Consider the following 56,379-nt stretch of genomic DNA (forward strand, 5'->3'; position numbering starts at 1 on the left):
ACCGCGCCCTGCAGTTGGCGGAATCGCTGCCTACGGCCCGGCGGCTGGTCACCCTGGACCTGCGCAGCGACGGCGTCGGCCGCGAACGCGTCCTGGCAGCGGCCTTCAGGATGCTGGACAGCGGATCGTTGCGGGTGGGGTCCGAGCGGTACACAAACGAGAATGGCAGCCGCGGCCTTGCCACGCTCCTGTGTGCACACGTCCAGGTGCGCAAGGATTGCCTGGAGCTGAGGTTTCCCGCCAAGAGCGGCAAGGACTGGGAATCGGAGATCCACGACGCCGACCTCGCCGCCCTGGTGCGTACCCTCAAACGGCGCGGGGGTAACGCCCGGCTGCTGGCGTACAAGAACGGCCGGGCCTGGCATCCGGTCACCGCCGCCGACATCAACGCCTACGTCAAGGAGCGCACGGGATCGGACTTTACGGCCAAGGACTTCCGGACCCTGCACGGGACCGTGGCGGCAGCCGTCAGCCTGGCGCGCACCGGACCGCAGAACAAAGTCGGGGCGCGTAAGAGTGCCATCAGTGAAGCCATGGCGCAGGCAGCGGCGGTCCTGGGGAACACGCCGTCGATCGCCCGCAAGAGCTATGTTGATCCGCGCCTGCTGGACCATTTTGCTGCCGGCGCCACCATCGATCCCCGCCGGGTGCATGCCGCCGAGTCCGAGCTCCGCGCGCTGCTGTACCAGGAAGGCGACGTTGTTCCGCTGCAAAAGAGTGGCTGACCGCCGCGTTCAGCCGCGCACACTTCGAACCCGCGCACATTTAGAATAGGGACACTGTGCGCGACCCGCACCGTGCGCTGTACGAAGCGCCTTCGGCGCTAAATCCTCCTTCCAGAAGGGCTCCCGGTGTCCAACACAGGCGAAACCACCTCCAAACGTCCACTCCGCGTTGCCATTGTGGGCGCAGGACCGGCAGGGGTTTATGCGGCGGACATCCTGACTAAGTCCAACGGCGTCAAGGACGGCGACTTCGAGGTCAGCATTGACCTGTTCGAGGCCTACCCCGCGCCCTACGGCCTGATCCGGTACGGCGTGGCGCCTGACCACCCGCGCATTAAGGGCATCGTCAACGCGCTGCACAAGGTCCTGGACCGCGGCGACATCCGCTTCCTGGGTAACGTCACGTATGGCCGTGACCTGACCCTGCATGACTTCCGCGCCTTCTATGACGCTGTCATCTTCTCAACCGGTGCCATCAAGGACGCGGACCTGCCCATCCCGGGCATTGACCTCCCCGGCTCCTTCGGCGGGGCGGACTTTGTCTCCTGGTACGACGGCCACCCGGATGTCCCGCGGGAGTGGCCGCTGGACGCCAAAGAGATTGCCGTGATCGGCAACGGCAACGTAGCGCTGGACGTCGCCCGGATGCTCGTGAAGCACCCCGAAGAACTCCTGTCCACGGAGATCCCGGACAACGTCTACCGCGGCCTGAAAAACTCCCCGGTGACTGACGTCCATGTGTTTGGCCGCCGCGGTCCCGCCCAGGTGAAGTTCACGCCGCTGGAACTGCGCGAACTGAGCCACATGAAGGACGTGGACATTGTGCTGTACCCGGAGGACTTCGAATTCGACGAAGCCTCCGATGACGCCATCCGGAGCAACAACCAGATCAAAACCATGGTGAACACCCTCACCAACTGGCTTGTGGAAGAGCACACGGAAGCGGACGAACCGTCCTCCCGCCGCCTGCACCTGCACTTCCTGCACAGCCCGATCGAGATATTCGGGAGCGAGGGCACCGACGGCGGGTCCGGTCACGTCGCCGGCATCAAGTTCGAGCGGATGGAGCTGGACGGCACCGGCAACGTTAAAGGAACCGGCGAGTTTGTGGACTACCCGGTCCAGGCCGTGTACCGCGCCATCGGCTACCACGGCTCGCCCCTGGACGAACTGGAATACGACGCCAAACGCGGCGTGGTCCCCAACGAGGGCGGCCGGGTCCTGGACGCTAAAGGCAACCCGGTGCCGGGGATCTACGCCACCGGCTGGATCAAGCGCGGTCCCGTCGGCCTGATCGGGCACACCAAGGGCGACGCGCTGGAAACCATCGGTTTCCTGCTCGAGGACAGGCTTTCGTTGCCCCCGGCCCAGAACCCGGATCCGCAGGCCATCATCGACCTCCTCCAGGACCGGGGCATCGAGTTCACCACGTGGGAGGGCTGGATCAAGCTCGATGCGCACGAAGCAGCCCTCGGTGCGGAATGGGTCGGTGACGACGGTACCGCCGCCGTCGTGCGTGAACGCATCAAAGTAGTCCCGCGCGAGGAAATGATCAATATTTCCCGCGCCTGATAGCGCTACGCAGCAGAGACTGGAGTGCCCACCAGTCTCTCCAAGGTGGCGATGGCGCCCCTGCTGTGCAGTGAGGCGAGCGTGTCCCGGTAGGCGCTGCGGAAGCGTTCATCATCCACCACGTCGCCGAACAGTTCGCGGTTGGCGATGAAGGCGTCCAGGTCCTCCCGGTTGCGCTGCGCCACTGCCGTCAGCTGTTCGGCCAGACGGTCGACGACGGCGATCGGCTCGCCGCTTTCGTCCACGCCTTCCGCGTACCGCGCCCAGCTGGCAACGATCGCGGCGGACAGTTCCACCGGCCGGCCCGCGGCCAGGTTTTCGCGGACCACGGGCATCAGCCACTTGGGGATGCGGTCCGAACTCTCGGCACACAGCCGGGCTACCGTGTCCGCCACGTATTCGTTGCTGAAGCGTTCGATCAGTTTGCGTTTGTAGGCCTGCAGATCGACGCCGGGAAGCGGGGACAGCGTGGGGGTGGCCTCCTGGTCCATGTAGCGCAGCAGGAATTCGGCGAACAGCGGGTTCCGGACAACATCGTGCACCGCGCGGTACCCGGCCAGGTAGCCGAAATAGCACAGGCCCTGGTGGCTGGCGTTGAGCAGCCGCAGTTTCATCAGCTCGTACGGAACGACGTCGTCCACGAGCTGGACGCCGGCTTCTTCGAAAGCCGGGCGGCCGGCGGCGAACTTGTCCTCCAGCACCCACTGGACGAAGTCCTCGCTGACCACCGGCCAGGCGTCATCGATGCCATACTCCGTGGTGACATCGGCCCTGTCGGCATCGGTGGTGACCGGCGTGATCCTGTCCACCATCGAGTTCGGGAACGGCACGTTGGCCTCAAGCCAGGCACCAAGCTCCGGGTCCATGGCCGTGGCAAACGCGGTGAACATCCGTTCCGCCACTTCGCCGTTGCCTTGGATGTTGTCGCAGCTCATCACTGTGAACGGGGCGATCCCGCGTTCGCGGCGCAGCTTGAGGCCGGCGCAGACCAGGCCGAAGGTGGTCTGCGGCCGCTCGGGGCTGGCGAGATCGGCCTGCACCTGCGGGCTGGCAAGGTCGAATTCGCCCGTCACGGGGTGGACGTTGTAGCCGCCTTCGGTAACGGTGAGGGAGACGATCCGGACGGCGGGATCGGCCAGCCGTTCGACGGCGGCCTGCGGGTCATCCGGGGCGAAGACGTAGTCGATGATCGAACCGATGATCCGGACGTCACGGCTGCCGTCAGCGTTCTTGACCACCAGGGTGTACAGCCCGTCGCTGGCTTTGAGCGCATCGCGCATCCTGGTGTCCGAGGGCATGACGCCCATGCCGCAGATTCCCCAGTCCAGGGCCTTGCCCTGGTTCATGAGCCGGTCCAGGTACATGGCCTGGTGGGCGCGGTGGAAACCGCCGACCCCAAAATGGATGATGCCGGCGGTGACGGCGGAGCGGTCGTACGACGGCGTAGCGACCATTCCGCGGACGTCCGGCAGGCTGCTGTTGTTGAGTTCCATGGTGCTCTCCTGTGAGGTGAAGGGGGCTGAGTCAGTTGGTGGTGGCGGCCACGGGGGCGGGTGCTGCCGGTGCGTCAGCGGCGGGAACGGGGACGCCGTGGAAGCCCGGCTGGGTTCCGCGCAGGGCTGCGGCGAAGAGCCCTGCGACGAGGTAGAGGGCTGCGAAGAGGTACACCATTCCGGCCGCGCCAAGCGTCCCGTACAAAAGTGCCACGAGCAGCGGTCCGGCGAATACGGCGGCGCCGATGCCCAGGTTGTAGGAGCTCATGGCGGCGCCCGGGTGTTTGGGGGCCAGGGACACGGCAATGGCTGAGAGCGGAACAAAACCGGCCAGGCCGATGCCGAAGACGGCGCCGATCAGCAGGGTAAGCGGGTAGGCGGCCGCCCAGCCCTGGCTGACTGCGTAGTCCGGCACGACATAGAGGCCCAGCATGGACACGGCGCAGACGAGTGCGCCGCACCAGGTCACGGTCCGGCTCCAGCCCAGGCGGTCGCCGAGCCATCCGAAGAACAGGTTGCAGGGGATGTTCACCGCGTAGATCACTGTGGTCAGGATCAGGAACTGCCCCACGGACCACTGGAAACGGTCCACGAACAGCGCCGGAAAAAAGATCGCCATGCCGTACGTGGGAATCGAGTTGATCATGCGCGTCAGCATCACCAGCAGGGCCCTTCGATCAGTCACCAGCAGCTTCAGGCCAAACGTCAGGGTGGACCAGACCTGATCGGAATTTTCCACCAGCGGGGCGCGGCCCGTCTTTTCCTTGACTCCGATGAGCGCCACGGCAGCGCCGGCCACCACCAGGATCAGCGAGATCCACAGGGTCTGGTAGTAGGAGAGGCCAAAGACGTCCAGGGATACGCTGGCCGTGGCGGCGCCGAGCGTGGGCAGGCCGGCACTGAATGCGACATAGAACCAGCCGATGGACATGGCCAGCCTTTTGGCATTGGCCGTGGCGCTGATCCAGACAAGGAAGCCGTAGGCGAAGAAGGGGTAGCCGAAGCCGCGGAGCCCGTAGCTGACGAAAATCAGGACCGTGTTGGAGCTGGCGGCCAGGGCAACGGCGAGGAACAGGACCTCGAACACGATCCAGATCACGGCACCAATGATCATGACTTTCCGCGGACCCCAGAGGTCGGACAGGGCTGCTGATAAGAAGGCTGCGATGGCGACAGCAATCCCGTAGACAGTGACCAGCGAACCTGCCAGGGGGATCGAGAACCCGTGGGCATCGGTGAGGTAGGGCGCCAGGATGTTGGTCTCGACGCCGTCGCCGATCATAAACAGCGTCAGGCCGACGAATCCCCAGATCAGTGGCCGGGGAAGCCCCAGCCGGTCGAAGAACGAGTCGGGGCGTGTGTTTGCGGCCTCCCGGGCCAGTGCATCAGGGCTCATGTCGCTTCCTTGCGTCGCTGTGAATCCGTGTGGTCAATCTAACATCAATTTCACAAAGATAACATGTTTGATGTTAGAAATGAGAAATAACCCCGATGTTTGATTCACTTCGGGTTTGGATCTACCATCTGGAATGTGACTACCGAACAACGAGGTGTGGAATCCAGCGCCGGAACAGCCGTCCAGGGCCTGCCGCCCGACGCTCGCCGCCACGCCTTGGCCCGGTTCGTGGAGGAGCGCACCACTGCCAAGCTGGAGGCGATGGCCGAGACCTTCGGCGTCAGCATCATGACCATCCATCGCGACCTGGACCAGCTGACCAAGGATGGACGGCTGGAACGCATCCGTGGCGGTGCCCGGGCAATTCCGCGCCGGTTCGCTGAACGCGATGTCAGGCTTCGGCGTCATATGAACTCGGCCCAGAAGGACCTCCTGGCCCGCACCGCCGCCGGGCTCATCCCCGCCGGCGCCATCGTATGCCTCGATGACTCCACCACCGTCGGGGCCATGGGCCGGTACATCGCAGACCGTCAGCCGTCTACGGTGATCACGCACTCGCTGGGCCTCATGGGTGCGATCGCCCAGCACCCGGCCATCGCGCTGGTGGGCCTGGGTGGCCAGTACTACTCCGAGACGGACAGTTTCCTCGGCACCGTGGTGGTGGACCAGGTCAGGCGCATTGCCGCGGACGTGGTGTTCGTGTCCACCACGGCGTTGAAAAACGGGGCACTTTTCCACCCTGACGCGGAGGCTGCCCTGACCAAGAAGGCCATCATCGAAGTGGCCGAACGCAAGGTCCTGCTGGCCGACACCAGCAAGTTCGAATCCAACGGCCTCTACCATGTGGTTGACCTGGAGGTTTTTGACGACATCGTGGTCGAGGCGGACCTGCCTGCCCCGCACCGGGCCCGGCTGGAGCGGCTGGGCCTGACAATTCATACCGCGCCCGCACCGTGAGGCACGGCACCCGCCGGACCGAGTGTCCCCTCATTCTTCAGGAGCTTTCGTGAGTCCCCAGTACGTCCTTGGCATCGATTCGTCCACCCAGTCCTGCAAAGCCGCCCTGGTGGACGCCGAGACCGGTGAAGTCCAGACCCTGCGCCGCGCCGCCCACCCGGACGGCACGCAGGTGGACCCCGAAGCGTGGGTAGCGGCCCTGGCCGACTCCGCCGGCGAACTGCTCCCGCAGGCCGGCGCCGTGTCTGTGGCCGGCCAGCAGCATGGCATGGTGGCGCTCGATTCCGGCCGCCGGGTGGTCCGGCCCGCCATCCTCTGGAACGACACCGCGTCCGCACCGCAGGCCCGCCAGCTGATCGACGAGCTCGGCGGACCGCAGGCCTGCGCCGACGCCGTTGGCAGCGTCATGGTGGCCTCGCTGACCGCGTCCAAACTCCGCTGGCTCCGGGACGTCGAGCCCGACAGCGCAGCACGGACAGAGCACGTGCTGCTGCCGCATGACTACCTGACCTGGCAGCTGGGCGGCAGCGAGCAGATGACCACCGACCACGGCGACGCATCAGGCACGGGCTACTATTCGACGTCGGCACGTGAGTTCATGCCGGAACTCGCCGGGCTGGCACTGGGCCACGCCGTCGGCCTGCCCCGGGTTGCGGGCCCGAACGAAGTGGTCGGCACCACCCGCGACGGCAAGGCCATTGCCGCCGGCACCGGCGACAACATGGCAGCAGCCCTCGGCCTGGGACTTGGTCCCGGTGATGTGTGCGTGTCCATCGGCACGTCCGGCGTGGCGTCCGCCGTCGTTGATGCCAGTGTGCATGACGGCAGCGGGCTGGTCTCGGGATTCGTCGACGCCACCGGCCGGAACCTGCCGCTGGCCTGCACCCTGAACGGCGCCCGCGTGCTGGAGTTCGGGGCACGCCTTCTGGGCGTGGACCATGCCGAATTCGCCAGGCTGGCCCTGTCCGCCCGGCCCGGCGCGGCCGGTGCCGTGATGCTGCCCTACCTGGACGGGGAGCGGACGCCTAACCGGCCGGAGGCTACCGGCACCATGCATGGACTGACCTCTGCAACGAACCGGGAAGACCTGGCACGGGCCGTCATCGAGGGCCTGCTGTGTTCGCTGCAGGACGCGGTTAAGGCCCTCGAAAGTGCCACAGGGGTGCCCACCCGGCGCATCATGCTGATCGGCGGCGGATCACAGTCCGAAGCGCTGCGCCGTATCGCGCCCCAGGTCTTCGGTGTGGCTGTAAACGTCCCGGCGCCGGGGGAGTATGTGGCGCTGGGCGCGGCCCGCCAGGCTGCCTGGGCACTCAGTGGCGCCGACCAGCCGCCGGCATGGCCGGGAGCCGAGTCCGTCGTGTTTGAAGACACCCCGCAGCCCCAGGTGTACGAGCGCTATGCCGAGCTCCGTGACCGGACGGAAAGCTGGGCAAGCCACTAGACTGTGCAGCACCGAGGGGAGTTCGATGAGGAACCTGATCGTGCCGCCGATGTCCGGCGGTGAAGCAACTGCTGTGGCCCAGCGGCATGCCCTGGCAGCCCACGAGGACCTCGACGCGCGGACTTTTCCGGACGCCTCCGCCTTTCCGGACGCACCGGAAATCCCCGGCCTGCGCCGGCTGATCCGGGAATCGTGGCAGCGCTCCGCCAAATTGCAGGCCAACCCGGACAACCCTGAGGCGCCCCTTGCCCTGGACACTGACGAGCTTGAGGAGTACCGCCGGCAGCACCCCCTGGCCAGCATCATGCCCGTGATCCAGAAGCTGCTGGTCCTGCCCAGTCACGACAGCGGCCTGCTTGTGGCTGTGGGGGACGAGGTTGGCAGGTTGCTGTGGGTGGAAGGCGATCCGGCCCTGCAACGCCGCGCCGAAGGCATGATGTTCGTCCCGGGTGCCGACTGGTCAGAAGCCACCGTTGGCACCAGCGCACCGGGCACGGCCCTGGCTTTGGGACGCGGCATCCAGATTTCCGGGGCGGAGCACTACCAGCGGTCCGTGCACGCCTGGAGCTGCACCGCCGTCCCGTTCCATGATCCCGATTCCGGCGCGCTTCTGGGCGTTGTGGACATCACGGGCAAGGCCACAGCGGTGGCACCCCACACGCTGTCGCTCGTCGAGGCGACCGTCGCTGCGGCGCAGGCGCAGCTCCGGGTTGAGCGGCTGCAGCTGGCCGCGACCCTTGCCAGCCGGCCCTCCCGACGGCGGAACTCCGGTTCGGCGGCGAGGCAGGATTCGGCGCGGGCCGGGGGAGCGGGCGGCGGCAAGGAAGGCAGCCTGTACCGCAACAGCCTGCAGCTTCTGGGCCGCGACCAGGCTGTGCTCAGTATCGAAGGCAAGACCGTTGTGCTGTCCGCCCGGCACAGCGAAATTCTGGCCCTGCTGAGCACCCACCCGGATGGTCTGACGGCAGAGGAACTCAGTGACCAGCTGTACCCCGGCGGCGGTTCCGCCATGACGCTGCGCCCGGAAATGGTACGGCTCCGGAAAGTGCTCCAGCAGCTCAACCCGGCCGCAGTCCCCGAATCCCGGCCCTACAAAATCAGCATGGACCTGGTCCCGGACAGCGGCCAGGTGCTGAACTGCCTGCAGCGGGGCGCCCACCGGATCGCCCTGGAAATCTACCGCGGCGCCGTGTTGCCGCGCTCCGAAGCGCCCGGCATCGTCAGGCTCCGGGAACGGGTCTCCTCCCTGATGCGCGAAGCGGTGCTGACTGACGGCAGTGCCGAGACGCTGCTCAAGTACGCTGCCCTCCCTGAGGCTAGGGACGACGTCGACGTCCGGACTGCCGCGCTCAAGCTCCTTCCGCCGCGCTCACCCAAGCGCGCCGCCGTCGTCGCCGACCTTGAGCGGCTGGAAGCCGAACTCCGCACGTAACCGCCCCTGGTGGTTGAGCCTGTCGAAACCGGATTTCGACGAGCTCAATCACCGAGCCGGTGGTTGAGCCTGTCGAAACCAATTCCGTGAGCTGGCTCACACGATTGCAACCTGACTGCAACCCTCGCACTCCTACGCTGATTCCAACGGCGGCCGCCAGCACCAGGGCCCCGCCTCATGCACAGCAAAGGAGCTAGCAATGACTGTTTACTCACAGCCCGGTACCGAGGGTTCGAAGGTCACGTTCAAGGACCGCTACGAGAACTGGATCGGCGGCGAGTGGGTGGCCCCCGTCAAGGGCCAGTACTTCGAAAACATCACGCCCGTCACGGGCAAGGTCTTCTGCGAGGTGGCCCGCGGCACCGCCGAGGACATTGAGCTGGCGCTGGACGCCGCCCATAAGATCGCGCCGTCCTGGGGCAAGACCTCCGTGGCCGAGCGTGCGGCAATCCTGAACAAGATTGCCGACCGGATCGACGAGAACCTGGAGATGCTGGCCGTCGCCGAATCGTGGGACAACGGCAAGCCCGTCCGCGAAACCCTGAACGCGGACATGCCGCTCGCCGCTGACCACTTCCGCTACTTCGCCTCCGCCGTCCGCGCCCAGGAGGGCCGGCTGTCCCAGCTCGACGACGACACCACCGCCTACCACTACCACGAGCCGCTGGGCGTCGTGGGCCAGATCATTCCGTGGAACTTTCCCATCCTGATGGCCGTCTGGAAGCTCGCCCCGGCGCTGGCCGCTGGCAACGCCGTGGTCCTCAAGCCGGCCGAGCAGACGCCGGCCTCCATCCTGGTCCTGATGGAGCTCATCGGTGATCTTCTCCCGGCGGGCGTCCTGAACGTGGTCAACGGCTTCGGCGTCGAGGCAGGTAAGCCCCTTGCCTCCAGCCCGCGGATCCGCAAGATCGCCTTCACCGGCGAAACCACCACGGGCCGGCTGATCAGCCAGTACGCCAGCCAGAACCTGATCCCGGTCACCCTGGAACTGGGCGGCAAGAGCCCCAACATCTTCTTCAACGATGTCGCGGCGGACACCTCCGACGCGTTCTACGACAAGGCCCAGGAAGGCTTCGCCCTCTTCGCCTTCAACCAGGGCGAAGTCTGCACCTGCCCGTCACGTGCCCTGGTCCAGGAGGACATCTATGACTCCTTCATGGCCGACGCCATCGCCCGGGTGGGGAAGATGATCCAGGGCAACCCGCTGGACACCGACACCCAGGTGGGCGCCCAGGCATCCAATGACCAGCTCGAAAAGATCCTCTCCTACATCGACATCGGCAAGCAGGAGGGCGCCAAGGTGCTCATCGGCGGCGGCCGCGCGGAACTCCCCGGCGACCTGGCCGGCGGCTACTACGTCCAGCCCACGGTCTTCGAAGGCCATAACAAGATGCGGATCTTCCAGGAAGAGATCTTCGGCCCCGTGGTTTCGGTGACCAGGTTCAGCGACTACAACGACGCCATGGGCATCGCCAACGACACCCTGTACGGCCTCGGCGCCGGTGTCTGGTCACGCAACGGTAACGTCGCGTACCGCGCCGGCCGCGAAATCCAGGCAGGCCGTGTCTGGGTCAACAACTACCACGCCTACCCGGCGGGGGCCGCGTTCGGCGGCTACAAGTCCTCAGGCATCGGACGTGAAAACCACTCCATGATGCTGGACCACTACCAGCAGACCAAGAACCTGCTGGTCAGCTACAACGAAAACAAGCTCGGCTTCTTCTAGGCCCGGCGGGCAGGGGCGGCCCGTGCCGCCCCTGCCCTTCATCACCGTTTCAACAACTCATCACCGCTTCAACAACTCAGTACTGTTTCAACGACGCAAGGATTTCGCCAATGACGACGACAATGCAAGCAGCAGTAGTAACCGAATTCGGCAAGGACCTCCAGGTCAAGGAGATCGCCATCCCCACCCCGGGGCCGGGGCAGGCCCTGGTCAAGGTGCTCACCACCGGCGTCTGCCACACAGACCTGCATGCGGCAGAGGGTGACTGGCCCGTCAAGCCGTCGCCGCCCTTTGTCCCGGGCCACGAAGGTGTCGGTGAAGTGGTGGCGCTCGGTGAGGGCGTCACGGATCTTGCCGTCGGCGACCTGGTGGGCAACGCGTGGCTCTGGTCCGCGTGTGGCGACTGCCAGTATTGCCGCACCGGCTGGGAAACCCTGTGCGAAGCGCAGAAAAACGCGGGCTACAGCGTGGACGGTTCCTTCGGCGAGTACATGCTGGTGGACAGCCGTTACGCGGCCAGGATCCCGGCCGGCTCGGACCCTGTTGAGGTGGCACCGGTCCTCTGCGCCGGAGTTACGGTCTACAAAGGCCTCAAGATGACCGAAGCCAAGCCGGGACAGTGGGTCACCATTTCGGGGATCGGCGGCCTCGGGCACATCGCCGTCCAGTACGCGGTGGCCATGGGACTGCGCGTTGCCGCCGTGGACATCGCGGACGACAAGCTCGCCCTGGCAAAGTCCCACGGCGCCGAACTGACCGTCAATGCCCTGCACGAAGATCCAGCGGAAGTCATCCAGCGCGAAACAGGAGGTTGCCATGGAGTCCTGGTCACCGCAGTGCACCCGTCGGCCTTCGGGCAGGCGATCGGGATGGCCCGCCGTGGCGGGACGATTGTGTTCAATGGCCTGCCGCCGGGCGACTTTCCGGCACCCATCTTCGAGATTGTGCTCAAGGGCCTGACCGTCCGCGGTTCAATCGTGGGTACCCGGCAGGACCTGGAGGAGGCACTGGACTTCTACGCCCAGGGCAAGATCCATCCCACCGTCTCGGTCCGGGGGCTGGGGGAAGTCAACGCCGTCCTTGACGAAATGAAGCACGCGAAGATCGACGGCCGTGTGGTGCTGAGGTTCTGATGCCCCACACCAGGCTCGACGCCGCGGTGACGCTGCCCGGGGAGGATTTCTCCCGGGTGGCGCTTACCGCCGAGGCCATGGAACTGCTCAGGATGCTGTGGCTCCAGCACGGTCCGCTGATGTTCCACCAGTCCGGCGGCTGCTGCGACGGCTCCTCGCCCATGTGCTACCCGGCCGGGGAGTTCATCACCGGGGATGCGGATGTTCTCCTGGGTCTGTTCGACATCGCCGACGGCCTGCAGCCGCAGCCCCTGGAGTTCTGGATGTCGAAGGAGCAGTTCAACTACTGGAGCCATACGCACCTGACCGTGGATGTGGTCCAGGGCCGGGGGAGCGGCTTTTCAGTGGAAGCCCCCGAAGGCAAACGCTTCCTGATCCGGTCCGCCCTGATGGACTGGCCGGTTTAGCCGGTTCGGTGCTTTGACCTTGGGGTCCTCCAAAATGGAGGGCCCCAAGGTGTTTCCCACAATAATCTTCGGCATTAGGGGTGTCTCACCATACGGGACAATTACGACCGTCCAGTGGATGGACGGTAAAGTTGATAAGTCTGTTTCCAACACAATCAGGATTGTGGAACTCCTTATGAACCTTCTCCGGACCAAATCCATTGAGCAGTCCATCGCTGACGCCGATGAACCCGGACGCAAGCTCAAGCGTTCACTCAGCACCTGGGACCTGATGATCATGGGTGTCGCCGTCGCCGTCGGCGCGGGAATCTTCTCAGTCGGCGCCAAGGCCGCTGCCAACTTCGCCGGCCCGGCGGTGACGGTCTCCTTCCTGATCGCCGCCGTAACCTGCGCCCTGGCGATCATGTGCTACGCCGAGTTTGCCACCGCCATTCCGGTCGCCGGGTCAGCCTATGTCTTTACCTACGCCACCATGGGCGAACTGCTCGCGTGGATCATCGGCTGGAACCTGATCCTGGAACTGTTCACCGCGGCGGCAGTAATCGCCAAGTACTGGGGCATCTACCTCAGTAACGTCTTCGCGCTGATGGGGGCCGACGTTCCGCCGGCGTTGTCCATCGGCGGCGTCGACCTCTACTGGGGTGCCTTCCTGATCGTTGCCATCTTCACCGTCCTGCTGGTGCTTGGCACCAAGCTTTCGGCCCGGGTGGGTAACGTGTTCACGCTGATCAAGATCGGCGTTGTCCTGTTTGTGATCGTGGTGGGCTTCACCTACGTCAAATTCGAGAACTACACTCCGTTCGTGCCCGCCGCCGAGCCCACCTCAGGCGGTGCCGCCGATGTCCTGAAGCAGTCCTTCTTCGGCTTCCTCACCGGCGCGGCGCCGGCCCAGTACGGCACGCTCGGCGTTTTCGCCGGTGCCGCCCTCGTGTTCTTTGCCTTCATCGGTTTCGACGTTGTGGCCACCTCCGCGGAGGAAGTGAAAAACCCGCAGAAGACGCTGCCGCGCGGCATCTTCGGCGGCCTCGCCGTGGTGACCGTCCTTTATATCCTGGTGTCCCTCGCGCTGACCGGCATGGTGTCCTACACCGATCTCGCCGCAGCGGAGAACCCCACCCTCACCACCGCGTTCGAGGCTGTGGGAAACACCACCGCCGCCAAGGTCATCGCGTTCGGTTCCCTGATCGGCCTCACCACGGTCATCATGGTGCTGCTGATGGGACTTTCACGTGTGGTGCTGGCGATGAGCCGCGACGGTCTGCTGCCGCGGGCCCTGTCCAAGACCAGCGACAAGCGTTCGACGCCGGTCCGCCTCCAGATCATTTGCGGCGCTGCCGTGGCACTTGTGGCAGGCCTGACCAACGTGGATCTGCTTGAAGAAATGATTAACATCGGTACCCTGTCTGCATTCGTGATGGTCAGCCTGGGCATCCTGGTGCTGCGGAAGAAGCGGCCCGACCTGAAGCCGTCCTTCCAGGTTCCCTTCGGCAAGGTCCTGCCCATCGTGTCCGCAGTGCTGTGCCTGTACCTGATGACCAACCTGGCGGTGGAGACCTGGATCTTCTTCGCCGGCTGGCTGGTGATCGGCATCATCATCTACTTCGCCTACGGCCAGAAACACTCTCGCCTGAATGAGAAGTTCGCCGCGGCCAGGTCCGCCGTGGACGGCGGAAATTCCTCCGCCCGGGCCGACGCCGGGGACGGGACGCTCACCCGCCGGTAATCAGGACGGCTGCGCCGCAGAGATGAACGCGGCCCGCAACGGCCTGTAACAACACCAGAGGCATCCGCCCGCCGCCAGGCGGCCGGGTGCCTTTGGTGTTGGAACACGCTATATCGTTAGCTGCATGGCCCGCCCCGCAAAACCGGAGCGCAAAGCAGAGCTGCTAAGCGCGATCCTTGACTACCTAATGGACAAAACGCTGGCCGAACTGACGTTCCGCTCCCTCGCCGAAGGGCTGGGAATCAGCACTTACGTGCTGGTTTACCACTTCGGCAACCGCGAACAGCTGATCACCGAGGTCATCCGTTCCATCGAGTCCCGGCTCGACAGCATGCGAAGTACGGATGTTCGCGAGATCAGCACGGAGGCCTGGCGGTCCTATCTGCTTGAGTCCTGGCAATGGACCATGGCGCAACGGAACCGGCACCTTGCCCGGCTGGAGTTCGAAGCGACGGCACAGGACATTGTGGCCGCAGAACCGCGGGGGACGGCCCAGGAGCACTTCCGCCTGCTGCACCACAAAACCCGTGACTGGTTGATGGTCCAGGGCGTTGCCGAGGAGTTTGCCGATACCGATGCACGGCTTTTCACGTCGACCTTCTATGGGCTGCAGTTCGATTTTGTTGTGATGAACCAGCCGGAGGCGGCAACCCAGGCTTTTGAACTGATGCTGACGGTGTTTTTCAATAATCTCGAATACCGGCTGGCGGCCGCCGAACAAGAGCCTGGGCGCGAAGGCGTTCGGTAGACGGATTCAGGGCGCGGCGTGGCGGCCTACCCACTCCACCAGGGGCCGGAGCTGGTCCCACATTCCGGCGATCTTCCGGACGGCGTCCGGTGTCTCAACCCACTCCGGCCGGCCCAGTTCGATGCCGCCCGAAAGTGACTTGTACTTGAGCAGCTCGGCCCGTGGATGGTCCCGGTCGTACCCGCGCGGCACGGTCTTGAGTTTCTCCCCCTCAACTGCAAAGCCCGCTGCGGTCACGCTGTCCACGATGTGCCGCAGCGACTCACCTGTACCGGAAGCATCCACGGAATTCCGGAACCGTGCCAGCTGGGCAGGGGTGTGGGAATGGTAGCCCCCGCCGACCAACAGCCCGTCAGCGCTGATCTGCAGGTAGTAGCCCACGCCCTCCTGGGCCGATGCGAAGGCACCCTGGGCGGTCTTGTACGGCGACTTGTCCTGCGAAAACCTGATATCCCTGTTGGGCCGGAAAATCCTGCCCGGCCCGAACCGCGGTTCCAGCTCGGCCAGCAGCGCCGTGACAGGGTCCCGGACCAGGGTGTTGTAGCTGTCCTTGTGCTCCAGCCACCACTCCCGGTTGTTGTTGTGCTCCAGCTCGGCATAGAACTCAAAAGCCCCCGCGGGGATCCCCTCGAATGTACTCATGCTGCGATCCTAGGTACCGGAGTTGACTCCAGCCAGAGACAATCGCGCCTATGTGGACAGCGCCGGGGAAGACGTTCCGGAAAGCCCGGGATGCAGCCAAATGCGTACCCCTGTCCACCATGCGGTTGCATACGTATCATGAGGGTAACGATGGGCGGATCTGGTTGACGCTTCAACGTCCGGTGGCAGAAGCTTTCATTTGAACGTCTGTTCCGAATGCGGACAGCGTCGGCTTGGGAGTGCCGTTGCTCCCTTGCCCGTGCACAAAGGAGTGACATGGAACGTCGTACAGTTATCGCCGCCCTCGCCGCAGCAGCAGTCCTGGGCTTATCCGCATGCGGATCCGGTTCGCCGAGCGCCCCCGGAGGCGGCACGTCCACCGCCGGTGCCACCGGAAGCACGGATTTGACGAAGGTCAGCGTCGGCGTCATCCCGATCGTCGACTGCGCACCCATTTACCTGGGCGACAAACAGGGATTTTTCAAGGATGAGGGCCTGCAGCTGGATATCCAGACAGCCACCGGCGGCGCGGCAATCGTCCCGGGCGTCGTCAGTGGCAGCTTCGATTTCGCGTTTTCCAACCTGATTTCCGTCATGGTTGCCAAGGACAAGGGCCTTGATTTGAAGTTCGTCGCCAACGGCGCGTCCACCACCGGTGAAGAGGGCAAGGATATCGGCGGCGTGGTGGTACCCGCCGGCTCCAGCATCGCATCCGCCAAGGACCTGGCCGGCAAAACTGTCTCGGTGAACAACCTCTCCAACATCGGTGATACCACCATCAAATCGGTCATCGAAAAAGACGGCGGCGACCCCAACAGCGTTAAGTTTGTAGAGGTGGCCTTCCCGGACGCCCCGGCGGCCTTGGCCAACAAGCAGGTGGATGCAGCGTGGATCCTGGAGCCCTTCCTCTCGAAGGCTGTGGACGAGGGCGGCACCATCGTCTCCTCGAACTTCGTGGAGATGAGCCCGGAACTGGACATCGCGGGCTACTTCACCAAAGCGGACACCATCACAGGCAAGGCTGAGCTCACCGAGAAGTTCACCCGTGCCATGAACAAGTCCCTTGAGTACGCCCAGGAACATCCCCAGGAGGTCCGCGACATCGTGGGCACTTACACCAAGATCGACGAGGCCACCCGCGCCAAGATGCTCCTGCCGCGCTACCGCGTCGAATTTAATCAGGACGCCTTCAAGACCCTCGGCGATGCCGCGGCAAAGTACGGCACGCTGACCAAGGCACCGAACGCCGGCGACCTCCTGCCGTGAGTACAGACGCTCCAACCTCCGGCGGTCCCGACTCCACTGTGGGGCGGGACCGCAGGCCGGTCCGCAGGCTGCCGGCAAAACAGCTGCTGGGCCTGGCCGGGATCGTAGGATTCCTGGGCACGTGGGAACTCATTCCACGGTTGGGCATCATCAATGAACGCTTCCTCCCGCCGGCCAGCGAAGTTATCCTCGCGCTGCTGCGGGATTTCGGCCTGACAGCATTCTGGATCGCGGTGGGCGAAACCATGATGGCCTGGTTCCTGGGACTGGTCATCGCCGTCACCTTGGCCGTGCTGCTGGGATTTGTCATCGGCTCCAGCGACTTCCTGCGGAAGGCCACGAACTCCACGGTGGAATTCCTGCGCCCCATCCCGTCGGTTGCGCTGATCCCGCTGGCGGTGCTGCTCTTCGGGGTAAAGATTGAATCGTCGCTGATGCTGATTACCTATGCCGCGTTCTGGCAGGTCCTGATCCAGGTCCTCTACGGCGTGGCCGACGTCGATATGGTCGCAAACAACACCGCGAAGACCTACGGCCTGGGCAGGATGGCGCGGATCCGCTACGTCGTCTTCCCAACAGCACTGCCCTACCTGATGACGGGCGTCCGGCTTGCCGCCACGGTGGCGCTGGTCCTGGCCATCACGGCCGAACTTGTGATCGGTTCACCTGGCCTTGGCCGTGAAATCGCCCTGGCCCAGTCCGGCGGCGCCATCTCCGGCATGTATGCCCTGGTGTTGGCCACCGGCCTGATCGGAGTGCTGATCAATGTCCTGATGCGCTTCATCGAGAAGAAAACGCTGTCATGGCATTCCTCCGTCCGTTCCGAGGTGATCGTGTGAATGCGCTCAAGACTTTCGGCTACATCCTGGCCCTGCCGGTGCTGCTGGTCCTGATTTGGTGGGCCTCAACCCTCGGGGCAGTCAACTTCTTTGTCCCCACCCCGGCCGCGCTCGTCGGGACTTTTGGCGAGGTCTGGTTCGGGCCCCGCTTCTTCTCCGACGTCCTGCCCAGCGTCGGCCGGCTCCTGATCGGCGTCGCTGCGGCAATCATCATCGGCGTCGTCGGTGGTGTGCTGATTGGATCCATCAAATGGCTCCGGGCGCTGCTGGAACCCACGCTGGAGTTCTTCCGCGCCATTCCGCCGCCCGTCCTGGTCCCGGTCCTGATCCTGCTGATGGGCATCACCGACTCCATGAAGGTGGCGGTGATCATTTCCGGTTGTGTCTGGCCGGTCCTGCTGAACACCATTGAAGGTGTCCGGGCAGTCGACGGGGTGCTCTCGGATTCCGCGCACACCTACGGCATCGACGGCTGGGCCCGGGTCCGGTACCTGGTGCTGCCTTCGGCAAGTCCGCAGATCATGGCCGGAGTGCGCCAGTCCCTGTCCCTCGGGCTGATCCTGATGGTGATCTCCGAAATGTTCGCCTCGTCATCGGGGCTTGGCTTTACCATCGTCCAGTTCCAGCGGTCCTTCGCCATCCCGGAAATGTGGTCCGGCATTGTGGTGCTCGGCCTCCTGGGCGTGGCCATGTCGTTCATCTTCCAGTGGGCCGAGCGGAACATCCTGCGCTGGTACCACGGCCAGAAAGAGGTAGAAAATGCAGCCTGAACCAGCACCCGCGCCAGCCGGGAAGACAGAGCCAGCCGGGAAGGCCCGGCCGTCGGGGAACACGCTGCCGGAGGCGATGCTCTCCGTCCGCGGACTGAAGAAGGTGTACCAGACCGACGGCGGCGACATCGAGGCGGTGCGCAACCTGACCTTCGACCTTCGCGCCGGAGAACTGGCCTGCCTCGTGGGCCCGTCCGGTTCCGGCAAGACCACCCTCCTGAAATGCATCTCCGGGCTGATGGCCCCCACCGAAGGGGAGGTCATGCTGGACGGGAAGCGCGTGGCCGGGCCGCCGAAGAAGATGGCCGTGGTCTTCCAGGAATACGGCCGGTCCCTGTTCCCCTGGATGCGGGTCCGCGAGAACGTGGAACTGCCGCTCAAAAACCAGGGTGTGCCCAAGGGGGAACGGGACAGGCTTGTAGACGAGGCCCTCGAGGCGGTGGGCCTGTCCCACGTCCCCCGGTCCTACCCCTGGCAGCTCTCCGGCGGCATGCAGCAGCGCGTGGCGATCGCCCGCGCCATCGCGTACCAGCCTGAGGTGCTCCTGATGGACGAGCCCTTTGCCGCCGTGGACGCCCAGACCCGTGCCGACTTGGAGGACCTGATCCGCGCCATCTGGAAGAAGTTCGGGGTGACGGTGCTGTTCGTGACCCACGATATCGACGAGTCCGTCTACCTCGGCGAACGCGTCATCATCCTGTCGTCCTCGCCCACCGTGATCCAGGAGGACATCGTGATCGACCTTCCGGTGGACCGCGACCAGCTGGAGACGCGGTCCCTGCCCCGCTTCACCGAGCTCCGCCACCACGTCTACGAACAGATCCAGCTGGCCAAGAAGGGCCACCGCCCCGCGGCGGCAGTCACAACACCAGCCACCCGCCCGGGCCATACGGACGCCGCCTAGCCCTCACTGCACCAAACAAAACACCCCGCCACGGAGGAGTCCGCGGCGGGGTGTTTTGCGTGCTGGCTCAGGGCCGCAAGGGGGAATTAGCCCACCTTGTTGGCAGCTTCAGCGTCAGAAGCGGTGACACCGGCACCAAGGTTGGCGCGCAGCTTGGCGCCGAGGTCGGCGTCAACGTTGGTCCAGTACTGGATGGCGCGTTCCTTGATTTCAGGGGTCTTCACGCCGCCCACGGCACCGGTGATGGTATCGAGCAGGCGGGCCTTGGCGCCGTCGTCGAACACTTCACGGTACAGCGTGCCGGCCTGGACGAAGTCACCGTCCTCGGAACGGAGGGAGTGCGCGGAGAGCGTCAGCTCGCCGTCGTTCTCCCAGCCGCCGGCGGGGGATGCCGGCTCAACAGCCGCGGGGCCGCCCACGGAGTTCGGTGCGTACACCGGAACGGAGGGAGCGTTGAAGTGGAAACGCCCGGCGCCGTCCTGGCTGTAGTTGTTGACCTGGCTCTTGGGCTGGTTCACCGGGATCTGGGCGTGGTTGGTGCCCACGCGGTAGCGGTGTGCGTCGGCGTAGGAGAAGATGCGGGCCTGCAGCATCTTGTCCGGCGAAGCGGCGATGCCCGGCACGAAGTTCGACGGCGCGAAGGTGGCCTGCTCGATCTGCGCGAAGTAGTTCTCCGGGTTCTTGTTCAGCTCCATGGTGCCCACGTGGATCAGCGGGTAGTCAGCGTGCGGCCACACCTTGGTGAGGTCGAACGGGTTGAAGCGGTAGGTCTTGGCATCCTCGTAGGGCATGACCTGGACGTGCAGTTCCCAGGACGGGAAGTTGCCCTCGGCGATGTTTTCCTGCAGGTCGCGGATGTAGAAGTCCGCATCCGAGCCGGCCAGTTCCTCGGCCTGATCGCCGGTCATGGCCTTGACGCCCTGGTTGGACTTGAAGTGGTACTTGACCCAGAAGCGCTCGCCCTCGGCGTTGATCCACTGGTAGGTGTGCGAGCCGTAGCCCTGCATTTCCCGCCAGGAAGCCGGCAGGCCGCGGTCACCCATCAGCCAGGTGACCTGGTGTGCGGATTCGGGGGACAGGGTCCAGAAATCCCACTGCATGTCAGCGTCGCGCAGGTGGGTGCCCGGCAGGCGCTTCTGGGAGTGGATGAAGTCCGGGAACTTGATGCCGTCGCGGATGAAGAAGACGGGGGTGTTGTTGCCCACGAGGTCGTAGTTGCCCTCGGAGGTGTAGAACTTGACTGCGAAGCCGCGGGGATCGCGCCACGTGTCAGGGGAGCCGCTCTCGCCGGCGACGGAGGAGAAACGGATCAGCATGTCCGTGTCAACGCCCGGCTGCAGGAAGGCTGCCTTGGTGTACTTGGAAACGTCCGAGGTGGTCTTGAACGTACCGAAAGCGCCGCCGCCCTTGGCGTGCACTACGCGCTCCGGCACGCGCTCGCGGTTGAACTGCGCGAGCTTCTCGATCAGGTAGTGGTCAGTCAGGATGATGGCACCGTCGGCACCAACTGACTGGGAGTGCGCGTCGGACGTGACGGGGGCACCTGACTGGGTGGTTGAAATGGCAGTCATTGTTCTCCTATTTCTCTATTACTTGGTTACGTTCGGAAGGAAGTTTTTGGGACTGCTGGCAGTCCTGGCAGATGCCCTGGTACATGACGTCCGCAATCTGGATGGTCATAGGCTTCGCATTCTCATCCCAGTGCGGGGTGAGGCAGGGGGCGTGCCCGACGGCGCATTCAACGTCTTCCACGCGACCGCAGCTGATGCAGATGGCGTGGTGGTGGTTGTCGCCGACGCGCGTCTCGTACAGGGCGGGGGAGTGCGGGGGCTCGAAGCGTCGCAGCATGTGCAGGTCCGTCAGGTCCCCCAGGACCACGTAGACCGACTGTGCGGTGAGCTCCGGGAGCTCGGCACGGGCCGCGGCCAGGATGCTTTCCGCCGGTGAATGCGGGTGGTGTTCGACGGCGGCCAGCACGGCGAGCCGCTGCTTAGTCACGCGGCGGCCGTGGGCGCGCAGGGCGGCAGCCCATGCTTCGTGGCCGTCAAAGTGTTCCGTCATGCCTCTATTCAAGCACTTATTATGAGTTCATCACAATAAGGCTTGGCTAACTTTGGGTAACGCGAGGAATTCCTGCAGTGGATTGACGGATTCGCCCGCCGACCGGCCCAAGGCGTGGACCTCCAGCCGTCCCGGGCCCGGATCCGGCACCACACAACTGATGCCGGTCACCCCGCGGCGTTCCGTGAGACCCTGCAGCGAGGCGGCCAGTGCCAGCAGGTGTCCGGGCGTGAGCCCGGCGTCCTCAGACGCCGGGGACAGGGGCGCCGGGGACAGGACCGTATGGTGGGGTCCGGCCATCACCGCGGGCGGAACCGCGACAATCCCGGGCAAAGGGCCCTCCGCTGGCGGGGAGGACTCTCCTGATCGCTCCTCAGCCGAGCGCCGCAGGGCTGCGCGGAGGCCGCCGTCGTACATTTCGAGCTTGTCCTCAGCGGTGGGCACGCGGCGCTGGGTGGGAAGCAGCAGCTGTTCGCCAGGGGTGACCGGCTCGCCGTCCCAACGCCCGAACAGATGGAAAGTGGGCGTGGAAGATTCCACTTCAGGCTCGCCGATGGCTGCTCCGATCGGGTGCCACTGGTGCGCAAACACCACCGTGCAGCGCGTGGCACCCAGTACCCCGGCGAGGGCCTGACGAGCGGCTTCATGGCAGAGCAGCCAGTCGGCGGCGGAACGCAGGTCAAAGGCGATGGCAGGGTTGGTGAGCCGGATGAGCACATGGCCGGGGGTCAGTGCGGTCCGCGGCCGGACAACCTCCCAGATCTCCGATGCGTAAAGAAGCCGCCTGGACATACTCATGAGCCACTCCCTTCCCCGCCTGAGGATACCAAGCGTGGGGGACATTCCGGACGGGCCCGTCCACATTAGGGTTGCGGGGTGGGGAAATTACTCGCTGACATCACGCCGCTGCGGGAGAGCCCTGCCTTCCGCCGGCTCTGGCTGGGGTCCGCTGTGGCCGCCGTGGGCAGCCAGTTGACGCTGGTGGCCGTCAGCCTGGAGGTTTACCGGCTGACGCAGGACAGCTTCTACGTGGGCCTGCTGGGCGTCTTCGCGCTGGTGCCGCTGGTGTTCGGCGGCCTGCTCGGCGGGTCCATCGCCGATGCCCACAACCGCCGGACGGTGGCGCTCACGGCCACCTCCGTCCTGTGGCTCACGACAGGCATGATCGCGCTCCAATCCTGGCTGCAGCTGGGAAACGTCTGGGTCCTGTACCTTCTGGTGGCACTGCAGAGCGGCGCCCAGTCCATTAACCAGCCTGCCCGAAGTGCCATCATCCCCACCCTGATCCGGAAGGAAATGCTTCCTGCAGCTAACGCGCTCAGCATGATGTCGTTCGGACTGGCCATGACGGTGGGCCCGTTGCTGGCAGGGGTTCTGGTGGCCTGGGTGGGCTTCGGCTGGACCTACACCATTGATTTCATCTGCTTCGCTTTTGTGCTGTGGGCCATTTTCCGGCTGCCGTCGATCCCGCCCTCGGGGAAAGCCGGCCGGGCGGGCCTACGGTCTGTCATCGAAGGGTTCCGGTTCCTGGGCACCCGGCCCAACCTGCGGATGACTTTCATTATCGACCTCATTGCGATGATCCTCGCCCAGCCGCGGGCACTGATGCCGGCTATCGGTGCGCTGATGATCGGCGGCGGTGAAGCTACGGTGGGCATCCTGCTGGCGTCCACCGCCGTGGGCTCCTTCCTCGCCGGCCTGTTCTCCGGACCGCTGGGCCGGGTCCGGTGGCAGGGGAGCGCGGTGGTGTGGTCGGTGATGGGGTGGGGCGCGTCCATTGCGGGGTTCGGTCTGGTGGTGCTCCTGGCAGGCCGGACGGACGACGGCGGAGCCACCCTTTGGCTGCTGCCGGCAGCTTTGTGCTGTGCCTTGGCCGGCATCGCGGACTCCATCAGCGCCGTCTTCCGCCACACCATCCTGCAGGCCGCCACCCCTGACCACCTGCGCGGACGGCTGCAGGGCGTCTTCATTGTGGTGGTGGCCGGCGGACCCCGGGTGGGGGACCTGCTGGCGGGCGGCGGGACTAAGATTTTGAGTGAGGGCTGGGTCCTGCTCCTGGGCGGGGCGTTGTGCGTGCTGGTGGCCTGGTTGGCCGCGCAGCTGCAGCCGGGCTTCCGGAAGTACGATGCCCATAACCCGGTGCCGTAGGCCTTGCCTGTTGGGACGGCCCCGCCGGGGTGACATGGAGGAGCGGACATGCACAGGCATTACAACGGACTGAAAACTGCGGCGCTGTTCGGTGTGCTGTGGGCTGTGCTGCTGGGGCTGGGCGGCCTGATCGGGCTCAACAACCGCAGCTCGGCTCCTATCTGGATCATGGCGCTGGTGGGTGTGGCCACCACGGCGTACGGCTACTGGAACAGCGACAAGATCGCCATCCGCTCCATGGCTGCCTACCCCGTCACCGAGGCCCAGGCGCCGCAGCTGTACCAGATTGTCCGGGAGCTCTCCGTCCGTGCCAACCAGCCGATGCCTCGGATCTACCTCTCGCCCACGATGAATCCGAATGCGTTCGCAACAGGCCGGAACCCTAAAAATGCGGCGGTCTGCTGCACCGAGGGGATCCTCCAGCTGCTCGATGCCCGGGAGCTTCGCGGCGTCCTGGGGCACGAGCTGATGCATGTGTATAACCGGGACATCCTGACGTCCTCGGTCGCAGCCGCCGTGGCCGGCGTGATCACCTCCGTTGGCCAGATGCTGCTGTTTTTCGGCGGCGACCGGCGCAACTCCAACCCGCTGGCCATGATTGCCATGGCGCTGCTGGCGCCGTTTGCGGCCTCGCTGATCCAGCTCGCCATCTCGCGGACCAGGGAGTACGACGCCGACGAGGACGGTTCGCAGCTCACCGGCGATCCGCTGGCGCTCGCCTCCGCCCTGAACAAGATTGAGCAGGGTGTGCGGATTGCGCCGCTGCCGCAGGACCAGAAGCTGGTCAATACCTCGCACCTGATGATCGCCAGCCCCTTCCGCGGCGGCGCCATGACCAAACTGTTTGCCACCCATCCGCCCATGCGGGAGCGCATTGCCCGGCTGGAGCGGATGGCGGGCCGGCCGCTGCGGTGACGTTCCCCGGTACCCCCGGTGCCGCCGTCGTCCGCGTTGAGGACACCGGTCCGGGCTCAGGACGCACAAACGGGCTGGGGACACCAGAGTTCAGGTGTCCCCAGCCCGTTTCCGTGTCCTGGCTGTGTGCTAGCTGCGGAAGTTGACGAACTGCAGGTCGGCCTCGTCAAAGTCCTTCAGCAGTGCCATCACGGACTGCAGGTCATCGCGGGACTTGGACGAGACACGGAGTTCGTCGCCCTGGATCTGTGACTTGACGCCCTTCGGCCCTTCGTCGCGGATCAGCTTGTTGATCTTCTTGGCCAGGTCCTGCTCGATGCCTTCCTTGATGGTGGCTTCCAGGCGGAATTCCTTGCCGGAGGCGAACGGCTCGCCGGTGTCCAGGGACTTCAGCGAGATGCCCCGGCGGATCAGCTTGGACTGGAGCACGTCCAGCACAGCAAGGACGCGTTCCTCGGAGTTGGCCTTCATCAGGATCTTCTCGCCGCTGAAATCGACCTCGGCGCCTACACCCTTGAAGTCGTAGCGCTGGACAAGTTCCTTCTGCGCCTGGTGCAGTGCGTTGGCTACTTCCTGCTTGTCCACTTTGCTTACGACATCGAACGTTGACTCGCCTGCCATGACTCTCCTTTGTGCTGATGGATGCCCTGAAATGCCTCTGCAGGGCGTGGATCTCTGCATTCCAGCCTAATACGGATCGGCTGCGAGGGTACCGCGGCGCCGGCGCGCGATTCACAGTTCCCTCCTAGCGGACGCACTGCGGGAACGAAGCCGGACGGGGAAGAGTTGAACCAGTTGGAAGAAGTACGAAAGGGAAGCAATGCAGAACAACGCCGTCCGTTACGTCACCCGAACCACCGCCGCTGCCGCCGGGGCAGTTGCCACCGCTGCCACCTCAGTCGCCGCTGCAGCCCTGGCAGGCTCCATCATCTTCAGCCCCGTACCGGACGCGTCTGCCCGGATGCATGGCATCAGCGAGGACCTGAAGCGGGCGGTCGAGCTGAACCAGATCACCGAGGAGCAGGCCCTGAGGTTCGAGGCACGGTTGGCGGGCCGTATTCTCGGCGACGTCTGATTCCTTTGTTTTTCCCGGATTTGCAGGGGTTTTGAGCCCATTTTCGATGGCGAGGAGGCTCGATTCGATTCTTCGGCAGAAGTTCTGTAAAGTTGTCTTGCCCGCGGTTACTGGAAGCGGAACGGCCCGGAAACGGACGTTCCACAGACTGCATCAGCGGGTACTTCTTTTGAAGTTCGGCAGATTACCCGAGCGGCCAAAGGGGGCTGACTGTAAATCAGCTGGCAACGCCTACGGGGGTTCGAATCCCTCATCTGCCACCCTTGGAAAAGCCTCCGGAACCACCAGGTTCCGGAGGCTTTTTTGTGCCTTGGATCAGGGGCCGGCTGGAATGCGCGGGGTCAGTGCAAACGAGCCTGGGATTTGTGCCGTGACAGGCCTGCCGGAGGAGGGGGAAATCAGGGGAGGAACCGTCGTCGACAGGTGCTCCGGGCCGGGCGTAGTCTGGCAGCATCGGCGCATGTGCCCCGATGCCTTGCGTCGATACACCAATCGATGAAGGAGAACCGATGAGTGCAGTACGTGAATTTATGACGACGGACGCGCGGTGTATCAAGGAAGACCAGACGCTCGAAGACGCCGCACGCATGATGCAGGACCTGGATTGCGGATCATTGCCGATCTGCGGCGATGACGGCAAATTGAAGGGCATGATCACCGACCGCGACATTGTGCTCAAGTGCGTCGCCGCCGGACACAACCCCCGCGAGATGATGGCCCGCGAGCTCGCCTCCGGCAAACCCCACTGGGTCGACGCGGATGCAAGTGTTGATGACGCCATCGAAATTATGGAACGGCACCAGGTCCGGCGCCTCCCGGTCATTGCCGACCACAAACTGGTTGGCATCCTCAGTCAGGGTGACATCGCACGCAACTACACCGAGGAGCGTGTAGGTGAACTGGTGGAGCACATTTCCGAGCGCCACCACATGTCGGCCTAGCTAACACTAAAAGGCTCTGTGCGCGGCTCCCTGCCTTAATGGCCGCGAACCGGGCACAGGCCGAGGAACGGGGCCTGGGAGCAGTTCAGCTCCCAGGCCCCGTCGTTCCGCTTCGCCCCCGTTCCAGCGCGGGCGTCGTTCCAGCGCGGGCGTCGTTCCAGCGCCGGGCGTCGTGGCGCGGGATGCTCAGTTCAGCGCGATCAGCAACATCTGGCTGGTCCCAGGGATGCAGGTCTGCAGGATCGCCCGTGGGAAACCGCCAAAGACCCGGATGACGTCGTTCGTGGTGCCGGGATTGGGTACCTGGCCCCTCGCCGTTGCCGTGTACGTGCCATAGCCGGGGATACTGACAGTTTCACCCACGGCGATGCCGGAGAACCGCGCCCAGCCGCCACAGAAGTCGTGTTCGGTGATGAACAGCGAATAGCCGTCATTGGGCGTGTAATGGATCGGGCCGATGCAGGCGTCCACCATGGACTGGCCGCCGGCGCCCGCAACGTAGATCGTCCGGACAGGCGGCGCGGCCGGTACCACGGGAGCCGGCGCAGGGGCAGGGGCAGGAGCGGCGGCCGCCACTGGCGCGGCCGCAGGCACCGGCGCCGGGGCAGGAGCAGCAGCTGGTGCAGGTGCCGGGGCTGCGACGGCCGGACCCGTCAGCTTGAGGACCTGGCCGGGAACGATGGTGCTGTAACCGCCAAGGCCGTTGGCGGCAAGCATCGCGTTCATATCCACGCCATGCCTGGCCGCGATCGACCCTACAGTGTCACCGGACGCAACGGTGTAGAGGTTGGTGTCGGCCGCCGGTGGCGCTTCAGGAGCCGGCGGTGCCTCAGCCGGCGGGGCCGCTGGAGGTGGAACTGCGGCGGCATCGGCAGCGCCTGCCTGGACCGCGCCCAGGTAAGGGTCATCCAACAGTGCCGGGGCGAGCGGCCGGGCCACGCGCACAATTGGCGGGTCCGCCGTCGTAATGGCACCCGCCGGGGCAGGTGCTCCGGGGGTTGTAGCTATGGGTCCTGCCAATGATGCAACGGTGACGGAGGCGACCACGACGGCGCTCGCCATGCCTGCCCACAGCTTGTTGTTGACTGGTTTACGGCCTGGGGTGAGTCGGTGCGGGGATTCGGATGTGTTGAGAGGCGACTGTTCCATGGCTGGGGCCCATCGTGGGTCGGCCCGGCAAGAGGGTTGTTGCGGCGGTGCCACTGTCTCCGGATGCTGGACGGATCAAAGATTGACGCGAGCGCAGTGGCTGGTTGAAGCCAGCACTGCGCTCGCACGATGGGCCCGTATACCCAGAAAATACGGATTTCCCTTATGGAGCGGCATCATCGACCCAGCTTTGGAAGATGCGCCTGCACTTGTAGACCCCCAGGGAATCCAAGTATGAGTCTTCCAATGCTCCGAATGCACGAATAAGGGATACCCAACTATTCGTTCTGGCTACCTAATCTGGCGGCGGCCTGTTGTCAGGAGGAACGGGGATCCTTGAGCTCGGCCAGCTCGCGCCGCAGTGCTGCGATCTCCGACACCAGGTCAGCCAGCTCGGCCCGGACCGGTTCCTCGGCGGACTCCGCGGCAGCCTCGGTGGATTCTTCTACGCGCTGGACCAGCCAGGAGGCGATGGACGCTGTGACCACGCCCAGCACGGCTATGCCGCTCATCATGAGGGCCGCTGCCACCATGCGGCCGATGGGCGTCACGGGGTACATGTCGCCGTAACCCACGGTCGTGATGGTGGTGACGGCCCACCACACAGCGTCACCGAACGTCAGGATCTTGGCGTCGGGCGCTGACTGTTCAACGTCCAGCACCGCCAGCGCTCCCACAAAAACCAGGAGTGCAGCTGAGCCGGCCACATACGTGACCACGCGGCCGCGGAGGGTCTCCCCGACAGTGCGGTGCAGCACGGAGAGCAGGGTCACCAGCCGCAGGAGCCTGAGCGGGCGGAAGAACGGGAGCGCCACGATGAGGAGCTCGTGCAGGTTCCAAAGAAACCAGCGGCGGCGGTCTTCCGCGAGCCACAGATTGGCCGCGTAATCCAGCGCGAAGATCCCCCAGGTCAGCCACATCACCGTCTCGAGCCATCCCGCGCCGCTGCTCTCAACGCGGCCCACCACCTGCCACGCGTAGGCCGCCAGGAACACCAGTGCCGTCCCCATCAGCGGCCACTCGGCAAGATCCCGGTAGCGTTGTTGCGTCATTTTCCACATCCTACGCGGCTTCCAAATACTCGGGCTTGCCACAAAGTTACCGACGGGTAACATGATGGGATGCACCTGCTTCTGCGCACACTCCTGATGCTGTTCACATCCACCCGCCGTTCCCCGCTGACCATCTGGGACACCTCGTCCCTGCCGCTGCGGGTCCTGCCCACGGACATCGACATCGCCATGCACGTCAACAACGGCATGTACTTCTCCCTGATGGACCTGGGCCGGTTCGACCTTATGGTCCGCAGCGGCGTCTGGAAAAGAATGCGCCGGCGGGGCTGGAGTCCGGTGGCGGCGGGGGAGACAATCGCCTTCCGGAAGTCGCTGCAGCTCTGGCAGCAGTACACCATCGAAACGAAGATCATTGGCCTGGACGCCAAGGCCATCTACTTTGAGCAGCGCATGGTGTCCGACGGCGAGATTTACGCCCGTGCCTACATCGCCACCCGCCTGGTCAACAAGGGCAAGCCTGTCAGCCAGGAGGAGATCCTGCGGGAGTTCGGCAACCCGCCTGCCGATCTGGTGCTCCCGGAGTGGATCCACGAATGGCGGGAGACCAACGCCCTGCCGGGCAGCCGGACCCCCGCGCCGCACCTGTGGGACGCCACGGTCTGACGTCCGGGCGCGCGCGAGCCGCCGGCGATCCGCGACCGGCCTGCACAACTCAGGCGCCGACGTCGCGCCTGTCTACAGCGAAGGCCGCCACAGCAACCAAGGCCGCCGAGATGCCCCAGATCCACCCCGCCGCAGCCCAGTCGGCACCGTTGGCCACCGGCGAGTTCCCGTACGCCCAGTGGTACGGGCTCAGGTTCAGCAGCCACTCGACATCCGGGCTCTGCCTGCCGACGGCGTTGAAGACATACCCCAGAACGCCCACGGCCGCACCCGCCGCGAGACCGTAGGTCCGCCGGCCGGACACGGCACCGCCGCACAGTGCTGCGGTTCCGGTCAGCAGCGCCAGCCCGGCGAAGAGCACGGCTGCGCCAAAGAGGTTCTCCGGCACGATATCCAGCTCGGCAGAATCGTTCAGCGCCCGGACCAGTACAAAGACCAGCGCAGCGAGCAGGACCACCCTCAATACCAGGGACAGTGCGCGTTCCAGTACCACCTGCACGCGGGTCACACCGTGGGCGAGGGTGAGCTCAAGCTGGCCGGACTCCTCGTCGCCGCCCACCGCCGCAGCACCCCATCCCACCGAGGCGATAGTCATCAGGACGAACCCGAGCAGGCCAAAGAGCGTCGCCTGGGTATAGCCCGGGCCGGTGGCGATCTGGTCGTAGTTCAGTGCCTTGGTCATCTCGGCCGGGAGGGCGTTCATCAGGTCCTCCATCTGCGCGCTCCCGCCGATGGACGGGTACAGCGGCAGGTACAGGAACACGGCAGCAGCCATCCCGGCCGCCCAGGCGAGCGTGGAGCGCCAGCTGTCGAAGAACGCACGGCGAAACAGCGGCAGGGCGGTGCTCACCGGGCCTCCTTGGAACGCGAATCTCCGGGCATCGAATACATCTGCAGCACCGATTCCTCAAGGTCGGGCTCCTCCAGGACCAGGTCCTTCAACTGCAGCGTCGCCAAGGCCTTGACCAGCGGCTGGATGGCACCCTCCAGCGTGGCGGACAGGGTGAGGGTGCCGTTGGACTCCAGTACCTCCACGTGCCCGACGCCGGGTACCCCACGCAGCAGCGCACCGGCGTCGTGCGCTGTGATGCCGTTCGCCGTCAACCGCAGGTGCCGGACCGCGCCTTCCCGGAGCCCGCTGACGGACTCCACCGCGATGATCCGGCCGTCGCGGAGGATGGCCACGGTGTCCGCCGTCTGCTGGACTTCGCTGAGCACGTGGGAACTGAGGAAAATGGTCTGCCCCTGGTGCTGTGCTTCGCGCACCATGGCATGGAATTCCTGCTGGACCAGCGGATCCAGCCCGCTGGTGGGCTCATCGAGGACCAGAAGCTCGGGATGGTGCATGAAGGCCTGGACCAGGCCGAGTTTCTGCTTGTTGCCCTTGGACAGCTTGCGGGTGTGCCTGTCGAGGTCCAGTCCCAGCCGTTCGGCCAGCGCGTCGATCCGGCCCGGAGGCACCGGGCCGGAGATGGCCTCATAGTGGGAGAGCAGTTTCCGGCCGGTCACGCGGCCCTCAAGGAACAGTTCGCCGGGCAGATAGCCGATCCTGCGTCGAAGCTCCGGGCCTCCCAGCCGCGGGTCCTTGCCCAGGACGCGGACCTCACCGGACGTGGGGCGGATGATGTCCAGCAGGCAGCGCATGGTGGTGGTCTTGCCGGCGCCGTTCGGGCCGATCACGCCGAACACGGAGCCACTTTCGACAACGAAATCAACCCCGTGGAGCACCTCGCGGCGGCCGAATTTCTTGGTAAGGGACCTGGTGGAAATAGCCTGGGCCATAGTCCCTCCTGTGTGCGGCAGTCAGCGGCTGATGCCCCTACGTTAGGCCCCGTGCCGCCCGCTGTACACGGCACCGCAGCGGATATTCCCGATGACGCGGGCAGCGAACAGGGCCTTCGCGGCCGGGACATCCGCCCGGGCCTCGCGTACCGTTGACATCATGGCAACCGTAGACATCACAGGTGAACAGTTCGCATCGACCATCGAAGGCAACGACATTGTCCTGGTGGACTTCTGGGCTGAATGGTGCGGCCCCTGCAAGCAGTTCGGGCCCACGTACAGCGCCGTGTCGGAGAAGCACTCCGACGTCCTGTTCACGAAGGTGGACACCGAGGCCGAACAGCAGCTCGCCGCCGAGGCAGGCATCACGTCCATCCCCACGCTGATGGCCTTCCGCGAAAAAGTCCTGGTATTCTCCCAGCCCGGTGCCCTGAACGCCCAGCAGCTGGAGCAGGTTGTGGACGCCGTCAAGGCCCTGGACATGGACGAGGTCCACGCCCACGTGGCGCGCTCGCAGGCGGAAGCCGCAGCAGGATCCCCGGCCGGTGCAAAGACTTCCGGACCGCAGGACGGCACGCAGATCCCCGGAGCATAGCCCCTTAAACATCGATTGCTCCGTAGGTGCCTTTTTGATCGTTCAAAACGGCAGTTACGGAGCAATCGATGGTTAAGGCGAGGGTTAGATGCGCTCGACCTTCACGGGCTCGGCCAGCAGCGCGCTCAGCGATTCGTTGAGGTCCTGCACAGCGATGCCTTTGGAGTGCTTCTCGAGGTCTTCCTCGGACGCCCACTGTTCGGTGAGGACCAGCTTCTCCTCGGTGGCTTCGGTCAGCTCGTAGCGGATGCAGCCGGGCTCGTTCACCACCTCGTCGATGGCGATTTCCAGGGCGAGCTTCACGCGGAAGAACTCGCCGTCGTTGGGGATGAACGTTGCCTGCAGGTCGATGGGTGCACTCATGGATTTCACAATACCGGGCCGCACGCCGCTGGCCCGTCCGGTTTACGCCCGGACACCCCCCTGTTGCGCTGCTCTTGTGCTTTCATTGCCGGGGGCCAGTTGGTAGCGTGCCACCATGCGCGCTTACACAGCCGGGGACACTGACGTTCCGCTACTCGAAGAGACCATCGGCGAGAATTTTGAGCGGGTGGCAGCAGAGTTTCCCTTCCACGACGCGCTGATCGAGGCGGCGGCAGTGCCGGGCGGGGACGCCCGCCGCTGGAGCTACACCAAGATGAACGACGACGTCGATCGCCTGGCGCGTGCGCTCCTCGCCTCCGGTGTTGCCAAGGGGGACCGTGTGGGCATCTGGAGCCCGAACTGCGCCGAATGGACCCTCCTGCAGTACGCCACTGCCAAGGCCGGGGCCATCCTTGTGAACGTGAACCCCGCCTACCGCAGCCACGAATTGGAATTCGTGGTGAGGCAGAACAGGATGCGGGTGCTGGTGGCCGCACCGTCAGACCGGAACAGCGATTATGTGGGCATGGCCCGGCAGGCGCTGGCCGGCTGCCCGGACCTTCAGGAGCTGGTCTTCCTGCCGGACCACTTGGTGGAAGGGCTCGACGCCGGCGACCCCCAAAGCGATCAAGAGCTGACGTACGCCGAGCTGCTCAAGCGGGCTGACGCCGTCGGGCATTCCGGCCTGAAGGCGCGGATGGCGGAACTGGGCCCGCACGATCCCATCAATCTGCAGTACACGTCCGGGACCACCGGGTTCCCCAAGGGCGCAACGCTGACGCACCACAACATCCTGAACAACGGCTACTCCATCGGCGAACTGCTGGGCTATACCGAGCACGACAGGGTGGTGATTCCGGTGCCGTTCTACCATTGCTTCGGGATGGTGATCGGGAACCTGGCTGCCCTCAGCCATGGCGCCGCCACCATCATTCCCGGCCGCGGCTTCACCCCGGCGGCTGCGCTGGAGGCCGTCCAGGACTTCGGCGGGACATCCCTGTACGGTGTGCCCACCATGTTCATCGCCGAGCTGGCTCTGCCGGACTTCTCGTCCTACGACCTGTCCACGCTCCGCACCGGGGTCATGGCCGGATCCGTGTGCCCCGTCGAGGTCATGAACCGGGTGATTGCGGAGATGCACATGGTGGATGTGGCCATCTGCTACGGCATGACCGAGACCTCGCCGGTGTCCACCATGACAAGGAAGGGCGACACCATGCGGCAGCGCACCGAGACTGTGGGGCGCACCATGCCGAACCTGGAAAGCAAGATTGTGGATCCCGGCTCGGGCGAAGTCCTGGAGCGCGGGGAGATCGGCGAGCTCTGCACCCGCGGCTACGCCGTGATGAAGGGCTACTGGGACCAGCCGGACAAAACCGCGGAAGCCATCGACGCCGACGGGTGGATGCACACCGGCGACCTCGCCCGGATGGACCAGGACGGCTACGTGGTCATCGAAGGCCGGATCAAGGACATGGTGATCCGGGGCGGCGAAAACATCTACCCCCGCGAGATCGAGGAATTCCTCTTCACCCATCCCGCCATCCAGGACGTGCAGGTGATTGGCGTCCCGGATGACACGTACGGCGAAGAACTGATGGCCTGCATCATCCTCAAACCCGGGGCGGAACCACTGGACACGGCTGCCGTCGCCGAATTCTGCCGCGGGAAACTGGCGCACTACAAAATCCCGCGCTATGTGGACGTCCGCGAAAGCTTCCCGATGACTGTCTCCGGGAAGATCCGCAAGGTGGAGATGCGCGAGGAAGCAGTGGCCCGCCTCGGGCTTTGACCCGCCGTTTCCCTGGTCGAACCAGGGCCGCTACAACTTACTTCGGCTGCGACACGAGATCGAAAAGAACTTCCTTGTCGCAGATCGAGGTCACTTTGATGGTGTAGCCGTTGTGTGTGGCCTCAGAGCCCACTTCCATGCCGTCGTAGAACACGGGCGCCGGGTCAGGGGCGTCGGCGGCGATGGAAATGTTTGCCGTCGGGGGCGTCGCGTCCACCTTGGTTCCGGCCAGCCCAATGCGCGGCGTAAACTCCCTGCCCTGCCCCGAGTGCGGGAGCGGTGGTGTGGATCCATTTATCGACGGGACAATCCGGTACGCGCCGGATCCGGTGCAGCTGCTGGTGGTCACGGTGGACTCCTGTGAGGTGGGAGGGGTGGTCGGTTCTGCCTGGGGGCCGGCGCTACATGAGCTGATGGTGAGCAGCGCGAGCGTCACGGCCGCCGGCATGGCTGCCTGTCGGAGCAGACGCATCAGCCTGCCACCGATGCGTTCTGGTACTGCTGTTCAAACTGCTCTTTGGTGATGGACAGGATGGGGTAGTGCTGACTCCAGGGGTTTTGCAGAAGGAGGTTTCCCTGCTCGTCCTGACCTGTCACAAAGTAGGCATGACCGGTGAAGTATCCCTTGGGTGCGCCGTCGGGCAGATCACCAAGAGTGGTTACCAGGGCAGGACGTCCTTCCTCGGCTGCTTTCCAGAGGCTTTCAGCATCTTCCGTCTGTTCGACGTCCAGCCCCGCCAGGTACTTGAAGGCGTCGGGCCCCCAGTTTCCTTCGATGGCCTTGTAGTTGCCGGGTCCATGGGCAATGTCGGGCGGAGCACCTGGAGGTGTGCCGTCCCGGGCGTCATCTTCCGTGTACACCTGCGCGAGGGCTTTTTCAATGTAGGCAGGCCAATTCCCATTGTCACCGGGCAGGGCGCCCTTTTGGTCTCCGGCCTCGTTGGCCGGAAGATCGGTGGTCACGGTCACCCACTGTTCCTGGCCTTGGGAATCGAACAGCTTGACGGAGACAGTGCCGTTTCCGTTGTCGGTCACGTGGTTGCGGGCCCACTCTGAGTCCGCGTTGATCATGGCGCCGGCAGCGGACAGAACTACGCAGTCGCCGTATCCCGTCTGGCGGATGTCGTCCTTGCCGGGGTGCAGGCCGATCACGGGCGCAGTAGGTTCCAGCCAGTCATTCGTTGTGCTTCCCTTGGCACCTCCCGGCCGGGCAGCGTCACCCATGGATTCGCCGTTTGGCTGCGCCCACGGGATCAGTCCCGTCAGGCGGTCCACCTGTTCGGCGGAGGCCTTGGACAGCAGCTGGTCCAGCAGTTGGTGTCTCTCGAAGGGCGTGGTGCCCTCCCGGTTGAACAGACCTTTGCCGTCCGAGGCGGACCCCTCGGCCAACTTTCTTAACTCGTTGTCCGACAGCGTCTTGAGGAATTGGTCCAGCTGGGCAGGTTTCAGGGCAGCAAGGGCATCGCGGAGTTCATTGACGTCCCTGTCGTTCCCCTCGAAGAAGTCGTTGTTATCTCCGGCGTCCCGGACAAGGTCCTGCAGCTTCTTCAGTTCTTCGCCGCTGAGGTCCGCGTGTCCTTTGTCCGGGTGGCGGGGAACCGAATGATCCGGTCGGTCGAATAGCCCGTCGAAGGTTCCGGCGTTCCGGCCGGCGCTCCCGGCTGTGCCGTGCACAGCGCCGCCTTGGCTGCTGCCGGCGCCGCTGGCCTTATCCTGCTCGTCTGCGTGTAGGGCCACGGCCTTGCCGGCGGCGGCAAGGGCCTCCACGACTTTCGCCAACAGGGCGCTGTGTGTCCCTTCCCAGTCGCGGCGGAAGCGGTCGGCGTCGGAACCTTTCCACGGTGTGGAGCCGCGCACTTGCCGGGACAGCGCACTCTGAGTTGACATCAGCCTCGCGGACGAGGTGCTGAGTTGTTTGCGAGTGCCCGGAGTTGGACCACGTCGGCCCCATAGATGCCTGCCACTATTCCCCCAAAGTGCCGTTGCTGCGTCTCAGGAAGCCTACGACACGACGCCGGGGAAAGGGATGGGCAGAACTGCCCCGGCCGTCGTCAGCTGATGTTCCGGTTGATGGCCCGCACGCCAACTACAAGTCCGACGGCGGCCGTCGCCGCTGCGGCGAGCAGGCCCAGGAGGGTGTCTGTCCCGACACTCCCGGCGAACAGTTCCCGCTCGGCGTTGACCAGGTAGGTCAGGGGATTGAACAGGCTGGCCGTCTTCATCCAGTCCGGTCCGGCCTCGATGGGCAGCATGATGCCGGACAGGATCATCAACGGGAAGAGCAGCGTCTGCTGGACGCCCCAGAAGATCCACTCCTTGTTCTGCGAGACCAGCGCCAAAGCGTAGGACAGCGCGCCGAGTCCGATGCCGAAGATCCCCAGGATCACCAGGCCGAACAGCACGTGCAGGGGATGGAAGACGAACCCGAACGGGATGCAGACCAGGGCAATGAGCAGGCCCTGCACCACCAGCGGAGCCCACTCCTTCAGGGCCCGGCCGATCATCAGCGAGGAGCGGGACAACGGCGTGGCAAGAATCCGCTCGTAGGAACCCGTCATGAGCTCGTACTGCAAATTGGAACCGGTCATGGACGTGCCGAACAGGGCGATCATCACCACCACGCCGGGCAGGAACCACTGGAGGGTGGACTGCCCGCCGAACGCCGGTGCGCCCACAGCCGCGCCTAAAAGCGGCCCGAACAGCCCCAGGAACACAAGCGGCTGGAGCAGCGAAAAGACCAGCGAGAACGGGTCGCGGAGCGGCAGCAGCATCTCCCGCCAGAACACGTATTTGGTGTCCCGGAGAACCTGGCCGAGGCTCGGTTTTTCCACGCTCTCAAAACTGCTCTGGACAGCCATCAGCGGTTTGCTCCTTCCCGCAGGTTGCGGCCGGTGAGCTCCAGGAACACGTCATCCAGCGTGGGCGGCTTCAGTTCCAGTGACTGTGCGGGAGCGCCGGCGTCGTGCATTTCCTTCAGCAGCGCCGGCGCCAGCCGGGCGCCCTCGGTGAGCCGGAGGCGGAAGCGGACCACGCCGTCGTACACGTTTTCGTTGATCTCCCCGCCCGCGGCGGCCCGCCCCAGCAGCCCGCGCACGCTCCTGGCCGAGTCCGCCGCCACCTCGACGGCGAGCAGGTCGCCGGCCAGGTTGGCCTTCAGCCTGGCTGCGGTGTCGTCGGCGATGATCTGGCCGTGGTCGATCACGATGACGCGTTCGGACATCAGGTCCGCTTCGTCCATGTAGTGCGTGGTCAACACGATGGTGGTGCCGTGCTCGGACCGCATCCGCATGATGTGCTCCCAGAGGTTGGCCCGGTTCTGCGGGTCCATGCCGGTGGACGGCTCGTCGAGGAAGAGGAGCCGCGGCGAGTGCATCAGGCCCAGGGCAACGTCCATCCGCCGGCGCTGCCCGCCGGACAGCTTGACCACGGTGCGCTTGGCGAGGTCGGCCAGGTCCAGGGACGTCAGCAGTTCCTGGGCCCGGGCGGTGGCATCGGTGGTGTTCATGCCGTAGAAGCGGCCCTGCATCACCAGTTCATCAATGACCCGGAAGCTGTGTCCGCCGCCGTTGCCCTGGCCGATGTAACCGATCCGGGCGCGCACCCCGGCAGGGTCGGCAGCGACGTCAACGCCTGCTACGGTGGCCGAGCCGGAGGTGGGTCTGAGCAGTGTGGTCAGCATTCTGAGGGTGGTGGATTTCCCTGCACCGTTCGGGCCGAGGAAGGCCACAAGCTCGCCGGGGGCAACATCGATGTCGACGCCCTTGACGGCCTCCACCGTTTCCTTCTTGACCACGAAGGTCTTGGTCAGTTTGTCAGTGTGGATCATGCGTGACTCCAGAGGGTGCGGAATTCCGGGGCTCTGGTGCAGCCTCCATGGCGCCACGCTATACCGTCCTGCCGGGGCGAGTCCATGACAAATTCGTCAGTGCCGGCGGTGGTCCTGGATGGTCATCCGCGGCCCGAAGGTGGGTTTGCGGAAGCCGCTGAGTCCGATCATCCGCACCACCCGCTGACGGTGGCCTCTCCACGGCTCCAGCAGCGCCAGCATCCCGGCGTCGTCCGTCCGGCGACCGGTCAGGGCAGCGCCCACATAGGCGGCGAGGTGGTAGTCGCCCACGGCGATGGAGTCCGGGCAGCCGTGGGTCCGTTGCACCACCTCGGCCGCGGTCCAGATCCCGATGCCGGGAATGACCTGCAGTTTTGCCGCCGCCTCAACGGGCGGCAGCGCGGCCAGCCGTTCAAGCGCGACGGCGGACCGCAGCGCCCGCATGACGGTCGCCGAGCGCTGCGGGCCCACTCCGGCCTGGTGCCAATCCCACGAGGGGATCCGCAGCCATTGCTCCGGCGTGGGCTGGACGCGGAGACCCTCGGGAGCGGCCGTGCCCGCTGCCGGCGCGGGAGCGCCAAAGCGGTACATCAGGTAGCGGTAGCCGCGGCGCGCTTCGATGACGGTGACCTTTTGCTCGAGGATGGTGGGCACGAGGCAGTCAACCATGCGTCCGGTGGAGGGCAGGCGGACAGCCAGGTTCCGGCGTCGGGCTTCACGGACCATACGGGGGAGGCTGGCATGGAAGGCCGGCTCATCAAAGGCTGCCCAGTCGTCTCCGGCACCCAGCAGCCGCGGCACGCCCGCGAGCCCGGCAGCAGAACCGGGGCCCCACGCCTGGGCATCCACGGCGCCATCGAAGACGCCGGCCGCTCCCGGACCCGCCGCAGCGGTGAGGCGCAGCGTGACCGGGCCATCCGGCGTTGTAAACGCCATCCACAGCCCGTCCGGCCGGAAGGAAAACGACGGATCGCCGGTGCCCCGCAGGAGGGTGCCGAGCGTCTGCTGCAGGCTGTAGGGGCCGTCCGGATGCCAGCGGAGCGACGCGTCCGCGGCGGCGGCCAGCCGGGCGGGTGCGTCAGCAATGGTCATGCATTCATCGTCCCACGGCGGGCTGACAATGAAGCTTACGGAGCCACTTACACACCGCCGGAGCCGGGACTAGACTCCAACATGTGGCGCGGGGCGTCCGCGCCTTCCCCTCGCATTCAAAGGAGCATGCAGTGGCTGGAGTCGTGCATTTCGAGATCCCCACAGAAAACAAGGAACGCGCCAACACGTTCTACGAAAGCGCATTCGGCTGGAATCTGGTCCCCATGCAGGGGATGGACTACACCAGCGCCATCACCACGCCGTCGGACGAACAGACAGGGATGCCCAGCACGCCCGGGGCGATCAACGGCGCCCTGTTCCCGCGTACGGACAGCCTCAAGACCCCCATCATCACCATCGACGTGGAGGACCTTGACGCTGCGCTGGCACAGGTCGAATCCGCCGGCGGGTCGGTAGCCCAGCCCAAGGACGCCGTTCCCGGCATGGGCTGGTACGCCTATTTCAAGGACACCGAAGGCAACATCATGGGCCTCTGGCAGACGGATTCCTCGGCGGGCAGCTGACCCCGGGGAAGGGCCCGCCGCGGCAGGCGGTAGCTTTGTAGGTATGAAGTACGCGCAGTCCGTCCTGGACCTCATCGGAAACACGCCGCTCATCAAGCTCAACCATGTGACGGACGGCATCAAAGCCACTGTCCTGGTCAAGCTGGAATACATCAATCCAGGCGGTTCCATCAAGGACCGCATCGCGGTGAAGATGATCGAAGAGGCCGAACGGACCGGCAAACTGCTGCCCGGCGGCACCATCGTTGAGCCTACCTCCGGCAACACCGGCGTTGGTCTGGCACTCGTTGCCCAGCAGAAGGGCTACAAGTGCATCTTTGTGGTGCCGGACAAGGTGGGCGAGGACAAGCGCGCCGTCCTCCAGGCATACGGGGCGGAAGTTGTAGTCACGCCCACCTCCGTGGCCCCGGACAGCCCGCAAAGCTATTACAGCGTCTCGGACCGGCTCGTCACCGAAATCCCGGGCGCCTACAAGCCGGACCAGTTCTCCAACCCGGCCGCTCCGCGCAGCCACTACGAGACCACCGGCCCGGAGATCTGGCGCGACACCGACGGCAGGATCACGCACTGCGTGATCGGCGCCGGCACCGGCGGCACCATCACCGGCACCGGCCGCTTCCTGAAGGAAGTTTCCGCTGACCGCCCCGAGGCGGACGGCGGCCGGGTCAGGATCATCGGCGCCGACCCCGAAGGTTCGGTCTACTCCGGCGGCACCGGACGCCCGTACTTCGTTGAAGGCGTCGGCGAGGACATGTGGCCGGCCAACTACGACAAGGCCGTGCCGGATGATGTCATTGCGGTCAGCGACGCCGAGTCCTTCGAGATGACCCGCCGCCTGGCCCGCGAGGAAGGGCTGCTGGTGGGCGGCTCGTCGGGCATGGCCGTGGTGGCTGCCCTGCAGGTGGCCAAGGACCTGCCGGAAAGCGCCGTGGTGGTGGTCATCCTGCCGGACTCCGGCCGCGGCTACCTTGCCAAGATCTTCAACGACCAGTGGATGCGTTCCTACGGCTTCCTGTCCGGCGGCGAGGAAGCGTCAGTGGGCGAGGTCATCAAGACCAAGAACGGCGAACTGCCGGACCTGGTGCATATCCACCCCAATGAGACCGTCCGCGATGTCATCAACATCATGAATGAATTCGGCGTCAGCCATATCCCGGTCCTCTCCCAGGAACCGCCCGTGGTGATGGGCGAGGTCCTCGGCGCCGTGGATGAGCGGACCCTGACGTCCAAGCTGTTCCGCGGCGAAGCGAAGCTGACGGACAAGATTTCCGAGCACATGGGGGAGCGGCTGCCGGTCATCGGCTCGCTGGAAACCATTTCCGCCGCCCGGGAGCTGCTCTCCGACGTGGACACCGTGATGGTGACCTTCGTTGGCGCCCCGGTGGGCATCCTCACCCGCCACGACCTCCTCGCCTACCTCAGCAACTAGCTTCGAAGGAGCACCATGACTGCCTCTGAAAACCAGGGCTTCAACACCCGCGCCGTCCACGCAGGCCAGGCCTTCGAGCCCCGCACCGGTGCCGTGGTCCCGCCCGTGCACTTCAGCTCCACCTACGCCCAGGACGGGATCGGCGGACTCCGCGACGGCTACGAATACGGCCGCGGCACCAACCCCACCCGTGATGCGCTGCAGGAGCAGCTCGCCGCGCTCGAAGGCGGCACCCACGCCTACTCCTTCAGCTCCGGCCTCGCGGCGGAGGACTCCCTGATCCGGGCGCTGACCCGGCCCGGGGACCACATCGTCCTCGGCAACGACGCCTACGGCGGCACGTACCGGCTCATCAGCCGCGTCCTTGGCGACTGGGGGATCGGCAACACCCCCGTGGACATGGCGGACCTGGACGCTGTGCGCACTGCCGTGGCGGCGAACAAGACCCGCTTCGTGTGGGTGGAGACCCCCTCCAACCCGCTGATGAAGATCACCGACATTGAGGCACTCGCCAAGGTGGCGCACGACGCCGGGGCCCTCCTCGTGGTCGACAACACCTTCGCGTCGCCCTACCTGCAGACCCCGCTCGCCCTGGGTGCCGACGTTGTGGTCCACTCCACCACCAAGTACATTGGCGGCCACTCCGACGTAGTGGGCGGCGCAATTGTGGTCAAGGACGCGGACCTCGCGGAAAAGATCGGCTTTGTCCAGTTCGCCGTCGGCGCGATTTCCGGCCCGATGGACGCCTTCCTCACCACCCGCGGCCTGAAGACGCTCGGCGTGCGCATGGACCGGCACAGCGACAACGGCCAGGCCGTGGCCGAATGGCTGCTCGAGCGCCCCGAGGTGGAGGCCGTCCTGTACCCGGGCCTGCCGTCGCACCCCGGCCACGATCTGGCCAAAAAGCAAATGAAGAAGTTCGGCGGCATGGTGTCCGTCCAGTTCAAGGGCGGCGAAGCAGCGGCCCGCACCGTGGCCGAGAACACCTCCGTGTTCACCCTGGCCGAGTCCTTGGGCGGCATCGAATCGCTGATGAACTACCCGTCGGAGATGACCCACGCCTCGGTCAAGGGCACGGAGCTGGCCGTCCCGGTCAACCTGATCCGGCTGTCCTGCGGCATCGAGGACATCGAGGACCTGATCGCGGACCTGGAGCACGCGTTTACGTTCCTGAAATAACTCTGTCGCCGCTGATAAAGGCACCCTGGCTTTCTTGAAGAAAGTTAGCTAGGGTGCCTTTATGGCTCTCCGATCCGACTGGTCCCAACGCACCTGCAGCATGGCACGCGGCCTCGACATCCTGGGCGACCCCTGGAGCATGCTGGTGCTCCGCGAGGTCTTCTTTGGCAACGGGCGCTTCGACGCCATGAAGTCCAGGCTGGCGGCGGCTGACTCCGTACTCACCAAGCGCCTGGCAGGGCTGGTGGCGGCCGGGCTGCTGGCCAAAAGGACGTACGACGACGGCGGCCGCCCCCGTCAGGAGTACGTCCTGACGCCCATGGGTGAGGATGCCCTACCGGTGCTGAACGCCGTGGTGATGTGGTCCGAAAAGCATCTCCCGGCACCCTCAGAGGAGGCACACATGTTCGTGATCCATACCGGCTGCGGGCAACGGACCGGTTCGGCTGACACGTGCACCCATTGCGGGGAACGGCTCACGGCCGCCAACACCAGCTGGCACAGCCTTACCCGCTCGGAAGCCCCCATCAACCTCGCCACGGCCGCCGCATGAGCAACACGGAATCGCGCCGGCGCCGCCGCCTGCACCCCGCCTGGACTGTCGCGGCCGTTGCCTTCCTGGCATTGGTGGGCGCCGCCGGATTCCGGGCCGCACCGGGTGTCCTGATGGTGCCGCTGCAGCAGGAGTTCGGCTGGTCCACCACCGTGCTCTCGGCAGCAGTCAGCATCAACCTCGTGCTGTTCGGCCTGACCGCCCCGTTCGCCGCCGCCCTGATGGAAAGGTTCGGCATCCGATCCGTCACCGCTACCGCCCTGGTGATGATCGGTGCCGGCAGCGCCCTGACGGTCCTGGTTAATCAGTCCTGGCAGATCCTGCTCACCTGGGGGTTGCTGATCGGGCTGGGCACGGGCTCCATGGCGCTCGTCTTCGCCGCCACCATCGCCAATACGTGGTTCTCCAAGAGCCGGGGCCTGGTCATCGGTATCCTGACCGCCGGGAGCGCCGCGGGCCAGCTTGTGTTCCTGCCGTTCATCGCCGTGCTGGCCCAGGATCCGGGCTGGCGGCAGGCCTCGCTGCTGATCGCCGCCGGCGCACTCGCAGTGGTTCCGCTGGTGCTGAAGTTCCTCAAGAACTCACCGGCCGACGTCGGCGCGTTGCCCTATGGGGAAACCGCTCCTGAGGAGGGAGCGGCAGCGTCGGCCGCTGCTGCGTCCCCTGCCGCGGACAGCGGACGCAGCAGCAACGCTGCCGTGCGCGCCCTCCAGGTCCTCAAACGGGCAAGCCGGGAGCGGACATTCTGGGCGCTGGTAGCCGGCTTCGCGATCTGCGGCGCCACCACGAACGGCCTGATCGGCACCCACTTCATCCCCTCCGCGCACGACCACGGCATGCCCCAAACCACCGCAGCGGGCCTGCTCGCCGTCGTCGGGATCTTCGACATCGTGGGGACCATCGCCTCCGGCTGGCTGACCGACCGCTACAACCCCAAAGTCCTGCTGGCCGTCTACTACCAGTTCCGGGGGATCGGGCTGCTGGTGCTGCCGCTGCTCCTGAGCGCCACCGTCCAGCCGAGCATGATCGTGTTTGTGGTGATTTACGGCCTGGACTGGGTGGCCACGGTCCCGCCCACCGCAGCGATCTGCCGCAAGACGTTCGGGGCGGACGGCAGCGTGGTGTTCGGCTGGGTCTTCGCTGCACATCAGCTGGGTGCGGCTGCAGCTGCCCTGGGCGCCGGTGCCATCCGGGACGCCACCGGCGAATACACCTACGCCTGGTTCGGGGCCGCGGCCATGTGCACCATCGCCGCCGTTATCAGCGCGACGATCCGGAAGGACAAGACTGACAAAGACCCAGTGCCTGTCCCGGTGACAGCAGCCTAAGAACCCGCGGCCTGGCATCCCAACTAGGTAGCGCTAACTGTCGTTATGAGCCCTCAAAACGACAGTTAGCGCTACCTAGATGGGCGGGGCGCCGGCGGGTCTACCGGAACGCGCCGAGGCCCGTGATGTGCTGGCCCAGCACCAGGGTGTGGACTTCGTCCGTGCCTTCATAGGTGCGGACAGACTCCAGATTGGCGGCGTGCCGCAACGGGGAGTAGTCCAGGGTGATGCCGTTGCCGCCGAGGATCGAGCGGGCTTCGCGGGCGATGGTGATGGCTTCGCGGACGTTGTTCAGCTTGCCGAGTGAGATCTGTTCAGGCCGCAGTTTTCCGGCGTCCTTCAGGCGGCCCAGGTGGATGGCCAGCATGGTGCCTTTTTGGATCTCCAGCAGCATGTTAACCAGCTTCTCCTGCGTCAGCTGGTACCCGGCCAGGGGTTTGCCGAACTGCAGCCGCTCCAGGGAGTAGGCCAGGGCAGCCTCGTACGAATCACGCGCCGCCCCCATGGCACCCCAGGCGATCCCGTAGCGCGCCTCGTTCAGGCATGTGAACGGCGCCCGCAGGCCCATGGCGGCCGGCAGCATGGCCCCGGGACCCAGCCGGACGCCGTCGAACGTTATATCGCACTGGACGGAGGCACGCATGGAAAGCTTCCGGGGGATCGGCGTAGCGGTGACCCCCGGCGTGCCGGCCGGCACCAGGAAGCCGCGGATGCCGTCGTCCGTTTTTGCCCAGACCACCATCACCCCGGCCACGGAAGCCAGGCCGATCCAGCGCTTGGCTCCGTCAAGGACCCAGCCGGCTTCGTCGCCGGCACCGTCCCGGCGGGCAAACGTGGTCATGGAGGACGGATCCGAACCCGCCGACGGTTCGGTCAGGGCAAAGCACCCGATGACTTCGCCGGCGGCCATCCGGGGGAGCCACTCCTGCTTCTGGTCCTCCGAGCCCCACTTGTGGATGGCCGTCATGGCCAGCGACCCCTGCACGGACACGAACGTGCGGATCCCGGAGTCGCCGGCCTCGAGTTCCATAGCGGCAAGGCCGTATTCGACGGCGGATCGGCCGGGGCAGCCATACCCTTCAAGGTGCATCCCCAGGACGCCCAGTTCGCCGAGTTCCGGTGCCAGTTCCAGCGGAAAGTGGGCGTTGTCATACCAGGATGCGATGTTTGGTTTGATCCGCTGGTCGGTGAAGTCCCGGATCCGTTGCTGGAGGGCGTGCTCGTCGGAGCTCAGCAGGGCGGCCAGGGCCAGGACATCGGAAGGGTCTTCAGCGGGAGGCACATCGGCAGTGGGTTCAGCGTTGCTCATGGGAGCATCCTAGGCCGACGCCGCCGGGGCGCCGGCCGTGGCCGGTTTTCCCGTGAAGTAGTCCCGGGTTGAGGGCAGGAACCGGCACACGACGGCCAGCACCACGCCCAGCGCCAGGAGCACCACGCCGCTGACAAACGCTCCGCCCACGCCGAAGATCTGCGTATCGCCGTAGGCCGGATCCCACATCTGGACCGCGGAGATGAAGAATGCTGCGGTCAGGATCAGGGCGCCCACGAGCGGAAGGATTCCCCGGAACCAGAGGTTGCGTGCCGAGCTGCGGAGGGTGTTGCGGAAGTACCAGACACACGCGAAGCCCGTCAGGGCGTAGTAGAACGCGATGAACAGGCTGATGGCGCTGATGGAATCGGACAGCAGGTTCTCGCTGAGGAAGCTCATGGCCACGTAGTACACGACGGCGGCCGCACCCATGACCTGCGTGGAGAACCCGGGTGTCTGGTTGCGCTTGTGGACCTCGCCGAACTTCGGCGGCAGCGCGCCGTGCACACCCATGGAGAGCGTGCCGCGAGCCGTCGGCAGGATGGTGGTCTGCGTGGATGACAGGACCGAGGCCAGAACGGCCACGATGATCAGCCAGCCCCAGGGTCCAAGGACCACGTCCTTCATGGCCAGGAACACATCGCTCTGGTTCGCCTCGTTGCCGAGGCCGATTCCCTCGGTTCCAACCGTGGCGTACATCATCACCAGAAGGGCCACGGAGACGTAGATTGCCACCAGGACGAAGGCTGAGATGACGGCGCCGCGCCCCGGGGTGGTGGCGGGATTTTCGGTTTCCTCGTTCACGGCAAGGCAGGTGTCCCAGCCCCAGTAGATGAAGAGGGCCAGTAACGCCCCGTGCACCACGGCGCCGGGATCTGCGAAGGCGCCGGCCGGGTTGAACCACTCAAAGTCGAAAGCCTGGCCCTCTGGTGCACCCCCCGCGATCCTGATGACGATTGCCAGGGCAAAGATTCCCAGCGAGACATACTGCACGTAGGTCAGGACACGCTGGACGTGCTCGCCCAGCCGGATGCCCCGGTAGTTCACCAGGGTCATAAAGACGATAAACAGCACGCCGGTGCCCGTAACCACCGCCTTGTTTTCGGCCAGCGAACCGTCCCCGATCAGCAGCCACAGGTACTGCCCGGCCACCTGCGCCAGGTTGGCGAGGACCACGATGCCGGCCAGGGCCACGCCCCAGCCGCCCAGCCAGCCGGCCCACGGACCGAACGCCCGGCGGGACCACGTAAACGTGGTGCCGCAGTCAGGCATGGCGCTGTTCAGCTCACGGAAGGCGTAGGCGATGAACAGGACCGGGATAAAACCCAGGATCAGGATCAGCGGGGTGTAGTTGCCGTTGACGGCCACGATCAGGCCCAGTGTGGCCGCCAGCGAATAGACCGGCGCGGTGGACGCCAGGCCCAGCATGACCGAGTCACCGAGGTCCAGGATTCCCGCGCGGAGTCCCTTCGCCGGGACGGCACCGCCGGCACCGCCGCCGGAGCCGCCGCCCGCCGTCGTCGTCTCCGTGCTCATGCGGTCACCGGGATCGGAAGTGTCAGGGGGCTCATAGGGCGATACCTGCTTTGCTTGAGTGGGCCTGCGCTGAAAGCGGCGCCGGGGCGTCGATGGTGTTGGGCACAAACCGGCAGAAGTAGTCGGTGATGGGGCCATCCGATTCCCGGATTCCGCAGCCCACGGATTCCCCGTCCACAACCCAGAGGCCCAGGACGGGATGGTTGCCGTCGAAGTCGGGCAGCGGCTGGTACTGCTGGTAGCACCAGCCCTCGCGGCCGTACCCGCCGGGCTGCTCCAGATTGATGCCCGGGGCGTGGATCCTGATGTTGTCGCCTTCGCGCCCGTGCAGCGGCTTGGCCACCCATTCCGTCAGGGGGCCGGGCTCGTTGAGATAGGCGGGCAGGAGGTTTGGATGGTTCGGGTACAGGTGCCAGAGCGCGGCGAGAAGTGCTTTGTTGGAGAGCAGCATCTTCCACGCGGGCTCCACCCAGCGGGGGTTGTGTGCCCGCTGCAGCAGACGGTGCCCGAACGGCTCCTTCATCATCAGCTCCCACGGGTACAGCTTGAACATGGTGTTGATCATGAAGTTGTCCAGGTCCACAAAGCGGTTCAGGTTGGGATCCCAGCCGATATCGGACATGTTGATGCCAATGGTGGTCCAGCCGGCCTGGCTGGCAACATCGCGCATGTAGGCAGCCGTCATCCAGTCCTCGCCGGACTCCTCGGCCTCGGAATGGGCTATGTGAAGGGTGCTCATCCCCGTGCGGTACTGCATCTTCTTCCACTGCCGGATCAGCGCCTCGTGAATGCCGTTCCACTGGTCCTTCTCAGGGAACACATCCTGCAGCCAGAACCATTGCGCCACTGCGGCCTCGATCAGGCCGGTGGGGGTGTCGGCGTTGTACTCGAGCATCTTGGCCGGACCGCCCTGGCCGTCATAGATGAAGTCGAAGCGCCCGTAGATGTCCATATCCCCGGCCTGCAGCGATTCGGCGGCAAGCTCCAGGGCCTGCGGGCCGATGCCGATGGTGCCCATGGCACCGGTGGCAAGGAACTTGGCCGCTTCCAGGCACATCCTGTGCATGTCCTCGGCCTGGATCTCGAGTGACTCCACCTCATCGAGGGTGAACTCGTAATAGGCGGATTCGTTCCAGTATTCGATCTTCCGGCCGTCGGGCATGGTGGTGGTGGAAAAGACCAGGCCCTGCTCTTCGATCTTCTGCTTCCAGTCAGGCCTGGGCTCCGATAACAGCCGCTTCACGCCTAGCCCCCCGTGCTTCCGCCCTTGGAGCTGCTGCCGAAGCCGCCCCTGCTGACCGTTCCGCCCTTGGTGCTGTAGCCGGTGGATGCTTTGGCGCCGCTGGGGATGGTGCTGGTGTAGCTCGGGTACGCGGACCGGTTCTGGCCCACCGCGGGCACGCTGGCGCCGCGGGAGTAGAAGTACCACGCAAAAAGCGCGCCGCCGCGGCCCGCCGAGCTGTTGCACTGGGTATCTTCCACGCGCTCGCCGGTCTCATCGTTGAAACACACCTGCGCGTACTCAGGCTCGTCCTCATTGCTTGCCACGATGGCGGTGATGGTTCCGGCCAGCAGGGCAGTGACGCCCAAACCCACGACGACGGTGCGGCGCTGGGAGCGCTTCTTGCGGGTGGCTGCCTCGTGGCTCTGGCGCTCGCGGTCGCGGGCGAAGGGATCCACCGGAGTGACGGGTTCGTTCAGGAGCTCAGGCCGCAGCTCCGGCCTGGGTACCTGCCAGGGCGGCGGTTTCGGCGCGTCCTTGGCCCCGTCCTGTCCCTGTTGGTCCTTGGCCTGGCCGTTGTCCGGACCAGTGCCCTGGTCCTTATCCGGGTCCATGACGTCCCCCCTTGGTAGTCCATGCTGAAAGTGGGCGCAGCGGCGCGCCGGAAGTTCAATCCTGAAAGTCAGCCTAGCCGGTGCCCCGGCCGGCTGCGAGCGAAAGGCGGGGGAGAAGTACCCACCCGGCCGCCCGGGTTCCACTCACGCCCGGGGAATCTACACTGGTGCCATGGAAACCGCTTCTGTGCTTGCTGTCTGCCGTGTCCACCAGCTCCTGCCGGATGACTCCAGCGTGGGTGTGACGGCCATCGACAAGCGGCCGGTGGAGGGGCCTGTGAAGGTGCACAAGCTGGGCCTCCGGGGTGATATCCAGGCCAACCGCGTGCACCACGGCGGCCCGGATCAGGCTATTTATGCCTACGCCCAGGAGGACGCTGACTTCTGGGCGGGTGAACTGGGCCGCGAACTGCCGCCGGGCATCTTCGGCGAGAATCTCCGCGTTTCCGGCATCGACGCCACCGGAGCAGTGATCGGTGAGCGCTGGAAGATCGGCCTGGACGTGGAACTGGAAGTCACCTCGCCGCGGACGCCGTGCTCGGTCTTCCAGCGGCGCCTTGCCGAACCGCAGTTCGTCAAGCGCTTCACGGAAGCCGGACGGGTGGGCACGTACCTCAGGGTGATCCGCACCGGCAGCATCGAGGCGGGGGACTACATCCACCGGATCTTTGTTCCCAAACACGGCATCACCGTGGGCAAGTGGTTCAGCCACCCCGACCTGGAGTCCATGGAGCTTCTCCGGGATGCCGACGCCGATGGGGAGATCCGCCTGCAGCAGCCCGAATTCAGCAAGAAGTTTGAAACCCTGACGCGGCGGCTGGGCGGCTAGCTGAGCGCCGCAGTGCGCACCCATGAGGCACCGCCGGAAGCTGTGTGCGCAAGCTCACCGCCGTCGTCGTGCGTTCAATTAGCAGCAAAGCGGACCTGTACCTTACACTTGAAATATCCCCCACTCCGGAAATCCCTTATTCCTGCCCAATTTTTGAGGCAGGACTGGCAAGTGTTGGGGCCCGCACATGCGATGCGGGCATTTTCATAGGGAGAGCCGGCTAAAGAAAACGCTGTACAGACTGCTGGGATAGCAGCCAAGAGATGCAGCGGGAAGTCCTGCCACGGGATTGCGAAAGCGCCGGACTTCCAGTGACCGGCCGGTCAATGGATGCCCGGCACCCACGGCACACGTACTGCGGCTCCGCTCACCTCGGGTAGTGCCGCCTGGCCCCCTATGGATGAGGAAATTTCTCTATGCCCGAAAATCAGAATGACGCTACCGCCGAAGCGGTAACCGCCGAAACCGCCACCGTCGAGTTCACCGAGGCCGTTGTCCCCGCAGCAGAGCCCGCCGCTGAAACCGAAGCTCCCGCCGTCGAGGTTCCCGTTACCGAAGCACCTGCGGCCGAAGCGCCCGCCGCCAAGGCCGAGGAAGCGCCGGCCGCTCCCGCCAAGACCGAGGAAGCATCCGCAGCCCCGGCCGAGGAAGAGGAAGAGGGCATCAAGTTCGCCGATCTCGGCATCGACGGCCGCGTCCTCGCCGCCTTGCAGGACGTCGGCTACGAAAAGCCGTCCCCGATCCAGGCAGCAACCATCCCGCTGCTGCTCGAAGGCCGCGACGTCGTGGGCCTCGCCCAGACCGGCACCGGTAAGACTGCAGCATTCGCAGTACCGGCACTGTCCCGTCTGGCCGAGCTCCACGACCTCAATGGCCCGTCACGCAAGACCCAAGCCCTGGTCCTGGCTCCGACCCGCGAGCTGGCGCTCCAGGTTGCCGAGGCCTTCACCTCGTACGCCAAGCACATCGATGACTTCACCGTCCTCCCCGTCTACGGCGGCTCCGCCTACGGCCCCCAGCTCGCCGGCCTGCGCCGCGGTGCCCAGGTTGTTGTCGGTACTCCCGGCCGTGTGATCGACCACATCTCCAAGGGTTCTTTGGACCTGTCCGAACTCCAGTACCTGGTGCTGGACGAGGCCGACGAGATGCTGCGCATGGGCTTCGCCGAAGACGTGGAGCAGATCTTCCAGCAGACCCCCTCGGACCGCCAGGTCGCGCTGTTTTCCGCCACCATGCCGGGCCAGATCCGCCGGATGTCCAAGCAGTACCTGAACAACCCGGCCGAGATCTCGGTGAAGTCCAAGACCACCACCGGTGCCAACACCCGCCAGCGGTACCTGCAGGTCATGGGCCCGCACAAGCTCGACGCGCTGACCCGCATCCTCGAGGTGGAAGAGTTCGACGGCGTTATCGCCTTCGTGCGCACCAAGATGGCCACCGAGGACCTGGCTGACAAGTTGAAGTCCCGCGGTTTCCAGGCTGCCGCCATCAACGGCGACATCCCGCAGCAGCAGCGCGAGCGCACTGTTGACGCGCTGAAGGAAGGCCGCATCGACATCCTGGTGGCCACCGACGTCGCCGCCCGCGGCCTTGACGTCGAGCGCATCAGCCACGTGGTCAACTACGACATCCCGCACGACACCGAGTCCTACGTCCACCGCATCGGCCGCACCGGCCGCGCAGGCCGTTCCGGTGACGCCATCCTGTTCATGACGCCGCGGGAGAAGTACCTGCTGCGTTCCATCGAGAAGGCCACCCGCCAGCCGGTGGAGCAGATGCACCTGCCCACGGCCGAGACCGTGAACACGCTGCGCCTGGGCAAGTTCGCCGAGAAGATCACCGAGACCCTCGAGTCTGAGGACGTTTCGGCGTTCCGGGATCTGATCGCCTCCTACGAGCAGGAGCACAACGTTCCGGCTTCGGAGATCGCTGCCGCACTGGCCGTCATGGCGCAGGGCGGACAGCCGCTGCTGGTCAAGGAACTGCCTGCAGCTCCTGAGTTCCAGAAGCGCGAACGCTCCAAGGACGGCTTCGGCTCACGTGGCCCCACCCGCACGCTCACCGAGGGCAACGCCACCTACCGGATCGCCGTGGGACGCCGCCAGCGCGTTATGCCCGGCTCCATCGTGGGTGCCATTGCCAATGAAGGCGGCATTTCCTCCGCCCAGATCGGCGGCATCGACATCCGCTCGGACCACTCCCTGGTGGAGCTCCCGGCAGACCTGAGCCCCGAGCAGCTGCGCGCACTGTCCCGCACCCGGATCGGCGGCGAGCTGATCCACCTCGAGCTGGACAACGGCCGCAAGCCTTCCGGCGGCGGCGAGCGTGGCGGCTACCAGGGCAACCGTGGCGGCGACCGCGGCGGTTACTCCGGCGGCGGCGACCGTGGCGGCAACTTCAAGGGCGCCGGCGGGTTCAAGAAGGACTTCCGCAAGAACGACGGCGAGCGTTCCTCCGCTGACCGTGGTGGCCGCTCGTACAGCGACCGTTCAGAGCGCAGCGTTGGTGCCGACAGCGGTTCCAGCCGCGGCCAGGCCAGCGACTCCCGCTTCGGCGGCCACGGCGACGGTTCACGCAAGCCCCGCACCGAGGGCGGCCAGGGCGGGTTCAACCGCAAGGGCAAGTGGTAACCGTCAGCTAGCCTGACACGTTCTCCCCAAGGGGCCGGCTTTCGAGCCGGCCCCTTGGCATTTAACGCAGCGACGACGGCGGCGCCCCACCCGCCGTCGTCGTTCCCGGATGACGGTGCAACGTCCCCCGCAAACGTGACCACTCTCACGCCGCCGGATGCGGCGGCCGAGGGGCTTCCTGGGGCCTGAAAAGCCCGCCAACGCTGGTGTTTAGGCCTTTTTGGCTCCTGTGCGGCCCCGATTTGTTGGTGGCCAAATCTTCCGGTAGAGTATTTACTCGTTGCCCCCCTAGCTCAGTGGTAGAGCGCGTTCTTGGTAAGAACGAGGTCACCGGATCGATTCCGGTGGGGGGCTCTGAATGAGGGCCTGTGTCAAGGCGGTTTTTGACCGGCTTGCGCAGGTTTTTCTCATTCGTGGCGGTGTAGCTCAGTTGGTTAGAGCGCACGACTCATAATCGTGAGGTCGGGAGATCGAGCCTCCCCACCGCTACAGGCTAAGCCCCCGGAATCCACCGAGATTCCGGGGGCTTTTCTGTCTCCCGGGCACGCCGGCGGCACTGGCGCGGGCGGGGCAGTGACAAGCGCCGTATTTCGCCGTAGCTTTGGCAGCACCTGGCGAAGGGGATATCGGTGGACTTCTTCGAAACATTCATGGTTCCGTTCAAGTGGCTGGTGTCCGCCGTTATGGTGTGGTTCCACGATGCCCTGAGCAGCATTGGCATGCCGGCTGCGAGCGGTTGGACGTGGACGTTGTCCATCATCGCGCTGGTGGTCATCATCCGTGCCGCGTTGATTCCGGTATTCCTGAAGCAGGTCAACGCCCAGCGCCGGATGCGGCTCCTGCAACCGGACCTGAAGAGGCTGCAGGACAAGTACAAGGGCCGGTCCGATCCGCAGTCCCGGCAGGCCATGGCGCAGGAGCAGATGGCGCTGTACAAGGAACACGGAACCAATCCTTTCTCTGCCTGCCTGCCCATGCTGATCCAGGTGCCGTTCTTCTTCGCCCTCTTCCAGGTCCTTTCCGGAATCACGTCGGCGGCCGGGCGAGGGCAGGGCAGCGGGGCGATGAGTCACGGGCAGGTGGTGCAGTTCGACCAGTCGAGCATTGCGGGTGCCCCGTTGTCCGCTTCGGTGCTGCACGGCGGTGACGGGGACCCGGCTGCGGTGGCGGTCCTCACGGTCCTGATGATCCTGGTGATGACGGCCGCGCAGTTCATCACGCAGCGGCGCATGCTGGCCAGGAGCATGCCCGAGGAAGCCCCGGACAACCCCTTGGTTCGGCAGCAGAGGATGATCCTGTACGCCTTGCCGATCATCTTCGGCGTGGGCGGCATCCTCTTTCCGATCGGCGTCCTGATCTACTGGACCACCACCAACCTGTGGACCATGGCGCAGCAGTTCTTCGTCAAGTGAGAGGCGAGGTCTCGGCGCTTTGGGCGGGCGTTAGCGCCGGGATGTCGCCGCTCGATGCCCGCAGGGGGCCTGTTCACGGGCGGACGGCGGCGGCACAATGGGCGGATGGGCAAGCTCATCTACACAGGCATCGCGTCGCTGGACGGCTACGTGGCGGACCGGAACGGCGACTTCAGCTGGAGCATGCCGGACGAGGAGGTCCACAGCTTCGTTAACGACGTCGAACGCGAGGCCGGCACCTACCTGCTCGGGCGCCGCATGTACCAGGTCATGTCTGTCTGGGAAATCCTCGGCACCGCGGACGCTCCGGACTATATACAGGACTATGCCCGGATCTGGCAGGGGGCAGACAAAGTTGTCTACTCCTCCTCGCTGGCCACCGTCGAGACCGCCCGCACGAGGATCGAACGGACATTCGACGCAGACGCGGTCCGGCAATTGAAGGACAGCACAGAAGCAGATCTCGGCGTCGGCGGCTCCACTCTCGCCGCTGCCGCCCTCAGGGCCGGGCTCGTGGACGAGTGCAGGCTTTTCGTCAACCCGGTGGCCGTCGGCGGCGGCCTGCGGTTCCTGCCGGACGGACTGAACCTGAAGTTTGAACTCCTCGACGAACGAAGATTCGGCAACGGAGTGGTCTATTTGAGCTACCGCGTTCTCGCCTGACAGCTTTACGCGCCGCTTGCGGGCACAATGGGAGCCATGACCCGCATCGCTATCATCGGCGGCCACGGCAAAGTGGCCCTTCACCTGTCCACGCTCCTCGCCACAGAGGGCCACAGCGTCACCTCGATCATCCGCAACCCGGACCATGCCGCAGACGTTGCGGCAACGGGGGCAACGCCGTCGGTCCTTGATGTTGAAAATTCGACGACGGCGGCCATCGCCGACGCACTCAGCGGCCACGATGCCGTGGTCTGGTCAGCCGGTGCCGGGGGCGGGAACCCAACGCGCACCTATGCGGTGGACCGTGACGCCGCCATCCGTTCCATGGACGCTGCGGCGCAGGCCGGCGTAGGGCGCTATGTCATGGTGTCCTACCTGGGCGCCGGCCCGAACCACGGCGTCCCGGCCGACAACCCGTTCTTTGCCTACGCGGACGCCAAAGCGGCGGCGGACGAGTACCTGCGCGGCACCGGACTGGCCTGGACCATTCTGGGCCCGGGGAGCCTGACGGACCAGCCGGCAAGCGGACTGATCGAGGTCAATCCGCCACGGGACGGCAACGGGGCCACCTCGCGCAGCAACACGGCCAGCGTGGTTGCGGCTGTACTGGATTTACCCCGGACGGCGGGGCGGACCATCGAGTTCCGCGACGGCACCCTGCCCATTGCGGCAGCCCTGGAACCACTGGCCTGACGATCCAGCCGGCGCAGCCCGGAAGGCGGCCGGTGCCGGCGCCGCTAAACTGAGACCGGCGGCAGGCGCCTCCCACCGGGCGGCAGGACAGGCCGCCCCGTTGGGGAAGCAGGCACATGGATCAGTTGGCACTCATCATCGGGCTACTGTTGGCCACCGTTGTGGCCGTCGGCCTGGGGGACCGCCTCCGGCTGCCGTATCCGGTGCTGATGCTCATCCTGGCTGCAGCCCTCACCTTCATCCCGGGATTCCCGGACCTGGACATCGCGCCTGAGCTGATCCTGCCCATCTTCCTTCCACCGCTGCTCTTTGCCACGGCCCAGCGCAGCTCGTGGGCCGTTTTCCGGGTCCGCTGGCGGACGCTGCTGATGCTGGCCGTCGCATTGGTTGTCATCACCACGGCAGTGGTGGCAGGCGCCGCCTGGCTGCTGATCCCTGGGATCGGCATTCCCGCGGCCATCGCCCTGGGCGCCATGGTGGCTCCTCCGGATCCGGTTGCGGTGGAGTCTGTAGCGGGCCGGGTCCACATGCCCCGGCGGCTCATCACCGTGCTGCAAAGCGAGGGCCTCTTCAACGATGCCGCCGCCATCGTCATCTTCCAGGCGGCGGTGGCTGCGGCGGTGGGCGGCACAGAGCTGGGATCCGACGTCGTCCTGAAGTTTGTCATCGGCGCTGCCGTTGCCGTGCTGGTCGGCGTCGCCATGGGCTGGCTCACCGCCCTGATCACCCGCCTGGTGGCTTCGATGGTGGCCCGCAGTGCCGTGACGCTCGTGGTGCCGTTCGCCGCCTACATCCTGGCCGAGGAGGTCCACGCCTCCGGCGTCATCGCCGTGGTTGTCACCGCCCTGGAGATGAAGCGCCATTCACGCCCGGAAGATGCGGCCGAGAGGATCACCCGGACCGCTTTCTGGGATGTGGTGGAGCTGCTTGTCACAGGCCTGGCATTCGGGCTCGTGGGACTCGAAATCCGGCACGTCATCCAGGACGAAGGCAACGATATCTGGGGCATGCTCGGCGCTGCGGTGCTGGTTTGCGTCCTAGTGTTCGCTGTGCGGTTCCTCTGGATGGCGGTCCTGGCGCTGGGTGCACGGAAGCGCGAGAACCTCCTGCAGCCCGGCTCCGCCAAGGAAGTCCTGATCCTGACGTGGTGCGGCATGCGCGGACTGGCCACCCTGGCCCTTGCGCTGGCGCTGCCCCTGACGCTGGCGGACGGAACACCCTTCCCGGCCAGGGACTACATGCTGGTAATCGCCTGCGCGGTGCTCCTGGCCACGCTGGTCCTCCCCGGCCTGACGCTCCCGTGGCTGATGCGCGTCCTCAAAGCCTCAAACGACGGGTCGGAGGAACGCGATGCCGCCCGGGTCCTGGCCAAGCGGGCACAGGCCGCCGCTTTCGCGGCCCTGAAGGAGCATGACCTGATGAAGGACCTGCCGCCCGAGAAAGTGGCACTGGTCAAGGAAAAGATGGGCCGCCTTCACGCCGAACTCCTGGACGGCAGCCTCCGGAACGAATCCGTTGCCGACCTCCGGAGCAGGGGCCGCGGGCTGGCCATCGCTGTCCAGACGATCGCCCTCGATGCTGCCCGGCAGGAAGTGGTAACGGCACGCAACGAGCCGGATATGGACCCCGAAGTAGCGGACAGGGTGTTGCGCCAGCTGGACCTGCGGACCATGATCATGCCCGAATAGCCATGCAGAACCGGGGCGGGTCAGGCGCTCCGGGCGAGTTCCAGGTCCAGGCTGTTCTTCTCCACGTAGTCGAGGGCGCAGCGGACGGCGCCGACTGTCACCACGGAAGCACCCAGGGGGGACACGGCCACCCGCGGGGGAGTGGCTGTGTAGAGGGGCAGGCGTTCGGCGATCGGCT

General features: G+C 65.5%; 54 protein-coding genes and 3 tRNA genes (2 of these 57 cut by a window edge). 35 read left to right on the forward strand and 22 right to left on the reverse strand.

Going from position 1 to position 56,379, the window contains the following annotated elements; genetic code table 11:
- Positions 1-725, forward strand: the 3' portion of a protein-coding gene (locus tag GUV69_RS20275) for a DNA topoisomerase IB (RefSeq protein WP_164205691.1). 274 nt of this gene lie to the left of the window's left edge; only the last 725 of its 999 coding nucleotides appear in the window; its start codon lies beyond the left edge, outside the window; its stop codon occupies positions 723-725.
- A gap of 126 nt (positions 726-851) precedes the next feature.
- Positions 852-2,297 carry an FAD-dependent oxidoreductase gene (locus GUV69_RS20280; RefSeq protein WP_164205693.1) on the forward strand — a complete coding sequence of 482 codons (1,446 nt, stop codon included), beginning with the start codon at positions 852-854 and terminating at the stop codon, positions 2,295-2,297.
- 5 nt (positions 2,298-2,302) lie between these two features.
- Here the strand turns inward: GUV69_RS20280 and GUV69_RS20285 are convergent, their stop codons facing one another.
- Complete coding sequence (locus tag GUV69_RS20285; RefSeq protein ID WP_164205695.1) at positions 2,303-3,790, reverse strand: mannitol dehydrogenase family protein; 1,488 nt, start codon at positions 3,788-3,790, stop codon at positions 2,303-2,305.
- 31 nt (positions 3,791-3,821) lie between these two features.
- Positions 3,822-5,186: an MFS transporter gene (locus GUV69_RS20290; RefSeq protein ID WP_164205697.1), complete on the reverse strand. Its 1,365-nt coding sequence runs from the start codon at positions 5,184-5,186 to the stop codon at positions 3,822-3,824.
- Positions 5,187-5,321: 135 nt separating this feature from the next.
- Here GUV69_RS20290 and GUV69_RS20295 point away from each other — a divergent pair, with 135 nt between their 5' ends.
- From GUV69_RS20295 to GUV69_RS20330, 8 genes are all read left to right on the forward strand, one after another.
- Positions 5,322-6,143, forward strand: coding sequence for a DeoR/GlpR family DNA-binding transcription regulator (locus GUV69_RS20295; RefSeq protein ID WP_164205699.1), 822 nt, complete (start codon positions 5,322-5,324; stop codon positions 6,141-6,143).
- 49 nt (positions 6,144-6,192) lie between these two features.
- A complete protein-coding gene (gene xylB / locus GUV69_RS20300; RefSeq protein ID WP_164205701.1) occupies positions 6,193-7,587 on the forward strand; it encodes a xylulokinase in 1,395 nt (464 codons plus the stop codon).
- 25 nt (positions 7,588-7,612) lie between these two features.
- Positions 7,613-9,019 (forward strand): helix-turn-helix domain-containing protein, encoded by a 1,407-nt coding sequence (locus tag GUV69_RS20305; protein WP_164205703.1) that lies wholly within the window; start codon positions 7,613-7,615, stop codon positions 9,017-9,019.
- 199 nt (positions 9,020-9,218) lie between these two features.
- Positions 9,219-10,745: an acetaldehyde dehydrogenase ExaC gene (gene exaC / locus GUV69_RS20310; protein ID WP_164205705.1), complete on the forward strand. Its 1,527-nt coding sequence runs from the start codon at positions 9,219-9,221 to the stop codon at positions 10,743-10,745.
- Positions 10,746-10,855: 110 nt separating this feature from the next.
- Positions 10,856-11,878 (forward strand): alcohol dehydrogenase AdhP, encoded by a 1,023-nt coding sequence (adhP, locus tag GUV69_RS20315; protein WP_191079540.1) that lies wholly within the window; start codon positions 10,856-10,858, stop codon positions 11,876-11,878.
- Positions 11,878-12,285: a DUF779 domain-containing protein gene (locus tag GUV69_RS20320; protein ID WP_164205707.1), complete on the forward strand. Its 408-nt coding sequence runs from the start codon at positions 11,878-11,880 to the stop codon at positions 12,283-12,285. The genes adhP and GUV69_RS20320 overlap by 1 nt, the downstream gene beginning before the upstream one ends.
- A gap of 175 nt (positions 12,286-12,460) precedes the next feature.
- Complete coding sequence (locus tag GUV69_RS20325) at positions 12,461-14,008, forward strand: amino acid permease (protein WP_164206834.1); 1,548 nt, start codon at positions 12,461-12,463, stop codon at positions 14,006-14,008.
- A 124-nt stretch (positions 14,009-14,132) separates the two neighbouring features.
- Positions 14,133-14,756 (forward strand): TetR/AcrR family transcriptional regulator, encoded by a 624-nt coding sequence (locus GUV69_RS20330; protein ID WP_164205709.1) that lies wholly within the window; start codon positions 14,133-14,135, stop codon positions 14,754-14,756.
- 6 nt (positions 14,757-14,762) lie between these two features.
- On the opposite strand, the gene GUV69_RS20335 is transcribed toward GUV69_RS20330, so the two are convergent.
- Positions 14,763-15,398, reverse strand: coding sequence for a DUF2461 domain-containing protein (locus GUV69_RS20335; RefSeq protein ID WP_164205711.1), 636 nt, complete (start codon positions 15,396-15,398; stop codon positions 14,763-14,765).
- A 276-nt stretch (positions 15,399-15,674) separates the two neighbouring features.
- Here GUV69_RS20335 and GUV69_RS20340 point away from each other — a divergent pair, with 276 nt between their 5' ends.
- From GUV69_RS20340 to GUV69_RS20355, 4 genes are read left to right on the forward strand one after another with little or no spacing between them, the layout of a single operon-like run.
- Complete coding sequence (locus GUV69_RS20340) at positions 15,675-16,664, forward strand: ABC transporter substrate-binding protein (RefSeq protein ID WP_164205713.1); 990 nt, start codon at positions 15,675-15,677, stop codon at positions 16,662-16,664.
- 38 nt (positions 16,665-16,702) lie between these two features.
- Positions 16,703-17,503 carry an ABC transporter permease gene (locus GUV69_RS20345; protein WP_223883987.1) on the forward strand — a complete coding sequence of 267 codons (801 nt, stop codon included), beginning with the start codon at positions 16,703-16,705 and terminating at the stop codon, positions 17,501-17,503.
- Positions 17,500-18,273, forward strand: coding sequence for an ABC transporter permease (locus GUV69_RS20350; RefSeq protein ID WP_164205715.1), 774 nt, complete (start codon positions 17,500-17,502; stop codon positions 18,271-18,273). Before GUV69_RS20345 ends, GUV69_RS20350 begins: the two co-directional genes overlap by 4 nt.
- Positions 18,263-19,177, forward strand: a complete 915-nt coding sequence (locus GUV69_RS20355) for an ABC transporter ATP-binding protein (RefSeq protein WP_244292807.1) — start codon at positions 18,263-18,265, stop codon at positions 19,175-19,177. Before GUV69_RS20350 ends, GUV69_RS20355 begins: the two co-directional genes overlap by 11 nt.
- Positions 19,178-19,263: 86 nt before the next feature.
- On the opposite strand, the gene GUV69_RS20360 is transcribed toward GUV69_RS20355, so the two are convergent.
- Genes GUV69_RS20360 through GUV69_RS20370 form a run of 3 tightly spaced genes read right to left on the reverse strand, consistent with a single transcriptional unit; the run spans position 19,264 to position 22,036 of the window.
- Positions 19,264-20,748: a catalase gene (locus GUV69_RS20360; RefSeq protein WP_164205717.1), complete on the reverse strand. Its 1,485-nt coding sequence runs from the start codon at positions 20,746-20,748 to the stop codon at positions 19,264-19,266.
- A gap of 7 nt (positions 20,749-20,755) precedes the next feature.
- Positions 20,756-21,238: a Fur family transcriptional regulator gene (locus GUV69_RS20365; RefSeq protein WP_164205719.1), complete on the reverse strand. Its 483-nt coding sequence runs from the start codon at positions 21,236-21,238 to the stop codon at positions 20,756-20,758.
- A 30-nt stretch (positions 21,239-21,268) separates the two neighbouring features.
- Positions 21,269-22,036 (reverse strand): hypothetical protein, encoded by a 768-nt coding sequence (locus GUV69_RS20370; RefSeq protein WP_164205722.1) that lies wholly within the window; start codon positions 22,034-22,036, stop codon positions 21,269-21,271.
- Between the two features lie 78 nt (positions 22,037-22,114).
- On the opposite strand from GUV69_RS20370, the gene GUV69_RS20375 reads away from it, so the two are divergent.
- Entirely contained in the window at positions 22,115-23,386 is a 1,272-nt protein-coding gene (locus tag GUV69_RS20375; protein WP_164205723.1) for an MFS transporter, read from the forward strand.
- Positions 23,387-23,434: 48 nt separating this feature from the next.
- Positions 23,435-24,301 carry a zinc metalloprotease HtpX gene (htpX, locus tag GUV69_RS20380; protein WP_164205725.1) on the forward strand — a complete coding sequence of 289 codons (867 nt, stop codon included), beginning with the start codon at positions 23,435-23,437 and terminating at the stop codon, positions 24,299-24,301.
- A 129-nt stretch (positions 24,302-24,430) separates the two neighbouring features.
- Here the strand turns inward: htpX and GUV69_RS20385 are convergent, their stop codons facing one another.
- Positions 24,431-24,922 (reverse strand): YajQ family cyclic di-GMP-binding protein, encoded by a 492-nt coding sequence (locus tag GUV69_RS20385; protein WP_164205727.1) that lies wholly within the window; start codon positions 24,920-24,922, stop codon positions 24,431-24,433.
- Positions 24,923-25,121: 199 nt separating this feature from the next.
- Here GUV69_RS20385 and GUV69_RS20390 point away from each other — a divergent pair, with 199 nt between their 5' ends.
- The 3 genes from GUV69_RS20390 to GUV69_RS20400 all read left to right on the forward strand — a co-directional run bounded on the left by GUV69_RS20390 (position 25,122) and on the right by GUV69_RS20400 (position 26,317).
- Positions 25,122-25,376 carry a hypothetical protein gene (locus GUV69_RS20390; RefSeq protein ID WP_164205729.1) on the forward strand — a complete coding sequence of 85 codons (255 nt, stop codon included), beginning with the start codon at positions 25,122-25,124 and terminating at the stop codon, positions 25,374-25,376.
- A 178-nt stretch (positions 25,377-25,554) separates the two neighbouring features.
- Positions 25,555-25,636 (forward strand) — tRNA-Tyr (locus tag GUV69_RS20395).
- Positions 25,637-25,885: 249 nt separating this feature from the next.
- Positions 25,886-26,317 carry a CBS domain-containing protein gene (locus GUV69_RS20400; RefSeq protein WP_164205732.1) on the forward strand — a complete coding sequence of 144 codons (432 nt, stop codon included), beginning with the start codon at positions 25,886-25,888 and terminating at the stop codon, positions 26,315-26,317.
- 186 nt (positions 26,318-26,503) lie between these two features.
- Here the strand turns inward: GUV69_RS20400 and GUV69_RS20405 are convergent, their stop codons facing one another.
- Positions 26,504-27,466 carry a LysM peptidoglycan-binding domain-containing protein gene (locus GUV69_RS20405; protein ID WP_164205734.1) on the reverse strand — a complete coding sequence of 321 codons (963 nt, stop codon included), beginning with the start codon at positions 27,464-27,466 and terminating at the stop codon, positions 26,504-26,506.
- A 317-nt stretch (positions 27,467-27,783) separates the two neighbouring features.
- Positions 27,784-28,518, reverse strand: coding sequence for a potassium channel family protein (locus tag GUV69_RS20410; protein WP_164205736.1), 735 nt, complete (start codon positions 28,516-28,518; stop codon positions 27,784-27,786).
- Between the two features lie 69 nt (positions 28,519-28,587).
- On the opposite strand from GUV69_RS20410, the gene GUV69_RS20415 reads away from it, so the two are divergent.
- Positions 28,588-29,142: an acyl-CoA thioesterase gene (locus GUV69_RS20415; protein WP_164205738.1), complete on the forward strand. Its 555-nt coding sequence runs from the start codon at positions 28,588-28,590 to the stop codon at positions 29,140-29,142.
- A gap of 49 nt (positions 29,143-29,191) precedes the next feature.
- On the opposite strand, the gene GUV69_RS20420 is transcribed toward GUV69_RS20415, so the two are convergent.
- A complete protein-coding gene (locus GUV69_RS20420; RefSeq protein WP_164205741.1) occupies positions 29,192-29,992 on the reverse strand; it encodes an ABC transporter permease subunit in 801 nt (266 codons plus the stop codon).
- Positions 29,989-30,924, reverse strand: coding sequence for an ABC transporter ATP-binding protein (locus GUV69_RS20425; RefSeq protein ID WP_164205743.1), 936 nt, complete (start codon positions 30,922-30,924; stop codon positions 29,989-29,991). Before GUV69_RS20425 ends, GUV69_RS20420 begins: the two co-directional genes overlap by 4 nt.
- A gap of 160 nt (positions 30,925-31,084) precedes the next feature.
- On the opposite strand from GUV69_RS20425, the gene GUV69_RS20430 reads away from it, so the two are divergent.
- Entirely contained in the window at positions 31,085-31,519 is a 435-nt protein-coding gene (locus GUV69_RS20430; protein WP_164205745.1) for a thioredoxin family protein, read from the forward strand.
- An 84-nt stretch (positions 31,520-31,603) separates the two neighbouring features.
- Here GUV69_RS20430 and GUV69_RS20435 read toward each other — a convergent pair whose 3' ends face one another.
- The gene (locus tag GUV69_RS20435) at positions 31,604-31,882 is read right to left on the reverse strand and encodes a putative quinol monooxygenase (RefSeq protein WP_164205748.1); all 279 of its coding nucleotides are present in this window, start codon (positions 31,880-31,882) and stop codon (positions 31,604-31,606) included.
- A gap of 115 nt (positions 31,883-31,997) precedes the next feature.
- Here GUV69_RS20435 and GUV69_RS20440 point away from each other — a divergent pair, with 115 nt between their 5' ends.
- Complete coding sequence (locus tag GUV69_RS20440; RefSeq protein ID WP_164205750.1) at positions 31,998-33,674, forward strand: AMP-binding protein; 1,677 nt, start codon at positions 31,998-32,000, stop codon at positions 33,672-33,674.
- A gap of 37 nt (positions 33,675-33,711) precedes the next feature.
- On the opposite strand, the gene GUV69_RS20445 is transcribed toward GUV69_RS20440, so the two are convergent.
- From GUV69_RS20445 to GUV69_RS20465, 5 genes are all read right to left on the reverse strand, one after another.
- Complete coding sequence (locus GUV69_RS20445) at positions 33,712-34,146, reverse strand: hypothetical protein (protein ID WP_164205752.1); 435 nt, start codon at positions 34,144-34,146, stop codon at positions 33,712-33,714.
- The gene (locus GUV69_RS20450) at positions 34,146-35,561 is read right to left on the reverse strand and encodes a calpain family cysteine peptidase (RefSeq protein ID WP_244292808.1); all 1,416 of its coding nucleotides are present in this window, start codon (positions 35,559-35,561) and stop codon (positions 34,146-34,148) included. Before GUV69_RS20450 ends, GUV69_RS20445 begins: the two co-directional genes overlap by 1 nt.
- A gap of 164 nt (positions 35,562-35,725) precedes the next feature.
- Positions 35,726-36,532, reverse strand: coding sequence for an ABC transporter permease (locus GUV69_RS20455; protein ID WP_164205754.1), 807 nt, complete (start codon positions 36,530-36,532; stop codon positions 35,726-35,728).
- Complete coding sequence (locus tag GUV69_RS20460) at positions 36,532-37,500, reverse strand: ATP-binding cassette domain-containing protein (RefSeq protein WP_164205756.1); 969 nt, start codon at positions 37,498-37,500, stop codon at positions 36,532-36,534. The genes GUV69_RS20455 and GUV69_RS20460 overlap by 1 nt, the downstream gene beginning before the upstream one ends.
- A 96-nt stretch (positions 37,501-37,596) precedes the next feature.
- Complete coding sequence (locus tag GUV69_RS20465) at positions 37,597-38,592, reverse strand: DNA-3-methyladenine glycosylase family protein (RefSeq protein WP_164205758.1); 996 nt, start codon at positions 38,590-38,592, stop codon at positions 37,597-37,599.
- A 131-nt stretch (positions 38,593-38,723) separates the two neighbouring features.
- Here GUV69_RS20465 and GUV69_RS20470 point away from each other — a divergent pair, with 131 nt between their 5' ends.
- The 5 genes from GUV69_RS20470 to GUV69_RS20490 all read left to right on the forward strand — a co-directional run bounded on the left by GUV69_RS20470 (position 38,724) and on the right by GUV69_RS20490 (position 43,605).
- Entirely contained in the window at positions 38,724-39,116 is a 393-nt protein-coding gene (locus tag GUV69_RS20470) for a VOC family protein (RefSeq protein WP_164205760.1), read from the forward strand.
- Positions 39,117-39,159: 43 nt separating this feature from the next.
- Positions 39,160-40,545, forward strand: coding sequence for a cystathionine beta-synthase (locus tag GUV69_RS20475; RefSeq protein WP_164205762.1), 1,386 nt, complete (start codon positions 39,160-39,162; stop codon positions 40,543-40,545).
- 15 nt (positions 40,546-40,560) lie between these two features.
- Complete coding sequence (locus GUV69_RS20480) at positions 40,561-41,724, forward strand: cystathionine gamma-synthase (RefSeq protein ID WP_164205764.1); 1,164 nt, start codon at positions 40,561-40,563, stop codon at positions 41,722-41,724.
- Positions 41,725-41,785: 61 nt separating this feature from the next.
- Entirely contained in the window at positions 41,786-42,277 is a 492-nt protein-coding gene (locus GUV69_RS20485; RefSeq protein WP_164205766.1) for a winged helix-turn-helix transcriptional regulator, read from the forward strand.
- Positions 42,274-43,605, forward strand: coding sequence for an MFS transporter (locus GUV69_RS20490; RefSeq protein WP_164205768.1), 1,332 nt, complete (start codon positions 42,274-42,276; stop codon positions 43,603-43,605). Before GUV69_RS20485 ends, GUV69_RS20490 begins: the two co-directional genes overlap by 4 nt.
- A 100-nt stretch (positions 43,606-43,705) precedes the next feature.
- On the opposite strand, the gene GUV69_RS20495 is transcribed toward GUV69_RS20490, so the two are convergent.
- From GUV69_RS20495 to GUV69_RS20510, 4 genes are read right to left on the reverse strand one after another with little or no spacing between them, the layout of a single operon-like run.
- On the reverse strand, positions 43,706-44,914 hold the full coding sequence (locus tag GUV69_RS20495; protein ID WP_164205771.1) for an acyl-CoA dehydrogenase family protein: 1,209 nt from the start codon (positions 44,912-44,914) through the stop codon (positions 43,706-43,708).
- A gap of 9 nt (positions 44,915-44,923) precedes the next feature.
- The gene (locus GUV69_RS20500) at positions 44,924-46,450 is read right to left on the reverse strand and encodes an APC family permease (protein ID WP_164205774.1); all 1,527 of its coding nucleotides are present in this window, start codon (positions 46,448-46,450) and stop codon (positions 44,924-44,926) included.
- A 31-nt stretch (positions 46,451-46,481) separates the two neighbouring features.
- Positions 46,482-47,693: a glutathionylspermidine synthase family protein gene (locus tag GUV69_RS20505; RefSeq protein WP_164205776.1), complete on the reverse strand. Its 1,212-nt coding sequence runs from the start codon at positions 47,691-47,693 to the stop codon at positions 46,482-46,484.
- Between the two features lie 2 nt (positions 47,694-47,695).
- Positions 47,696-48,286: a Tat pathway signal protein gene (locus GUV69_RS20510; RefSeq protein ID WP_164205777.1), complete on the reverse strand. Its 591-nt coding sequence runs from the start codon at positions 48,284-48,286 to the stop codon at positions 47,696-47,698.
- A 172-nt stretch (positions 48,287-48,458) separates the two neighbouring features.
- Between GUV69_RS20510 and GUV69_RS20515 the strand changes: the two genes are divergently transcribed.
- The 8 genes from GUV69_RS20515 (at position 48,459) to GUV69_RS20550 (ending at position 56,201) form a co-directional block, all read left to right on the forward strand.
- Complete coding sequence (locus tag GUV69_RS20515) at positions 48,459-49,115, forward strand: MOSC domain-containing protein (protein ID WP_164205779.1); 657 nt, start codon at positions 48,459-48,461, stop codon at positions 49,113-49,115.
- Between the two features lie 416 nt (positions 49,116-49,531).
- Complete coding sequence (locus tag GUV69_RS20520; RefSeq protein WP_164205781.1) at positions 49,532-51,745, forward strand: DEAD/DEAH box helicase; 2,214 nt, start codon at positions 49,532-49,534, stop codon at positions 51,743-51,745.
- 282 nt (positions 51,746-52,027) lie between these two features.
- Positions 52,028-52,099: transfer RNA gene (locus GUV69_RS20525), tRNA-Thr, on the forward strand.
- Between the two features lie 61 nt (positions 52,100-52,160).
- Positions 52,161-52,234 (forward strand) — tRNA-Met (locus tag GUV69_RS20530).
- 140 nt (positions 52,235-52,374) lie between these two features.
- Positions 52,375-53,157, forward strand: a complete 783-nt coding sequence (yidC, locus tag GUV69_RS20535; RefSeq protein ID WP_164205783.1) for a membrane protein insertase YidC — start codon at positions 52,375-52,377, stop codon at positions 53,155-53,157.
- Between the two features lie 105 nt (positions 53,158-53,262).
- Positions 53,263-53,820 (forward strand): dihydrofolate reductase family protein, encoded by a 558-nt coding sequence (locus GUV69_RS20540; RefSeq protein ID WP_164205786.1) that lies wholly within the window; start codon positions 53,263-53,265, stop codon positions 53,818-53,820.
- 36 nt (positions 53,821-53,856) lie between these two features.
- Positions 53,857-54,513 (forward strand): SDR family oxidoreductase, encoded by a 657-nt coding sequence (locus GUV69_RS20545; RefSeq protein ID WP_164205788.1) that lies wholly within the window; start codon positions 53,857-53,859, stop codon positions 54,511-54,513.
- Between the two features lie 116 nt (positions 54,514-54,629).
- Positions 54,630-56,201: a Na+/H+ antiporter gene (locus GUV69_RS20550; protein ID WP_164205790.1), complete on the forward strand. Its 1,572-nt coding sequence runs from the start codon at positions 54,630-54,632 to the stop codon at positions 56,199-56,201.
- A 20-nt stretch (positions 56,202-56,221) separates the two neighbouring features.
- Here the strand turns inward: GUV69_RS20550 and GUV69_RS20555 are convergent, their stop codons facing one another.
- Positions 56,222-56,379: the end of an ROK family protein gene (locus GUV69_RS20555; protein WP_164205791.1), read on the reverse strand. 1,045 nt of this gene lie beyond the right edge of the window; 158 of the gene's 1,203 nt are visible here — the last part of the coding sequence; the start codon falls outside the window, past its right edge; its stop codon occupies positions 56,222-56,224.

It is taken from the genome of [Micrococcus luteus] ATCC 49442, from assembly GCF_010367585.1.
GTDB classification, from domain to species: domain Bacteria; phylum Actinomycetota; class Actinomycetes; order Actinomycetales; family Micrococcaceae; genus Arthrobacter; species Arthrobacter luteus_A.

Coding starts and splice junctions, on each gene's coding strand:
- GUV69_RS20500 (WP_164205774.1), bottom strand. CDS start 46,450: ATGAGCACGGAGACGACGACGGCGGGCGGCGGCTCCGGCGGCGGTGCC.
- GUV69_RS20400 (WP_164205732.1), top strand. CDS start 25,886: ATGAGTGCAGTACGTGAATTTATGACGACGGACGCGCGGTGTATCAAG.
- GUV69_RS20490 (WP_164205768.1), top strand. CDS start 42,274: ATGAGCAACACGGAATCGCGCCGGCGCCGCCGCCTGCACCCCGCCTGG.
- GUV69_RS20415 (WP_164205738.1), top strand. CDS start 28,588: ATGCACCTGCTTCTGCGCACACTCCTGATGCTGTTCACATCCACCCGC.
- exaC (WP_164205705.1), top strand. CDS start 9,219: ATGACTGTTTACTCACAGCCCGGTACCGAGGGTTCGAAGGTCACGTTC.
- GUV69_RS20370 (WP_164205722.1), bottom strand. CDS start 22,036: ATGAGTATGTCCAGGCGGCTTCTTTACGCATCGGAGATCTGGGAGGTT.
- GUV69_RS20425 (WP_164205743.1), bottom strand. CDS start 30,924: ATGGCCCAGGCTATTTCCACCAGGTCCCTTACCAAGAAATTCGGCCGC.
- GUV69_RS20550 (WP_164205790.1), top strand. CDS start 54,630: ATGGATCAGTTGGCACTCATCATCGGGCTACTGTTGGCCACCGTTGTG.
- GUV69_RS20520 (WP_164205781.1), top strand. CDS start 49,532: ATGCCCGAAAATCAGAATGACGCTACCGCCGAAGCGGTAACCGCCGAA.
- GUV69_RS20460 (WP_164205756.1), bottom strand. CDS start 37,500: ATGATCCACACTGACAAACTGACCAAGACCTTCGTGGTCAAGAAGGAA.
- htpX (WP_164205725.1), top strand. CDS start 23,435: ATGCACAGGCATTACAACGGACTGAAAACTGCGGCGCTGTTCGGTGTG.
- GUV69_RS20440 (WP_164205750.1), top strand. CDS start 31,998: ATGCGCGCTTACACAGCCGGGGACACTGACGTTCCGCTACTCGAAGAG.
- GUV69_RS20435 (WP_164205748.1), bottom strand. CDS start 31,882: ATGAGTGCACCCATCGACCTGCAGGCAACGTTCATCCCCAACGACGGC.
- GUV69_RS20515 (WP_164205779.1), top strand. CDS start 48,459: ATGGAAACCGCTTCTGTGCTTGCTGTCTGCCGTGTCCACCAGCTCCTG.
- GUV69_RS20340 (WP_164205713.1), top strand. CDS start 15,675: ATGGAACGTCGTACAGTTATCGCCGCCCTCGCCGCAGCAGCAGTCCTG.
- GUV69_RS20285 (WP_164205695.1), bottom strand. CDS start 3,790: ATGGAACTCAACAACAGCAGCCTGCCGGACGTCCGCGGAATGGTCGCT.
- GUV69_RS20485 (WP_164205766.1), top strand. CDS start 41,786: ATGGCTCTCCGATCCGACTGGTCCCAACGCACCTGCAGCATGGCACGC.
- GUV69_RS20475 (WP_164205762.1), top strand. CDS start 39,160: ATGAAGTACGCGCAGTCCGTCCTGGACCTCATCGGAAACACGCCGCTC.
- GUV69_RS20410 (WP_164205736.1), bottom strand. CDS start 28,518: ATGACGCAACAACGCTACCGGGATCTTGCCGAGTGGCCGCTGATGGGG.
- GUV69_RS20465 (WP_164205758.1), bottom strand. CDS start 38,592: ATGACCATTGCTGACGCACCCGCCCGGCTGGCCGCCGCCGCGGACGCG.
- GUV69_RS20445 (WP_164205752.1), bottom strand. CDS start 34,146: ATGCGTCTGCTCCGACAGGCAGCCATGCCGGCGGCCGTGACGCTCGCG.
- GUV69_RS20305 (WP_164205703.1), top strand. CDS start 7,613: ATGAGGAACCTGATCGTGCCGCCGATGTCCGGCGGTGAAGCAACTGCT.
- GUV69_RS20455 (WP_164205754.1), bottom strand. CDS start 36,532: ATGGCTGTCCAGAGCAGTTTTGAGAGCGTGGAAAAACCGAGCCTCGGC.
- GUV69_RS20335 (WP_164205711.1), bottom strand. CDS start 15,398: ATGAGTACATTCGAGGGGATCCCCGCGGGGGCTTTTGAGTTCTATGCC.
- adhP (WP_191079540.1), top strand. CDS start 10,856: ATGACGACGACAATGCAAGCAGCAGTAGTAACCGAATTCGGCAAGGAC.
- GUV69_RS20390 (WP_164205729.1), top strand. CDS start 25,122: ATGCAGAACAACGCCGTCCGTTACGTCACCCGAACCACCGCCGCTGCC.
- GUV69_RS20545 (WP_164205788.1), top strand. CDS start 53,857: ATGACCCGCATCGCTATCATCGGCGGCCACGGCAAAGTGGCCCTTCAC.
- GUV69_RS20320 (WP_164205707.1), top strand. CDS start 11,878: ATGCCCCACACCAGGCTCGACGCCGCGGTGACGCTGCCCGGGGAGGAT.
- GUV69_RS20330 (WP_164205709.1), top strand. CDS start 14,133: ATGGCCCGCCCCGCAAAACCGGAGCGCAAAGCAGAGCTGCTAAGCGCG.
- GUV69_RS20480 (WP_164205764.1), top strand. CDS start 40,561: ATGACTGCCTCTGAAAACCAGGGCTTCAACACCCGCGCCGTCCACGCA.
- GUV69_RS20360 (WP_164205717.1), bottom strand. CDS start 20,748: ATGACTGCCATTTCAACCACCCAGTCAGGTGCCCCCGTCACGTCCGAC.
- GUV69_RS20385 (WP_164205727.1), bottom strand. CDS start 24,922: ATGGCAGGCGAGTCAACGTTCGATGTCGTAAGCAAAGTGGACAAGCAG.
- GUV69_RS20365 (WP_164205719.1), bottom strand. CDS start 21,238: ATGACGGAACACTTTGACGGCCACGAAGCATGGGCTGCCGCCCTGCGC.
- GUV69_RS20510 (WP_164205777.1), bottom strand. CDS start 48,286: ATGGACCCGGATAAGGACCAGGGCACTGGTCCGGACAACGGCCAGGCC.
- GUV69_RS20450 (WP_244292808.1), bottom strand. CDS start 35,561: ATGTCAACTCAGAGTGCGCTGTCCCGGCAAGTGCGCGGCTCCACACCG.
- GUV69_RS20325 (WP_164206834.1), top strand. CDS start 12,461: ATGAACCTTCTCCGGACCAAATCCATTGAGCAGTCCATCGCTGACGCC.
- GUV69_RS20355 (WP_244292807.1), top strand. CDS start 18,263: ATGCAGCCTGAACCAGCACCCGCGCCAGCCGGGAAGACAGAGCCAGCC.
- GUV69_RS20495 (WP_164205771.1), bottom strand. CDS start 44,914: ATGAGCAACGCTGAACCCACTGCCGATGTGCCTCCCGCTGAAGACCCT.
- GUV69_RS20405 (WP_164205734.1), bottom strand. CDS start 27,466: ATGGAACAGTCGCCTCTCAACACATCCGAATCCCCGCACCGACTCACC.
- GUV69_RS20430 (WP_164205745.1), top strand. CDS start 31,085: ATGGCAACCGTAGACATCACAGGTGAACAGTTCGCATCGACCATCGAA.
- GUV69_RS20540 (WP_164205786.1), top strand. CDS start 53,263: ATGGGCAAGCTCATCTACACAGGCATCGCGTCGCTGGACGGCTACGTG.
- GUV69_RS20290 (WP_164205697.1), bottom strand. CDS start 5,186: ATGAGCCCTGATGCACTGGCCCGGGAGGCCGCAAACACACGCCCCGAC.